This is a genomic window from Nocardioides sp. (assembly GCF_050699375.1).
Taxonomy (GTDB): Bacteria; Actinomycetota; Actinomycetes; order Propionibacteriales; family Nocardioidaceae; genus Nocardioides.
The window spans coordinates 1-51,144 of the sequence record NZ_JBOHDN010000060.1 but is presented as its reverse complement, the minus strand read 5'-3'; the positions used below and the strand labels follow the sequence as shown (position 1 = coordinate 51,144).

The following is a 51,144-nucleotide window of genomic DNA, read 5'->3' as shown; positions in this document are numbered from 1 at the left end:
GCGGCGGCAACAAAACGGGTGTGGCGCGGGTTGAGCGATCCGGCAGAGTAGTTCGTAGCACTCGGCGTTCGCGCCGTGCTGCTGGCTTTGGCACTCCCCGCACAGCGCGACCGACGCACCCGAGCTCGACCTGGGTGACCTCGGCTGACCCGACAGGAGACGTCAGATGGACACGACCACCGCGATCGCCCGCTTCGACGAAGTCCGTGCCGACACCGAACGCCTCGCAGAACCCCTCTCGCCCGAGGACCAGACGGTCCAGTCGATGCCAGATGTCTCCCCCACCAAATGGCATCGCGCCCACGTGACCTGGTTCTTCGAGACGTTCGTGCTGGCGGAGAACGAGCCCGGGTTCACACCGTTCCAGGACAAGTACTGGTTCCTCTTCAACAGCTACTACGAGCAGGTCGGGCCGAGGTACGCGCGACCGATGCGTGGGGTGATCAGCCGCCCCGGTGCGTACGAGGTCGGCGACTATCGGCGCAACGTGGACGACCGGATCAGGGACCTGCTCGACCGCGTGGACGGGGGCACCTTCGCCAAGCTCGCCCCGACCATCGAGCTCGGCTTCCACCACGAGCAGCAGCACCAGGAGCTGCTGCTGATGGACATCAAGCACGTGCTGTCGCTCAACCCGCTGCAGCCGATCTACGCCGGACTTCCGGTCGCGGGTGACGGGACCGACCGGCTGGGGTGGGTCGATCTCGAGGGCGGCCTGGTCGAGATCGGTTCTGCTGACGGCGGGGAGGGCGGTGGGTTCTGCTTCGACAACGAGCTGCCCCGGCATCAGCAGTGGCTGCAGCCATACCGGCTCGCCGACCGATTGGTGACCAACGGCGAGTGGCTGGAGTTCATCGCCGACGGTGGCTACCGACGCCCCGAGCTGTGGCTCTCGGACGGGTGGGCGCGGATCAACGCCGAGGGCTGGGACGCGCCGTTCTACTGGCGCGAGGCCGACGGGGAGTGGTTCGAGCACACCCTGCACGGGACCGCCCCGCTCGACCCCGGGCTTCCGGTCTGCCACCTGAGCCACTACGAGGCCGACGCGTACGCCACCTGGGCCGGCAAACGCCTCCCGACCGAGGCCGAGTGGGAGCACGCCGCCCGGACCTACGAGGTCACGGGCAACCTCGCCGACCGGGACAGCTTCCACCCACGCGCGGCAGGCCCCACGACCGGCGGCCTGCGACAGCTCTTCGGGGACTGCTGGGAGTGGACCTCCTCGGCCTACCTGCCCTATCCGGGGTTCCACCCCGCCGCCGGCGCGATCGGTGAGTACAACGGGAAGTTCATGTCGGGCCAGATGGTGCTCCGCGGAGGCTGCGCGCTCACCCCGCCGGGACACACGCGAGCCTCGTACCGCAACTTCTTCCCACCCGGCGCACGTTGGCCGGTCACCGGGCTCCGGCTCGCCGACGACGGGCGCCGTGCGTGACGTGGTCGGCTGCCGTCATGTGTGCCCATCGCGGCATCCTCGGACCGCCGCAGACGCACGTCGAGTGGGCTTGTCATCACAGCGGCTGCCCCGATCCGCTGAGGTTCGGTTCCTGGACCGTCGCGGTCAGCGGCACGATCGACGCCTCGTGGACGCTCGTCCTCGACAGGGCGCAGCGGCAGGGCCTGCCGGTCGGCTCTGCCGTGGTCCAGCTCGCCAACGAGATAGAGGTCGGTGGCTTCTCGGTTCTCCTCACTGACGGGGAGGACCTCGCCCTGCTGACCGGCGACCAGAGCGGCGACCACGGCGGTGCCCACGGCAGCCACCTGGTCGAGCCGGCGGCCTGGGAGTACGTCGTCAGCGACCGTCCGCTCTCCGGCGCGCCATCCACCTCGATCCCGCCGCGCACCATCGGGGTCCTCAGCCCTTGCGGGCCCACCTGGTGGCGGCTCGACACCCCTCATCACAACCCGAAGGAGAACCCCGCGTGACCCTCGACACCAACGGCCAGACCAGCACTTTCGGTCCAGACCGGCTCACACTCACCAGCCTGTTGACTGCCGAGGACCTACGTCGGAGCCTGACGGAGGACGCACGAGCCGGCTTGAGCGCATCACCGAAGTGGCTTCCACCCAAATACTTCTATGACGAGCGCGGCTCGGAGCTGTTCGAGGAGATCACCCGGCTGCCCGAGTACTACCCGACCCGCACCGAGCGGGCACTGCTGACCGAGCACGCCAGGGAGATCGCCGAGATCGCGGACGCCGAGGTGCTTCTCGAGCTCGGATCCGGTTCCTCCGAGAAGACCCGGCTCCTGCTGGACGCGCTGACGCAGGCCGGTCGGTTGACGACGTACGTCCCGGTCGATGTCAGTGCCAGCGCGCTCACCCAGGCGATGGACGCCCTCGCCGAGGAGAGGCCGGAGCTCGTGCTGAACGGTGTCGTCGCCGACTTCGACCAGCATCTCGGCCAGCTGCCGGCCCCGGGGCGCCGGCTGATCGCACTGCTCGGCAGCACGCTGGGCAACTACGACCGTCCGGGGCGCGAACGGTTCCTGCGGTCGGTGGCGGAGGCCATGCGGCCCGGGGAAGGTCTCCTGCTTGGCCTCGACCTGGTCAAGGACCCCGGGCAGCTGGTCGCCGCCTACGACGATGCCGCCGGCGTGACCGCCGAGTTCAACCTCAACGCACTCCACGTGCTCAACCGAAGCCTGCGCGCCGACTTCGATCCCGACGGGTTCCGGCATCTGGCGCGTTGGAACACCGACGAGGAACGGATCGAGATGCGACTCGTCGCACAGAGCCCCACTCGTGTGGAGCTGCGCGAGCTCGACGTCACCATCGACTTCGAGAAGGGCGAAGAGCTCCTCACCGAGCTGTCCTGCAAGTTCCGTCGAAGCAGCGCCGCTCGCGAGCTCGCTGCGGCCGGCTTCCGGGACGCGCGCTGGTGGACCGCTCCGGACGAGGCGTACGCGCTGGTCCTGGCCAAGCGCTGAGATCGATCACCCCGGTCGGATCCCGAGCCGGCCCGATGCTCCTGATGGTGGCGCGACCCCGCCCTCCGCTCGGGGCCGCGCCCATCAGGAGCATCGAGTCCGGTCAGCGCACGCGCATCTGGGACTGCTGTCGTGCCTTGCCGCGCCGTGGCGAGTCGACCAGGATCCGGCAGGTGATCGACTGGTCGGGGAACGCCGCGGCGACGTCCTGGGCGCAGATCTCGGCGGCGTCGGTGATCGACGCCGGCGAGGCGACAGGGTCGATCCGCCCATGCAGCACGATCACCGGCCGCGACCGGATGGTGGCGACCGTTCCCGTGACGCCGGTGAGGGCAGCCATGCTCTGGAGCTTGGCGGCGGCCGCATCGGCGATCGAGCGGAGGTCGGCCTGGACACGGCCGGTCTCGTCGCTCGCCCGGAGTCGTAGCGTCGACGGGCCGCGCCGCCGCAGGTGCGTCAGCAGCCACACCAGTCCGAGGAACCCCACGACGATGCCTGCCGCGGCGAACACCCAGGGGAACCAGCCCGCCGTCACGACATCCCGTGCGGGCCCGATGGAAAGCTCGGTCGGATAGGTGCGAGAGACCCACCGGTAGTGCCAGTCGACGATCAGCAGACCCAGGGCGATCAGAAGGATCGCCACGATCAGGGTCAGTGCCCGGTCGATCCTGATCATGCGGGGCGTCATCGGGGAACCTCCGTGGCTCGTACCTTGATCCTTGCTCCGGTCAGACGGCCGACCTCGTCGTCGAGCGCGGCGCTCACGTGCTCGGCCACCGCAACCGCGTCCTGCGCGACGATGTCGACGATGACGCGGCGCCGGGACCTGAGTGATGACTCGGCCGAGACCACCCCGGGGAGCCGGTCGGCGGTCTCCTGGGCGATCGCGGCGACAGCGCCGGGCGAGAGCCACAGGTCGGCATCGCCGGCAACACGCAGGTGCGTACGTCGCCCGGGTCTGAGCCCGAGCCAGGCCAGCACCAGCCCGACGAGCGCGACGACTCCGCCGCCGATCGCCAGGCCGACGGACGAACGTACGCCGTCGAGTCCCTCGACCAGGTCGGGGACGACCGGCGTGCCGGCCGCCCACTCCTGGCTGAGCGCGAGATCCCGGACCGCGACAACCGCGACCGCGACCAGCACGATGGCCAGCATGATGGCCGTCGGCACCGCTATGGGCGCGCGGCGTGGCTGCGTACGTGGTGCCGCGGAACGGGCGGCAGGTTCGACCTCTTCGACCTGGTCGACGGTGTGCGTGCTCATTCCACCCTCCTGCCGGTGTCGTCGGAGGCCGCCGGGTCGACCGCGTGCACGGTGACGTCGACGCTCCGGATCTGGATGCCCGAGAGGCGGAACGCCTCCTGACGTACGCGGTCCCGCACCGCCGTGGCGACCTGTGAGATGTTGCCGGGCCAGGCCATCGCGATGTCGACCTTCACGCGGACGGCGCGGCCCTCCGTGGTGATGTCGGCCTTCGGCAGCGCCGCACCGGTGATGCGGCCGAGCGAGCTGCGATGGGTCACCGTCCCCGGGACCTGCAGCACGATGTGCTCGACGATCCGCTGGATGGCCTTGTTGCGCACATCCAGGGTGCCCCGGTCCTCGACGAGGTCGGGGTCTTGCGTGCCGTCGTCACCGGTCGGCATCGGGCGCGTCGGGGACTCAATCACGGCGTCCTCGCAGCAGGCTGCCCAGGTCGAGCTCGCCGTCGACGTGGCCACCGATGAGGTAGCCGGCGCCGCCGAGAACGACGGCCAGCAGCAGGCCGAGGAGGCCCCCGGTGACGATCGCGATCGTGAGCAACAGTCCGGCGACCAGGCCTAGTGTCGAGTTGGTCATGACGTGTTCTCTCCTTCAGAGGTCAAAGCGGTCAGGCCGTAGCCGAGCCGGCGCTACCGGGCGGGAGGATGTCTTCAACCGTGATGTCCACCGGGCCCGAGACGTGCGGCCGGACCACGTCACGCACGGCGTCGGTGGTGCCGACGACCGGTGCTCCCCAGTGCAGGACCACGTGGACCGAGCAACCGGGCTCGCGCATCCTGATCCCGTTGACCCGGCGCCCGGGGAGGTAGGTGGCAACCTCCCCGGCGACGCCGGCATGCAGGTCATGGACGCCGGGCACCGCGAGAACGGCAGCCGCCACCACGTCCACCACCTCCGGCTCGGCGCCCTCGTGTGGATCGGGGTCGGCGTGCACCGTCACTCCACCCGCCGGGCGGCGTCCGGGTCCGAGTCGTGGGCCTCGTCCTCGAGAAAGACGTCGTGCACGGTGATGTTGACCTCGGTGACCTCGAGGCCGGTCATACGCTCCACAGCGGCCTTCACGTTGCGGCGGATCGCGGTCGCGAGGTCGGGGATCGAGGTCCCGTACTCAGCGACGATGTCGAGGTCGGCGGCCGCCTGCCGCTCCCCCACCTCCACTGCCACACCCTGGCTCATGTTCGTCCGCGAGCCCGGGATCCGCTCGCGGATCGCCCCCGCCGCGCGGGTCGCGCCGCCACCCAGGTCGTGCACGCCGCTGATCTCCCGAGCAGCGATCCCCGCGATCTTCGAGACCACCGTGTCGGCGATCGACGTACGCCCGTACTCGCTCGCCAGAGCACCCGAGTCTGCCCGGTCCAGCTGGCCCTCGGTCCCCGTGGTCGACAAGCTCGCTGACTTCGACTGCGCCATGAGATGAACCTTCCTGATCGTGTTCGGTTGTTCTAACGCTGGTTAGTCGCAGCCTCGGACCGATGTGTCACAGGAATCGGGGTGTGTTCTGGATCACATTCCTTTGCGCGGGGATGGTAGAACTCTCGTACCGGACACTGCCCTCGGGTGGCAGCAGACGAGGAACTCGGGGGCAATGTCGAAATCGCAGGCGTCATCTGAGCCATCGGCGACGGATGAGGCGCTGGTGCGCGCGGCCCGCCTGGGCGACCACGAGGCCTTCAGAGAGATCGTGGATCGTCATGGACCCGCCATGTATCGCTACGCCCTCCGCCTGGTCGGCGACTCCAGCGATGCCGCTGAGGCGACCCAGGAGGCGTTCGTCTCGGCGTGGCGAAGCCTGTCGGGCTTCGCGGGGCGCTCCTCGCTGCGTACCTGGCTGATCCGTCTCGTGCACCGTCGCGCGGCCGATCTGCAGCGCAACCGACGCGCGACACCCATCGACGACGCGCTGTTGTCCAGGCTCACTCCGGCCGCGCCGGACAACCCGCTGCAGTCTGTTCTGGACGCCGAGCTTCTGGAAGCGTTGCAGCTAGCATTGAATGAGCTGCCGTGGCACCAAAGGGCGACCTGGCTGTTGCGGGAGGTCGAAGAGATGAGTTACGAGGAGATCTCCATCGCCCTGGCCATGCCGATCGGCGCCGTCCGCGGACACCTCTACCGCGGACGACGCACACTCGCGGAGAGGATGGCCCGATGGCGCTAGATCCCAGCCCCCTCGGCCGCGCCGTCCGCGCCGCCCGTGCCGAAGAGCCCGCCGGGTGGGTCGACCTGGCCGGCTCGATCATGTCGCGCGTGCGCGCCATCGTCGTGCCTTCCGAGCCGATCCTCACCTTCACCGAACAGGGCACGCCGGCGCGCGATGAGCAGGGCTCCGCGACCTACGTCTCCGCACGCGTCGTCATCGCGGCGCTGCGTCGACTGCTCCAGGAGCACCCCACCCACGCGCCGGAGACCATCGACCTGCACGTCGACGACAGCCGCCTGACCGGCGTCGACATCCGGCTCGTCGCCAGGTACGGCATCGAGCTCCATCCCCTCGCCGACACCCTGCGCCCGCAGATCCTCGACATCGTCCGGGGCCTCCTCGGCCCGGACCCCGATGTCGACCTCTCGACGATCGAGATCGAGTACGTCGACGTCACCCGAGGCGACCCGAACCGGAGCTGACGCGCGCTGCTTGGCTCTCGGCGTCGATCCAGGCGACGACGTACGGCCAGTGCTCGGCGGCGGGGTCGATCACCTCGAAATGGTCGACGGCCGGGAGCACACGGAGCTCGACGGGGTCGCCCGCGGCGACGGCCTCGGCGGCGTAGCGCTCGGTGTGGGCGAGCGGCACCCGCTGGTCGGCGTCGCCGTGAACCAAGAGCTGCGGCCGGCCCAGCGGCACCTGGCGTAGCGGCGACCCGGCGGCGTACGCATCGGGGCGGTCGTGCGGCAGGGCACCCAGGAAGTTGCGAGCGGCGCCCCCGCCGAGGCCTTCGACCGCGGTGGCCACCAGGTCGGTGACCGGCGCGAGAGCGACGACTCCAGCCATCCCGAGTGAGCCACAGGCGAGCAGCGCGAGCTGGCCGCCGACCGAATGGCCGACCACGACCACCTCCTCCAGACCGACGCCGCGCACACGGGCGAGGTGGCCCAGCGCCGCCAGCACATCGTCGTACGTCTGCGGCCAGCCACCACCAGCAGCGTCCGGGCGTGGGTCGGCGGGGTCATCGACCCGGCGGTATTCGACGTTCCAGACCTCGTGGCCACGCTCCTCGAGGTCCTCGGCGAGCGGATCCATCAGGTCGAGGCCATGTCCGGCTCGCCAGTATCCTCCGTGGATCAAGGCAACCACGCAGCGCGAACCGGGTCGCACCTCCACGCGCTGCGCCGGGTGCTGGCCGTAGCCGAGCGTGATCACCCGAGGATCATCCCACCCCGAGCAGCGCTCGCGCCCGCTCGGCGTCGGCGCGGAAGTCGGCGGTGGGCACGTCGAGGACGATCCTTCCCTTCTCCATGACGGCCACCCGGTCGGCCACGGAGAAGGCCAGCCGGAGGTCCTGCTCGACGAGGAGCACCGTGATGCCCAGCTCGCAGACCTCGCGGATGACCTCGCCGACCTGGCTCACCACTTCCGGAGCGAGGCCGTCGCTGGGTTCGTCGAGGAGCAGCAGCTGAGGGCGGAGCAGGAGTGCTCGGGCGATCACCAGCATCTGGGCCTCACCGCCGGAGAGCTGGTCGGCACGGTGGCCGAGGCGCTCGCCGAGGCGCGGCAGCAGGTCGAGGATCCGGGCACGGCCCCATCCGTCACCGGGCCGGCGGCGGCCGAGCCGCTCGGCGACGGCGAGATGCTCGGTGACGGTGAGAGCGGCGAACGCCCGGCGGCCCTGCGGGACGATCGCGACCCCGGCCCGGGCGATCGCATCGGTGCGGCGGCCGGTGAGGTCGGTGCCGCGGATCTCGATGCTGCCGGAGCTGATCGGGACCAGGCCCATCACGGTGTTGACGAAGGTGGACTTGCCGACACCGTTGCGCCCGAGGAGAGCGACGGTCTCACCGCTGCCGATGGTCAGATCGACGCCGTTGAGGACGGTGGAGCCGGCATAGCCAGAGGTCAACCCGGTGACCTTCAGCGCGTGCGGCACCGGCGCGGAGGTCGTGCTCATTGCGACCCTCCCGTTGTGTCGGTGAACAGGTCACTGGTGTCGGCGGCGCCGAGATAGGCGCTCTGCACCTGCTCGGAGCTACGCACTTCCTCCGGCGTACCGGTGATCAGGTGCCGCCCGAGATGGAGCACTGTGACGGTCTCGGCGAGGTCGAAGACCAGGTCGAGATCGTGCTCGATCAGCATCACCGTCGTCTCCTTCGGAAGCGCGTCGATCAGAGCCTTGAACCGAGCGGTCTCCGCTGCCGACATGCCCGCGACAGGCTCGTCGAGGAGCAACAGCCTGGGCCTGCAGGCCAGTGCGACCGCCACCTCCAGCTGGCGCCGCTCGCCGTGGGAGAGCGAGCCGGCCAGAACCTCTTCACGGCCGTTCAGATGCACCTCGGCGAGCAGCTCCTCGGCACGATCGCGCAGCGCGTACCGGCTACGCAGCGGACGCAGCATCGACCAGGAGACGCCCGCCTCCCGCTGCACGGCGAAGAGGACGTTCTCACGCGTGGTGTGGGTGAGGAAGAGCGCCGAGTGCTGAAACGTACGCACCACTCCCCTGGCCACTCGGCGGTGCTCCGGCAGAGCGGTGACGTCCTCGCCGAAGGCGACGACCCGGCCACCGCTGGCCCGGCGGAGGCCGGCGATCAGGGCGAAGAGGGTCGACTTGCCGGCGCCGTTGGGGCCGATCACCGCGTGGCGAGCACCGGGAACGACCGAGAAGCTGACCTGGTCGACGGCTTTGAGCGCGCCGAACTGCTGCGAGACGTCGTCGAGACGCAGGGCGGGCGTCGTGTTCATCCGGTGACCTCCTCGGGGGTGGGCTTGACGGCGCGGCGCCGGCGGATGCCGGCCAGGCCGCGGGGCAACAGGTAGACCGCCACGACGAAGAGCAGACCGAGAAGCAGCGGTGAGTGTCCGCCCAGGTCCGGGCCGATGTAGTCGCGGGCGATGACGACCAGTGCCATCCCGAGCACGCTGCCCCACAGCGACCGGACCCCGCCGAGAACGACGGCGAGAAGGGCGAGCGCGGAGATCTCGAACCCGAGGTCCCCGGGAGCCACGAACCGCTGGGTGGTGGTCCACAGCGAACCGGCAGCCCCGGCGACCGCCCCGGCGAAGGTGTAGCCGGCCAGCACGTACCAGTCGGTCGGGTAGCCGATCGCACGCATCCGGGCCTCGTTGTCACGGATCCCACCAAGCGTGTGCCCGAACGGTGAGCGCATCACCACCGCGACCAGGCCGAGCACGATCAGGAACATCGCGAGCACGTAGTAGAAGACGAGCCCGTCGAGCTTCAGCTCGGCCATGCCGGGCAACGGCACCACCCGTGGGATGCCGCGCAGCCCGTCGGTGCCATGGGTGATCGAGTCGAGCGCCTGTGCCGCGTGGTGGGCGATCTCGCCGATGGCGAGGGTGATCATCAGGAACGGCACTCCGCGAGCGCGCACCGCAAGGCTGCCGGTCGCCACGGCGGTGACCGCGCCGGCCAGCGCAGCGGCAACCAGCTGCACCGGCCCCGTCGCTGTCACCTGGATCGCGACGATCGCACCGGTGTAGGCGCCGACTCCGAAGTAGGCGGCCATGCCCAGGTGCGGCAGCCCGGTGAATCCGGTCAGAACGTTGACCGCGACCGCGACCAGGCCGAAGGTGAGGATCTTCGATGCCGTCGAGATCGTGTACGCGTCCACGACCCAGGGCAGTGCCAACAGCATCACCAGGATCAGCGCCTGGGCGAGGTTCCTCCGCCAAGCCGCGGACATCAACGGGTCCTCAGACCGGCCAGGCCCTGCGGACGCCACACCAGGATGACGAGCATCGCGCCGAAGAGCAGGAACGGGGCGTACGTCGGGGTGAGCTGGACCCCGAGACCCTGCACCTGCCCGATGATCAGGGCACCGAGGAGCGCGCCCCGGATCGAGCCGAGCCCGCCGATGACGACAACGACCAGGGAGAGCACCAGCACCCGCTCGTCCACACCCGGTCCGGGCGCCATGATCGGAGCGCCGAGCACACCGCCGAGCGCAGCCAGTCCGGCGCCGAAGGCGAAGACACCGAAGAGCACCCACCGGGTATCGACGCCCATGGCCTGCACCATCTCCCGGTCCACGACCGTGGCCCGCACCAGCGCTCCGAACGAGGAGCGCTCGAAGAGCAGCCACACGCCGAGCGCCAGGAAGCCGGCGATCGCGATGAAGAGGATCCGGTACGTCGGGTAGGGGTGTCCCAGGAGGCTGAAGCTGCCGTCCAGGCCGGCGGGCACGTCGATCGGCACCTGCTCGCCGCCGTAGCGGGTGATCAGCAGGTCGACGACGATGAAGCCCACCCCGAGGGTGAGCATCGCCTGGTCCAGGTGTCCCCTGTCGGCCAGCGGCGCCGAGAGCGCGGCCAGCACCACACCGCCGAGTGCGCCGACCGCGAGGCCGGCGACGATGGCGAGCAAGAGACCGGTCCAGGAGCCGTCGGAGAACTGATAGGCCGCATATGCCCCCAGCAGATAGAGCGTGCCGTGAGCCAGGTTCAGCACATCCATCATGCCGAAGACCAGGGACAACCCTGCGGCGAGCGTGAACAGCAGCAGCCCGTACGCCACGCCGTCCACCACGCTCACCAGGTTGGCGTCCAGCCATCCCACGGTGGCCTCCTCGATCCGGCCGAACCCTCCGCGGGCCTCAGCCGAGCTCGGGCAGGTCGCCGATGACGACGTTGGCGAGCTTGCCGTCGACCTTCTTCACCTCTCGCAGGTACCACTTCTGCTTCGGGGTCCCGCCCTCGTTGAACTCCCACTCGCCACGCGGGCTGTCCACGGCGCCGACCTCGCCGATCGCGGTGTTGAGCGTCTCTCGGGTGAGGTCGTCGCCGGCCTCCTCGATCGCCTTGTCGAGGATCGCTGCCGCGTCGTAGGAGTAGACCGCGTAGGCCGTCGGGGTGCGTTCGAACTCCTTCTCGTACGCCGCGACGAACTCCTTGTTGGTCGCGTTGTCGAGGTCGGGGCTGTAGTTCATCGACGTGCGGATGCCGAGGGCGGCGTCCCCCTGGGCCGCGAGGACGCCGCCCTCGGTGCGAAAGCCCGGGGCGTACAGCGGAATGTTGTCGCTCAGACCGAACTGCGAGTACTGCTTGGCGTAGTCGATCGCGGCGCCGCCGGCGTAGAAGCTGAAGACCGCTCCCGGCTTCGCCTTCTGCGCGTTGGCGAGGTAGGGCTGGAAGTTGGTCGTGGCCGGGAAGGGCGAGTAGACCTCGTCGGCGAGCTCGCCACCCGCCGGGGCGAAGGTCTCCTTGAACCCCTCGACCTCGTCATAGCCGGCCTGGTAGTCGGCGGCGAGGGCGTAGACCGGGCCCTTGACGTTCTCGGCCATATAGGACCCGAGGGCCTTGCCGGGCTCGTCGTTGACATAGGAGGTGCGGCGGATGTACTTCGCATCGGTCAGCGTCGTTGGCGAGGCGTTGGAGCCGAGCAGCGGCACCTCCTCGCCCTCGACGAGATCGACGATGCCGTTGAGCACTGCGGAGCTGACCACCCCCGAGAGGGCCAGGACCTGGTCCTGCTTGATCAGCTTCTCGGCAGATGCGCGTCCGGTCTCAGCGGTCTCGCCCTCGTCGGCCTTGATCAGCTCGACCTCGCGGCCGCCGAGCTTGTTGCCGTGCTCCTTCAGGTAGAGCGTGAAGCCGGCGTCGAGGTCATCACCGAGGGACTTGTAGACGCCGGACTGTGGGATCAACAGGCCGATCTTGACGGGGCCGTCCGCCGCGGACTCTTCACCTCCCAGGCTCGCGCCGCCGCACGCGGACAGGGTCAGAGCGGTGGCGACCGTGGTAGCAGTCAGGACAGCGAGACGGTTGAGCTTCACAGTGATCCGACCTCCAGGTGGGTTGCCCCAACCTATGACCGCGATTTTCTGACCGTCAACAGCAATTAGCGCCTGGTCAGTGCACGCCCGCCATCAGCTTGCGGATGGGCCGGTTGCCGATGAGCAGCAGGACGCCGACCAAGACGGAGGCGAGCCCGACCCACCAGAAGAACCCGCTGTCGTCGGTGACGTCGTAGAACTCGGCCAGGCGGCCGGACATCGCCGTCCCCAGCGCGACGGAGAGGAAGAAGAGCGCCATCATCTGGGTCTGGAAACGCTCAGGAGCGAGCTTGGTGGCGACCGAGAGACCCACCGGCGAGATCAGCAGCTCGGCGAGGGTGAACAGCAGAAGGATGAACGCCAGCCCGATCAGCGGCACCGAGTGCGCACCGCTCGGCATCGCCAGGAACGCCCAGAACGCGGAGCCCATCACGATGGTGCCGATGCCGAACTTCACCGGCGTCGACGGCTGACGGGAGCCGAGCTTGGTCCACAGTGCGGCGAAGACGCCGGCGAGCAGGATGATGAAGACCGGGTTGATGGAGTTGACCCACGAGACCGGCATCTCCCAGCCGAACAGGTCGCGGTCCAGGCGCTGGTCGGAGTAGACCACCATGACGGTGAACTGCTGCTGGTAGAGCGACCAGAAGACCGCGGAGGCGATGAAGAGCGGGACCATCGCCCACACCCGGCTCCGCTCGACGGTGGAGATCAGACGGCTGGACAGGATGACGGCGAAGAGCCCGATCGCCGCGACCGCGCTGATGCCGATCACGATGTTGGCCAGCCGCGGCGCGGTGATGACCCCGGTCAGGCAGAGCACCACGATCGCCACCACGGCGGCGACGGCGATACCGATCCAGCGGCCACGCTCGGAGGCGGGGAGCGGGTTGGGTACGACACGGCTCGCGGCGGGCAGCGCGCTGCGGCCCAGGGCGTACTGCACCAGACCGAGGATCATGCCGACGGCGGCCAGCCCGAAGCCGAAGTGGAAGCCCCACTGCTTCTGCAGCAGCCCGGTCAGCAGCGGGCCGACCAGGGCGCCCAGGTTGATGCCCAGGTAGAAGAGGGAGAAGCCGGCGTCGCGGCGCTCGTCATCGGCTGCGTACAACGTGCCGACGAGGGAGGAGGCGTTCGCCTTCACCCCGCCCGATCCGATCGCAACCAGGACCAGCCCCACACCGACACCGACGATGCCTGGGATCAGCGCGAGCCCGATGTGGCCGAGGACGACCAGGCAGGCCGAGGCGAAGAGCGTACGCTCCGAGCCGAGCAGGCGGTCCGCGACCCAGGCCGCGATGATCGTCGACAGGTAGACCGCACCGCCGTACGCCCCGACGATCCCGAGCGCGACCGTCTCGCTGATCCCGAGACCGCCCTGGGCCGCGGAGTAGTAGAGGTAGATCGCCAGGATGCCTTGCATGCCGTAGAAGCTGAACCGCTCCCACAGCTCTACGCCGAACAGGTTGGCCAGTACGCGTGGCTGGCCCAGGAAAGACCGCTCGCCGGGATCGCCCGCGGTGGTCTCACTTTTCACTTTACTCATTGCCTCAGGCTCACAAGTCCACGCTGCCACGCACAAATCGTGAGCACTGGATAGTTGCCCTATGCGACTTTATTCACCCCGGACTCGAGTTCGGGCAGCTCTACGACGCCATGGTCCACCTCAACACGACGGACTAGATGTACGTCGACGAGGTGGCAGGATCCAATCAGTTTCAGTCATTCCTGCCACTCCCCTAACGCGGCGACTCGAGCCAGGCTTGAGCCATGTACTTCGACGACTTCATCGCCCAACAGACCCTGAAGACCAACGACCCGTGGTCCTGGCATCCCACCAACGCCCCGCGGCCCACCGGACACCCGTTCCACACGCTGTCGAGCGGCTTCCGCCGGATCGCCCGGGGGTGTCGACGCATCTCCCAGCTTGCGGAACGAGTTCGACGTACGGCCCGTAGACCGCGATCGGTTCATCGCAGATCGTGACGACGACGAACCCGGGCAGTCAGCGAGTACTCCATCCGCGGCCACACCCCGGCCACCTGAGCACCGTCACGATGATGGGGCCCTCACGACAGTTAGGAATGAGCCGTGAGCCAGTCGATCACGTCGGCGATGATCGCATCGCGGCTGGTCTCGTTGAAGATCTCGTGACGCGCCCCGGGGTAGAGCGTCACTGTCACATCCTTCGATCCGGCCTCGCGATAACGCTCCCCCAGCAGCTCGACCAGGGCGCCACCTCCGGCAAGCGGGTCGGCGTCGCCGGAGACGACGAGAATGGGCAGATCGGAGCGGATCCCGCCGATGCGATGTATCGAGCTTGTCGAGATGACTGCCGGGTCGGCCAGACGCTCGGCGCCGGCGAACAGCTGAGGCACGGCGGTGTCAGGCAGATCGAACCCGGACAGCGGGTCTGCGACGTACGCATCGACCTCGGCCTCATCGCGCGAGAGCCACTCATACCCGGCGGGTGATCGGACTCCTGGCGGTTGACAGGAACGGGGGAGATTCTCGGGTGCCCTGTCCCGGCACCCATGTCTGGCCAGGGGGCCGCCCACTTTGCCGTTCAGCCGACCGCGGCGCGCAATCCGTCGAACGCGTCGGCCATACGGTTCATCTCACGTTCGGCGATGCCGTTGCCGGCTGCAACCTGACGCCAGTTCGCGGTCGCAGCGAACACTTCGTCCAACACTTCGGTTGCGCGTTCGTCCTTGAGACCGAACGTCGCAGCGGACGCCTTCAGTCCTTCGAGCTCTTCGTCTCTGGCGTGTGCGGACCCGATGCCTATTTCCCGTTCCTTGGCGATGTCGGGATTGGGGTTGACGTCGAAGACCGGAGACAACGTCCAACCCGCCTGCCCGCGCAGGAACCCGTGATTACGGAGGTGGTCGTCGGTGTTGTGGATCGCGACCGAGAACGCGACCCGACGCCAGAGCTCGCGTAGGTCTTCGGTGATGGTGACGTCGCCGTGCTCGGCCAGGGTCTCTGCGATGTCGACGTAGTCGTACTCGCTGCTCTCACCATCTCGTGCCTCGAGCAGGCTCATGGCCGACATGTACGGGATGCGACTGCCGTCATCTGCCCGGTCGAACCGGTCCAACAGCAAGACAGCCTTCCCGTTGACGCGCTGCAGACGACGCCGTGGCACCCGAAGCCCTGCGTTCTCGGCGAGGTCGAGGGCTGTCTTCTCCCAGGCGATGACGTCCCAGTCGTCTTTGGGGCTTGCGAACTTCGCAATCAGGATCCGGTCGCCGTGACGCACCGACGCCTTCGGTCGTGCGCCACCGAGCGACCCTGTACCGGCGTCCAAGAGCTCCTTGACTGCTGACAGGTCGTCATCATCGAGCTCGACCTGCTCTGCGGCGTGCAAGAGCCGCGGTAGCTCCAACAGCTTTGGCACGTCAGAGTCATCGGCGAGGAACGGACCTTCTGTGCCGCTGTCGATGTCGGTGAACCGAAGTGCCCCCTGTCTGGTGAGGTCGGTGACACCTAGCAGGTAGTCGATCTCAGTGACGTCCCGACGGGTTCGCCCAGCGTCGGCATCAGCGGCCTGCAGCCGTTTACGAATCAGGTTCCTGCCCCAGCGGTCAGGGGCGCAGTCGGTGAAGCAGTACGGGAGCCCATCCGCGATCGCGTGCGTTCCTTCGAACAGCGGCAACGCTGGGTCCAGCGGAAACGCCCGCTTGTGCGCCAGGTACGCAGACTCGTACCGGAACGTTGTGGCCACACCTCGCCGGCTGACTGCGAAGAACGCTCGTCCGACTCGGACCTCTTCGCACGCAACCTGCCCTGCCTCGATTGGCAGGGCTGCGTACACGTCGACGCTCCGACTCATCGGCGCACCCGCTTGGGCAGGGCAAGGTTCTGTTCGGCCAGCGACTGTCCCAGTGCCGTCTCGTAGGGGTTCATTCCGTCAGTGACAAAGTCGAGCACCCCAAGGACACGGCAGACTTCCAGGAACACATCGAGGCCGACGCTGGCGTCTCCCTGCTCGAGCTTTCGGAGCGTGTTTCGGGTGATGCCGGCACGGTCGGCTACCTGTTCTGCCGTCAGGCCTTGAAGACGGCGGAACGTAGAGACGTAGTCTCCTAGAGTGCGGGCTGTACGCCGCGACTTCGCAGACAATGGGCGCTTCGGCATGGACAGTCACCTTGACCTCGTAATGGTCACTACATTGACCATCGTACAGCGCTTCGTGGTCAGCGCAATGAGCATTGAGCACGCCGTAACGATCTGCAGACTCCATGTACCAGGACCGTTGGTCCTCCGGGCGGGTTGTCATCCCCAAGACAAGGCACATGCAGCACCTGGACGGCACAAGGGTGCAGTCCGCGGATGTCCTGGGAGTGTGACCTTCTTGGAAGAGCCTGCGCCGAGCGCCGGGCAGGAGAGGCTGTACGCGGCGGACGTCGCTGACCACGGCAACGTCTGGGACCTGACCCGGGTGTGGGCACATCGGCCGGAAGCGAAGGAACAGCTCATGGGGCTGTTTGCATCCACGGCCGAGGCGGCAGGGCTGACACCACGCGAAAGGGCTGTGGTCGTGATTGCGCAAGCAGCGACCATCGGCGACTCCTACTGCGCCGTCGCGTGGGGAAAGCGCCTGACCGACTGGGCCGCCCCGGAGACCGCGATCGCCGCGCTCACCGGCGACGACCAACCACTCAGCGAACGGGAACTGGCACTTGCCGCATAGGCACGTACCGTCGCCCGCTCCCCTGGCCACAGCACCTCGCAAGACATCCAGCGGCTTCGCGACGCGGGGTTCAAGGAGCCACAGATCTTTGCTCTGACCGTCTTCGCCCGGCTACGCACGGCCTTCTCCAGCATCAACAGTGCACTCGGTGCTCGCCCCGACATCGCTCTGGCCGAAACCCTTGACACCGCCGTGCGGGCTGCCATCACCTGGGGACGTACGCCCAGCTGATGCTGATGCTCTGGCCGTGCCACGGAATCGGCGCGCGTCACTCCGGCTCCCACTAAGACACAACAGCACCGCCACTGAAGGGCTAATCGCCGCTTCGGCGCCCATGTGGTGCAGTCACGCTCTGAGCCCGATGAGCAGCCCAACGACCAGCAACCCGCCATAGAACGGGGCGATGGACCACGAGAGCCACACGTTCGCGGCGGGTATCCAGCGGCCACCCCACTCTCGGACCTTCTTCGGCGGCATCGCAGGCGGATCAAATGCCTCCGAAGGATCAAGGCTGAAAGCTGGCACCGGCCGCGCCTTGCGGGCGACCGTGTCGTAGAGCCGCCTGTAGGCCTGCTCTTGGCGGAGATAGTTGGCGTCTAACATCGCGAACAACGCGACCCCAACGACACCAAGCAGCGCTATCGAGCCATTGTGCTTTGTGAGGGCATATCCGTAGGTGGCAGTCACGACTGGCAGCAGCCAGCCCTTAGCCGTGGAGGACGCGGCCGACATCCTTGTGATCACTGCCTGGATGAATCCCAGGTGTTGGCGCCTGTCCTCGTCATTGGGCTCAGGAAGCGCGGGATGCTGGCTCATCACGGCTTGGCTGCCCCGCACGCGATGCGGAGCCGTTCCCACGCCTCGTCCTTTTGATCCTCGGAGTAGTGCGTGTCCGCAGGCCAGATTCTCCCGATCGCGTCGCCCTCAAATCGGGGCACGAGGTGCACGTGCAGATGGAAGACGGTCTGGGTCGCGACCTCTCCGTTCGACTGGATGATGCTCAGCCCTTGGGGGTCAATTGCGCGCTTCATTGCCGCAGAGAGTCGGACCACGACGCGCCCCAGTGCGGCCGCGAGTTCCTCGCTCAGTTCCCAGACATCACGTACGTGCGCTCTCGGGACGACGAGGGTATGTCCGAGGGTCGCTGGCTCGGATGGGAAGAACCCCACGACGTACTCGTCGCGATAGACCTCGCGTACGTCGGGGTCCTCACGCTGGACGATCTCGCAGAAGGGGCAGTCAGGGTCACTTGCAGGCATTGTCCACTCAATGGGAGAGGTTGGTTTCAGACTCGCGTGTGCTTGCACACGCCCGGATCGCAGAGTTCGGCTACCGCGGCAAGGCGCAGATGCACTCAGCAGTAGGTTCGGCAAATCTGCAGCGCTTGGATGAGGTCATCGGCTGCCACCACGCGCGCTATTGAGCCTAGACCGTCGACCAGCGCCTCAGCCTACGAGCAACTAGAGCTTCGCTCCCGAAGAACTCGGCTGTTGTCGACCAGGTGGCCCTTTGAAGTCCTATCAGAGAAGGCGCTCTCGATGTTGGAGCGGATCGCCGGCGCGGAGGCCGGGTAAGTGCGGTATCGCGCATAACTGGCAGCCTGGTCACCCTCCGTCCAGTTGTCCCCAATTCGACCCGGCAACGTTGCAGAGTTGTTCATCGATGGCAACGGATATACGAGCAGCCCGTTCCGTCTGTTGTTGGTATCGTTGCGCAGCGATGAGGAGATCTCCCAGTCGACGAACTTCCGCGACCATGTGCACTTCCCGAGGAGAACAATCGTCACCGTCGAGTCTGTGAGGTACTCCTCCCGAATGCGCCGCTTGATGTACTCCGGATCATCGCTATCGATGAAGTCGTCTTCCACAGTGACGCCCACCGAACGAGCGATAAACTCTGAGCCGAAGTCATCGATGAAGGTCTCGACCTCCAGCATGTCGTCGGCGTGGTAGGACACGAAGCACTTGTGCCTCGTCCTGTCGATCTTGCGAGCGGCCGCCGCATCCGCGACTCGCTGCAGTCGGAACATCGCTTGCTTGTTCGTCACCGGGCCCCGCCGTTCTCGCGTGCGCTGACGGCACCGTTGCCGCCAACGTTCTACGCGCAACCTAGCGCCGCAAAGCCTCGAAGTTGGGTGATTCCGCCAAGTTTCTTCTCGCTCTCGGCTCTGTATGGATCGAATCGGTCGACGAAGGCCCGGAAGTCCTTCGTCTCGAGCCGGAAAGCGACCTTAGAGATCTCTCCGTCCGCGCAGCCGGGGCTGCGTCACATCGCCGCCTATGACACAGATGGTGTGGAAGGATCCCGACCCATGATTCGGGCGGTGGTGTTCGACGTCGGCGAGTGCCTGGTTGACGAGACCCGCGAGTACGGGACTTGGGCGGACTGGTTGGGGGTGCCGCGGCATACGTTCTCGGCGGTGTTCGGGGCGGTGATCGCTCGCGGGATGGACTATCGCGAGGCGTTTCAGGTGTTCCAGCCGGGGTTCGATCTGGCTCTGGAGCGGAGAAAGCGGGAAGTCGCCGGTCAGGCGGAGCGGTTCGGGGAGGATGACGTCTATCCCGACGTACGTCCTGCTTTGAAAGCGCTGCGCGAGGACGGGTTGTGGCTGGGGTTGGCCGGGAACCAGACCGTCGGAGCGGGGCGGACCCTGCGGGAGCTGGACTTTCCGGTGGACATGGTCGCAACCTCCGACGACTGGGGTGTGAGCAAGCCGGATCCGGCGTTCTTCGAGCATGTCATCGAGGCCGTGCCCTACGCAGCGGAGGAGATCCTCTACGTCGGTGACCGGCTCGACAACGACATCCGGCCAGCTGCTGAGTCTGGGTTAGCGACGGCGCTGATCCGACGAGGGCCGTGGGGCGTGATCCAGGAACACGATCCGGCGGCAGACGAGATCGCGACGCTTCGAATCTCCTCACTCGCCGAGCTTCCCGAGTGGATCGTGGCCCTCAACGAGAGTGGACCGGACGGCCGCTAAGTTGATCACCATGGCCGAGCGCAGCGCGACCCAGTGGATCATCCATGGCGAGGAGATTGTCGACGACAAGCTCAAGATGGTGCTCAGTCGGGCGAGCGTGGAGCTTCCGGATGGGACGCTGTTCGATCAGTGGGTGATGCGAATTCCCGCGGCGGTGCTGGTGCTCATGGTCGACGACTCGGAGCGGGTGTTGATGATGTGGCGGCATCGGTTCATCCAGGACCGCTGGGTGTGGGAGCTGCCGGGTGGCTACCTCGATGATGGCGAGGAGCTGCAGGTCGCTGCTCTGCGTGAGGCCGAGGAGGAGACCGGTTGGAGGCCACGCACCATCGAGAAGTTCCTCGAGGTCCAGCCGTTGGTTGGAACCGTGGACCAGCCGAACATCATCTACCTCGCGCGAGGAGCCACAGACACCGGCGCGGCTCCCGACGTCAATGAGACCGACACGGTCCGCTGGATCCCGCTGGACGAGATCGAGGGTCTGATCGCCGAGGGCAAGATCATCGGAGCCGGCTCGGTCGCGCCGTTGTACAAACTGTTGCTTGCTCGCGCCGAGAGCAGGCTTCGGACTCAGGAGGCCTGAGCAGCCGACAGGAGAGACTTGAACTCCTGTACTGCGGACAGCCCGGCGTGGGGTGCGAGCCTGCTCGCTAGGTCGCGCAGGTAGTCGCACGCCCGCTCCGACTTCAGTTCCACCGCTGCCTTTGCGGCGTTAACGGCGACCTCGGCGGCTTGCTCGACTTCTCCCGCCTGGTGATGGGCGCGGGACAAGAGCGCCAGGTTGAACTGGCGGCCCCTGGCGTATGAGTGGTCCATGTCCAACCTGAGTTGGGTCAAGCGCGTTAGTGCCTTGCGGCCTGGTCCTGGAGCGCGTTGAGGAGTGCTTGTTCGTCGGGGCTGAGGCCGGGCGGGATCGTGGTCGTGATGCCGTTGATCTCGACGGTTGCTGACCTGATCGGTTTCAGGGTCCGCAGGACCCGGCGCAGCGATAGCCCGGTGCGGTCTTGGGCGGTGCGGCTGATGGCGAGTGCGGTGAACACGATGGTCAGGTGGGCCTCGATCGCGTCGCGGGTGCGGGCGAACATCGGCCGGGCGCGTAGGTCGGTCTTCGACATCCGGAAGGACTGCTCGACGTGCCACAGGTCGTGATAGCTGCCGATGACCTCGGCTGCGGGCATCACGGTGGCGTCGATGTTGGTGACGTAGCCCTTGAGTCCGGCCAACCGTCGGGCCCTGGCGAGGGAGGCTTCGTCCAGGGTGCGGGAGCCGTTGCTGGTCTTGACGAACCGCGGCGTACGCGCGGCTTTCTCGCCGGCCACGACCTCCCGGGCGCGGTTCTCCTGCAGTGTCAGGGTCTTGTTGTCCCGCACCCAGCGTTTGGTCGAGTAGGCCCACACAGCCCGCCACGAGGACGGATGCTTCGTCGCGTCCCAGGTCGGTTCGGCACGGACCTTCGGGTTGCTCGCGGCGCTCGCGCCTGCGCGTTGGGTCTTCGGGGTGATCGTGTCGATGACCTGCCCGTTGGTGAACGCGTCACCGTGCCAACGGAAGTGGGATTCCAGATCGACTGGTGCCTTGGTGGTCCTGGAGCCGACGATGAACCGGAACCCGGCCTCGTCCAGATCGGCCAGGTTGCTGGCTGAGAGCATCCCGGCATCGGCGACCACGACGAAGTCACTCAGCTCGTGCCGGGCCGCGAACTGCTTGATGATCGGGAGGATGGTCAGCTTCTCGGCCTTGTTCCCTTCCCAGCAGCCGATCTCGAGTGGGAACCCCTCACGGTCGACCAGCAGACCCACCACGATCTGCGGATCGACGCGGCGTTCCTTGGAGTAGCCGACCTTGCGCAGGTCGTCCTCTTTCTCTGCCTCGAAGTAGAGCGTGGTGACGTCGTAGAGACACAACGACACATCGCCGCTGGTCAGGGCATGGTTGAAACACGCGGTCGCGATCTGATCGCGGTAGGTGCCCGCTTGTGCGCGGCGCAGCGTGCGTTTGCGGGTCGACAAGCTCGCCGATACCCGGCCCATCTCAGCCAGGACCCGGTCGACATCAAGCAGGCTGGTCGGCTCGACCACGCGCGCGATGACTAGGTCGCGGAAGACCTCGTCGTCGACCACGTCGAACCCGAGGCTGTCATAGACGCCGGCCAACGCGTCGTAGAGCAGTCCCGAAGAGGTCTTCAGCACCCGCGGCCGTGAGACCATCTGCCGTGATGACGCTCCCGCCGGCTTGTCGGCGAACAACCCCGGCTGGCTTGGTGGCGGTGATGGCTGAACCATCGTGACCTTCGCGGCGGCCGGGGTGATCCCCAAATCGAGGATCCCTTGCTGGTCATCGGCCAACAGCCGGTTGGCCTCCTCGATCAGCAGACCGAGCTCGACCTCGTCACGGGCCGAGCCGACATGACGAACGATCCGACGCCGCCCCGCGACCGACTCAGCAATCTGCACCGCGGTGGCCCCCGAGGCAGTACGAACTCTGCGGATCCAGACCACCCAGCCGATCCTACCGACCCGAATTAGTGCCTTGACGACGCACTAAGCACCAGCATCACTGCAGGTCACAGCGATCTAACTCGCGAGAATCTGTTCAAGTGACCCAACTCAGGGCGTATGAGTGGTCCATGTCCAAGGAGCGTTGGGCGAACGGTAGCGCGAGGTCTCCGCGGCCGAGGGCGGTGAAACATTGGCCGAACTTCGCTGCCAGGTACGACTGGTCGAAATAGCCCAGCCACTGTGGTGTGGCGGTGTTCTCGGCTTTGTCGAACGCGCGCTCGGCACGGTCGAGAGCGACGGCGCTCGCCGCCTGATCACCTAGAACGGCATGTCCCTGCGCCTCCAAGACCGCCGCCTCCGCAGCGAGGGCCCCGATACCCGAGTCGGTGGCAGCACGTTCGGCAGCACGGGCAAGGTCGACCGCTTCCATCCCGTCGTGGAGGTAGGCGGCCTGATGGCTCATGGCGGCGAGGATCTCCGCGCCGAGCGCACGGTCGTCTGCAGCGGCCGCCATCCGAAGCGCCTGGGTGAGGTAGCGCTGTGCCGTCGCGTGCCGGCCGACGTCGTAGGAGGTCCACGCCGCCAACTGGGTCACTTGGGCTGCGACCGAGAGGAGGCGACTGCCCACCGCGCGGTCGTAGCGTCCTTGGAGCAAGGCAGCGACGTCGGTGCTGAGGAAACGTACGACGGCGTTACGGACCTGGCCGCCACCGAACCTGTTGTCCACCTCGCGGAAGGCTCGCAGCATCTGGTGCACAAGCTCGACATCCGGTGTGCCGACGACTCGGGTGCCTGTGCCGACGGGATCTGCGGCCGGCGGGGCGGTGAGCCATCTGAACGCCGGGATCGTGTACGCCGAGGCGCTGAAGCCTGCTCCCAGGAGGAAGTCACGGCGGTTCACGTCTTGCTGCCACATCGTCATCGCCTCTCCCAAGCTCAAGGACCAGTCGGGGTGGAAGTCGAGACCGTTCGTGGCCTGTCCGACCAAGGCGGGCGACGTAGCCGAAGCCGCGGGTCGAGTGAAGAGAGCCTGCTCGGCCCGGGACAGGTGGGTGAGGTCCAGGTCGTCGACCAAGTCGGCAGGAGCACAGCCGTGACCGAAGGCGACCGCGAGACCGGCAAGCGCCTCGGGTGTGGGTTTGGTGCCGCCGTAGGGCCAGTTCTCCCATTCGGAGATTCGGCTCTCGGTGACCGCGAGGCCAGGGTTGGCGACGCGGAACTCCTGGGCCAGACGCCATTGCGGCCAGTCCAGCGCGTAGCGCCACGCGAGGCGCGGCCGCAACCCAAACCGGTCCGCCATCCCAGCAGCCACAGCAGGTACCGACAGTCCGGCGGCGAGCAACTCATCACGCACCTGCTCCCGTGATGCCTTCGCGCTTCGCGCAGCCATGTCCACCTCCCGAGCGCTGGCCATCGCCGCTTCGTTCCGCGCTTCTGACTGGAGGCTACCCGGGATCAGCTCCATAGGGCGGCCTCTGAAGTCGCGGTGGGTGGATCTTCCACCGCTTGGAAGTTTTCTGCCGAAGGTTCCGGATAGAGCAGGGTCTTTGGGCCCGGTCCGCGTCAAGACTCTACTCATCCGGACGGATGGACGGACCTCGAAGCCACTGTCCGTCCGGATTCCAGCCACATGGGGAAGCGACAGAGAGACTCGGATGTCATCGCTCAGCAGGGTCCGACCAGGCCGACCACGACTTACTCCGGACAACGGCGTAGGCACACCACGCGAACAGGTCCTGGAGGCCGCCGCACGCTTGTTCACGAGCAAGGGTTTCGCCGCGACCTCGACCCGTGAGATCGCCGAGACCGTCGGCATCCGGCAGGCATCGCTCTACTACCACTTCGCAGGCAAGGACGAGATCCTCGCAGCGCTGCTCGCCACGACGGTGAGGCCGACCCAGATGGTGGTCGAGGAGATCGTGGGCCTGGTCCCACCTGAACGCGTCGAGACCGCACTGTGCCTGCTCGCACTGATCGACATCGACACCCTCGCGCAGGTGCCCCACAACGTGGGCGTTCTGTACCAGCTGCCCGACGTCGCTTCCGCGACCAACCTCGACTACACCAGCTTCCGCCAGGCCCATGGCGAGCTCGCCGAGGCGTACGCCGATCTGGGGTCGCGGGTTGCTGCCCGACACGGAGTGACCACCTCTCCCCCGGCGCTTGGCTCGATGTTGATCCAGCAGGTGGAGGGCGTGATCACGCTGCGCACTGACGGCGGCGTCGTCGACGGCCACCGCGCCATCGAGATCGCCGCGGGCTGCCTCCGCCTGTGCGGCTGCGATCCGGCCGAGGTCAGCGACGCCGTACGTCGAACAGCAGGCATCCGGTCCTGCAACACGCTGCATGCTCGACGATCAGGCACATGGCCGGGATCGGCGTAACTCATTCCTTCTGACGGGCAGGCTCTGTCGGATCTTCTGGACCGCCCGGCTCTCGGACGACCGCGGCAACCGCGTCGATCTCGATCCTCTTCTCGCCGCGGAACCGCGCGACCTGCACGGTGGTTCGGGGTGGAAGCGGGTTGCCGTCCAGGCGGGCGCGGTAGGCCGCGTCGTATGAGTCGAACTCGTCGAGATCGGCGAGGAACACGGTCATCTTGAGGACCGTTGCCAGCGAGGCTCCAGCGTCTCGGAGGACGGCCTCGAGGTTGTCGATCGTGACGCCGACCTGCTCCTCGATGGAACCCGGGACGGATCCGTCCGCACGTCGTGGCACCTGGCCGCACGCCCAGACGACACCGCCGTGGGTCGCCGAGGCCAGGTACGAACGCGGGACGCCGTCTGCGTGGTCACGATGCACGACGGCCGGATCGGTGCTCATGCGTCCTCCTCAGGGACCAGGAAGCGTTGTGCGTGCTCGGCGACGGTCCGCCATGTCATCTCGTCGACCCGGACGCCGTGGAGGGCTGCCTCCCGGCGGCGCTCGGCCCGCGAGTCGCCCGTGCACCAGGTCAGTCGGGAACCCACCGCTTCCACATCGGCCCCGGTGGTGACGACCAGATCGTGCGGGTCGTCCGTGCATTCGACGTCGCTGAGGACCCTGCGGTCGGCAGCGGGCAGAGCACCGTGCGCCAGATCGCCGGCCGGCGTCGCGAGGCGCACGACGTACGCTCCGTCCGAGCCTGCGCGCATTGCGACGATGCTGGTGCCTGCGGTGACCACGGCGGTGAGCAGCAACCTGTCGAGCAGGGAGCTGACCGGGACGTCGCCCGCGGTGACGGCCACCGCCGCGGGGCCCTCCTCGCCGCAGACCAGGTCGACGATCGGCGCGCCGGCGCGCAGCTCGCCCGAACGGCCACCACAGTCCACCTCGAGGACCGTTGGTTCGACTGGTCGTCGAGTGCAGGTGAGGCCACTGCCGGACCACGGGCCGCGGGCCAGGTCGGAGACCAGGCCGGCAAGACCGTCTCCCGCGTGCAGCTCGGCGTGGAGAACCTGGTCGGCAGCAGTCGCAGCCTCGCCCGCGCTCGCCCCCGCCGCGATCAGCGAGCGGTAGGCGTACTCGCGAATCTCGCGGATGGTGACTCGGACGGTCGGTCCGTCGTGCTTCGGCACCGCGTCCCCCTCTGCGCCGATCGTTGTCGGCTCGATCATCGTCATCGCGTTCATGCTGCCCTCCCGCCGAGGAATACGTCGTCGAAGAGACGCAGCCAGTTCTCGCCCAGCACTCCGCGTACGGTGCGCTCGTCCAGACCAGCGGCGACCAGTCCATCAGTCACTCGCGGGAAGTCCTCCGGCCCTCGAAACCAGTGTGGCCACTCGGGCCAGCTCGCGGGCACCTCACCGCGCGGGCGCCAGTGACCGCTGCGCAACCACTCGACGTAGCCGTCGTCCCAGTTGCGCGTGCAGTCGCTGCCGAGCGCAACGTGCTCGGGGCCGATCTCGTCGACCAGCCGGCGCACCATCGCGCAGAACTCGTCGAGCCCCGTGCCTGCGCCGCCCAGGACGAGCGGATACAGGCAGCACCCGACGACGCCACCGCCCTCGGCGACCGCGCGCAACACCTCGGCCGGCTTGTTACGCGGGTTGTCGACGAACCAGGTCGGGTTGGAGTGTGTGATCGCGACCGGCGCGACCGACGCTTCGACAGCATCGCGGGAGGTGCGGTTGCCGACGTGCGAGAGGTCGATCAGCATCCCGACCCGGTTCATCTCTGCGACGATGTTGCGTCCGAAGCGGGTGAGCCCACTGTCCTCCGGTTCGTAGCAGGAGCCGCCCACGGCGTTCTGGATGTTGTAGGTCAGCTGCGCGATCCGCACGCCCAAGCGGGAGAACACCTCCACGAGACGGTAGTCGTCGCCGAACGGGCTGGTGTTCTGGAACCCGAGCACGACGGCGACGCGTCCTTCCTCCTTCGCCTTTCGGATGTCGTCGGCGGTCTCCGCGAGGAGCATCAGGTCGTTGTGGCGCTGAGCCATCTGATACCACTCCGCGACGGCGCGCAGGGTCTGGTCAGTGCCCTCCCACACGGCCGCGGTCGCGTTGACGCCGCTCACGCCGCCGGTACGGAGCTCCTCGAAGACCTCGCGGCTCCAGTTGTTGATCTGCAGGCCGTCGACGACCACCGCGTCGGTGTGCAGACGGGCCGGTTCGGGGATGTCGTGGGCGGTCATGCGTGGGTCCTCTCGTCGACGGCTGCCGGCCGCGGGACGAAGCACCAGTCGTCGTCGGCCGTTCCGTGGTCAAGGTCAGCGATCCGCGGCGCGCCGGAGAAGAGCGTGACGCGGAGCCAGTCGGTTGACTGTGGGTTGAAGTTGTCCATGCCGTAGACGGCGAGCTGGAACCGCTGAACATGCAGCGGCAGAAAGTCGCCGGCAAGAAGATTCATGTGTAGCTCGGCGTAATCGAGCTCGTTGATCGACTGCACCCGGGCAACCGCCGCGCGATGGCGGGGATGACCGAGGAGGAACTCGCCGACGCTCGTCTGGGCGTCGACTCGTTCCAGATCCTCCCGCAGCGAGTGCACGGCCCGGGCCACATCGACGGCGTGCTGCACCGTCTCCCCCGGGTCCACGCCAGCGACGGCCCGGCGCGGTTCCTCGTTGTTCGCCGAGGAGTACCAGAAACGCTCGGTCTGCCCGGGATCCGCGAAGTCGATTCCGGCCAACCAGTCGTAGGCGGTGTCGATGACCTGCCGGAGCTGACCGGAGGACATCCTGGGCCTGACGACGCGCACCTCACGGCATCGGAGGCCGGCTTCGACCAGATCGTCGAGGTCGCCGGTCAGCTCGGTCAGCACGGAGGCGACCAGCCCGCGAACCTCCGAGCCGGAGGCGGCTGCCCGGTCGTGGAGGTGTCGCCAAGGCTGCGCCTCGGGAGCACCGCTCATCGTCCCGCGCTCGGCGAACTCGTCGAGCAGGTCGGTGAGCGGCAGGAGCCGCGCGGCCAGCTCAGTCCCCGAGGCGTACGGCGTTGGCTCGGTGTCGCGCTGCTCCCCCAGGAAGCGAATGGCGCGCCGGAGCAGCTCACGCAGGTGGGCGACGTCCGGGTCGGAGGGGTCGACCACGCGAGAGATGGCCGCGGCCAGCGGAAGCTCCCGCAGACGCACCCAGGCGTCGAGAACCTCGGGGTGGTTGACCACGTAGGGCACCATGCCCAGGCCGGTGGCGTTGCCCAGACCGAGGTAGCGGCGCCAGTCCCCGTCGAGCCGGACGGCTTTCTTGCTCCGGGCCGCCGCGCAGCTCTCGGCCAGCACGTAGCCGAGCTCGCGCAACAGCCAGGCAGCCAGCATGTGGGCCCGATAGGGCGTGGCGAAGGGGTGACCTTCATCGAAGCGCTCGAAGTCGGCGATGCCGAACTTGCCGTTGCTGTAGAACGCGGTGCTCCTCAGCAGATACGGCGAGAGCCCGAAGGCATCCGGCTCCGGCTGCCGCCCATCAGCCAGCCGGTCCACGACGTAGTCGAAGAACCGCCCGCTGCGGTTGGCACGGGTCCAGATCAGCGTCCGCTCGTCGGCACGGCCCTCCTCCTGCCGGGTGACCTCCGGCCGCAGCGAGGCGACGTACGCGTCGTCGACCTCGCCCTCGACCAGCGCCGCGGTGACGTCCCATGACGCGGCGACGACCCGGTCCTCACGCGCCGAATCGTCGATGGTCTTGGAGAACGCGACGAAGCTCCACCGGTGCTCACCGGCGAGTACGTCGAAGACCACCACCCCTCGGCCGTCCTCGTCCAGGTCTGCGCGACCCAGCGACACGCTCCAGCCCTCGGCGGCCGCGTGACGCACGAGCGCCCGCGCGAAGCTGTGCCGCGTCGACCGGGCCCCGCCGAGGTCCGCAGGTGTCAGGACCTCGTGGGGCGGTCGCAGCCCGGTGGTCGCGGTTCCGACGCCCGCGGTCATGAGTTGTCCTCCGGAGCCAACCGCAGGTAGGCGGTCTTGCTCACCGTGAAGAACTCCGCGGCCGAGTCACTCGCCTGCTCCCGAGGTGCTGGGAAGGAGGAGTCGCGCAGGCCCCCGAACGGCGCGTGCAGCTCCGAGCCGGTGGACGGGGCGTTGACCTTCACCAGGCCCGCGACCAGCTCGTCCACGCAGCGCCGGGCGACCCGCTCATCGCGGGTGAACACCGAGGCCGTGAGGCCGAAGTCGGTCCCGTTGGCAAGCTCGATCGCCGCGTCGAGGTCGGCGGCACGCAACAGCGTGGTGACCGGCCCGAAGACCTCCTCGCGGCAGATCGTCAGCTCGGGCGTACCTGCCAGCAGCGTGGGCGAGACCCAGTGGCCGGGCGTGTCGGGCACGGGCGCGGTGGCGAGCACCTCGGCCCCCTCGTCGGTCGCCTGTTGCACCGCAGCTGTGATCTGGTCGCGGGCCTTCGCCGAGACGACCGGCCCCAGTGCGGTGCCCGCGTCGGCACCACGTCCGACCACGAGCGCCTCGACCCGTCCGACCAGCTCGCCGACCAGCTCGTCATAGCAGTCACCGACCGCGATGATGCGGCGGGTTGCCGTGCACTTCTGGCCCGTGCTCCCCATCGCGGCAGCCACGATCGCGTCGGCTGCCGACGGCAGGTGGGCGTCCGGGAGGACGACGGCGGCGTTGTGGCCGCCCAGCTCCATCTGGAGCTTCGCGCCGCGCGGGATCACCGCATCACGGATTGAGTGGCCCACCGGGACGGAGCCGGTGAACGTGACGGCGGCGGTGCCGGGGTGCCCGACCAGGGCGGCGCCGAGGTGGCCGGGTCCGAGAAGCAGGTTGAGCACGCCGTCGGGCACCCCGGCCTCGACCAGGATCTCGGCCAGCGCGACCGCCATCGCCGGGGTGTCGCTCGCGGGCTTCCAGACGACCGGGTTGCCCCACAGCAGCGCGGGCGCGATCTTCCACACCGGGATCTGCAGCGGAAAGTTCCACGGCGTGACGACGGCGACCGTGCCGACGGGGCGACGCACGGTCCGCACGACCTCGTCGGGGTGTCCGGACGGGTACGTCGCGCCGTCCGGCCGCCGTGCGGCAGCAGCGTGGTAGTGCAGCGTCTCGATCGAGGCACCGACCTCGCCGCGCGAGTCCGCCAAGGACTTGCCCTGCTCACGAGTCATCAGCACCGCAAGGTCCTCCGCGCGGTCCTCCATGAGCTGCGCGGCCCGTCGAAGAACCTGGCCGCGGCCCAGAAGCCCGCGCCGGTCCCAGTCCTGGGCCGCGGCACCAGCGGCGGCCATGGCCTGCTCGAGCTGCTCCTCGGTGGCGGTGCTGTACTCCGCCACCGAGACGCCGGCCGGGTCGGCGGGATCCTCGCTGCGCTGGGGTACCCCGGCGCCGTCCGCCCAGGTGCCGCCGATCAGCTGGCGGAGATGGATGGTCGTGGTGTTCATGCGTTGGCTCCTTCGTCGGCCTCGTGCGAGGCGGAGGTCGAGGTCGTTGGGTTGGTGGTCGAGGAGTGCGGCGTACGCCACCCGGTGAGGCCTTGCTCCACCGCCAGGCGGCGCACCATCACGGGCGCGGCGACCAGGGACGGCAACAGGATGAACCCGACGGGGACGGCGGTGACGACGATGAATGACTGCAGGGCGGTGATCCCGCCGTCGCCGATGCTGATCAGGACCGCGGCGGCGGCACCCATCAGCACCGCCCAGACGGCACGCAGGCGTGGGTCCGCGTGGTCCCTGGTGGTGCAGGACTGCGCGACGGCGTACGACATGGAGTCCGCGGTGGTCGCGACGAACATGATGGTGAGGAGCAGGAATCCGACGCCGACCAGAAGGGACAGTGGGAGGCCTTCGGTGATGGCCATCACCGCGGCGGGCAGCCCGGCGTCACCCAGTGGGCCGGAGATCTCGCCGGGATCCCGCTGCTCGAGCATGATGCCGGTCCCGCCGAGGACCGAGAACCACAGGCAGGTGGCGACCGGCGGCAGCACCGAGGTGCTGATGATCAGGTCCCGGACTGTGCGACCGCGGGAGATGCGAGCGATGAAGATCGCCATCAACGGCGCGTAGCCCAGGAACCAGCCGAAGAAGAAGACTGTCCATCCCGACCTCCAGGCCGAGTCACCCGAATAGAGGCTCATGTCCACGAAGTCGGTGATGTAGACGCCGAAGCCGCCAACGAACGCCTTGACGACGTACCAAGCCGAACCGAGAACGAGCACCGCGACCATAAGTGCCAGTGCCAACCACACGTTCACCCGGCTGAGGAGCTGGATGCCGCGGTTGACGCCCGAGACGACGGAGACGGCGGCAACTGCGGTTAGCACCGCGATGACGGCGAGCTGGACACCGTACACATCGGGGATGCCGAACAGGGAGGAGAGCCCGTAGGAGACCTGGAGACCCAAGAAGCCGATCGGCCCGACCGTCCCCGCGACCACTGCGACGATGCAGACCACGTCGGCGACGGTGCCGATCGGGCTGGTCGCCACACGGCTCCCGAGGAGCGGGTACAGCAGGGTCCTCGGACGCAGGGGCATTCCCCGCTCGGCGGCGTACATCATCACGATCGCGGCGAGGGAGCCGAGGATCGCCCAGGCCAGGAAGCCCCAGTGGACAAAGCTCTGCGCAAGCGCGACGTCGACGGCTCGAGCGCTCCCCGGCTCCACGCCCTCGAAGTGCGGCGGCGCGTTGAGGAAGTGATACATCGGCTCGGCGGCAGCCCAGAAGACGCCACCGCCGGCGAGCAGGGTGCACATGATCATGGCCACCCACTTGAAGCGGCTGAATTCCGGCTTCACGTCGCCGAGCCGGGCGCGCGCCCACGGCGTTGCCGCAAGCAGCAGCGCCACCGCGAAGGTGGCGACCATCAGCACCTGCCAGTAGAAGCCGAACCACTCCGCGCTCTTGGTGAAGCCCGTGGTCACCCAGGACCCGACGGTGTCGGGGGCGGCGATCGCAGCGGCGACGAAGACCAGGAGCGAACCGGCGCTGGTCGCCGTGACGACACGGTCCACGCCTCCGCCCCGGACTGTTGGGGCAGCAGCCCCACGACTATCTGTACTCATGTCTTCCTCTCCTGGAAAGTGTCGCCCCCGGATCGGCTGGAACCGTGACGCCCTTCACACCAGGACCGTAGACAGCGGAGACCTAGTCAGTCCAAGACTTGATTCGCAACGATTGATTCAGATCTGTCATCGGTGCTATACCTCGGTCATGGAGCTTCGACAGATGCAGTACGCCGTCGCCGTGGCTGAGGAGCTGCACTTCGGCCGGGCGGCCGAGAGGCTCCTGGTGGCACAGCCATCCCTGTCGCGCCAGATCCGGGATCTCGAGCGAGATCTCGGCGTCGAACTCTTCGAACGCACGAGCCGCCAGGTCCGGCTCACCGCCGCGGGCTCGGCGTTTCTCGTCGCCGCACGGCGCGCCCTCGCCGCGGTCGACTCCAGCCGTGAGGCGGCCCTCGACGCCGCCTCCGGCGTACGGGGCACCGTGACGCTGGGCTTCGTCGCCTCGGCCGCGATCCAGATCCTTCCGGAGCTCGTCCGCTGGCACAGCAGAGCCCGGCCCGGTGTTCGACTCACGCTCAGGGAGATGACCACCGAGGAACAGGTCAGCGCCATCCAGGAGGGATCCATCGACGTCGGCCTGAGCCGAGACCTGGAGGAACGAGAGGGCATCACGGTCAGCGCTGTGCTGCGCGAGCCTCTCCTGGCCGTCGTGCCGAGCGCGCACCCGCTTCACAGCCGGCGCACGATCGGCATCCGCGACCTCGCAGACTCCCAGGTCGTGACCCTGCCTCGCGAGCGGGTCCCGCGGGCATGGGACCGACTCGTGGTGCTGGCCCACGAGAGCGGGACGCGCCTCCATTTCGCCCAGGAGGCGAACCAGTTCGCGACCCTCCTGGCGTTGGTCGCGGCCGAGGTCGGCGTCGCCGTCGTGCCTGCCTCCGTTCGCGCCCTGCGCCAGGACGGCGTCCACTACCTCCGCCTGCGCGACGACGGGGCCTGGACCGACGTCTGCGCCGTCGCGAGGGACGACAACGTCAACCCGACCGCGCGAGATCTCCAAGCGCTGTTGCAGAAGCGATCCCACTCCAAGTCGTAGCCCGCACCACTGCGCGCCGCGGCGCTCGACCGCCGCGGTCAGTGACGGTGGGTGGTCGCGATTCGCCTGGTGGCGTCGGCGTACGTTCAGTGGCAAGATTCTAGCAATCTATGTCAATTCTGCCACTCCCCGAGAGCGGTGGCTCTTGCGACTCTTGAGCCATGCACTACGACGACTTCATCGCACAACAGGTCATGAAGACCAAGGATCCGTGGTCCTCGCCCGCCCCTGACGCCCGGCCGCCCACCCGACACCTGCTCCGCACCCTGTGGAGCGGCGTCCGCCAACTCGCCCTGGAGCATCGACACATCCTCCAGCGCGCGGGACGGGATCGACGCACTCCCCAACCACGGCGTCCGCAGCCAACCCCGACGCGCGGGTCTGGACATCGTCATGACGCCTTCTGGTGAGCTGCGGCCGAAGACTCTAGGCACCGAGGTCGACCGGACAGTCAGGCAGAAGTGTGCGTCTGGCCACCCACGATGCGAATCACCGTTCCGGGGTGGGTTCGCCTGTGCGGAGACTCGCGACGATGGTCGGGAGCCGGGTGCCGAACATCTCGACCCGGTCGACGGATCGGATCGGCAGCTCGACGGACGTACCCCAGGAACCCGTGCCGTCTCGGACGGTGCACGTCCCGAGCCACTGGACTCGCCCGTCGGTGTCGACCAGGCGTACGTGGTAGGTGCCGTTCGGGGCGTCTTCAACGGACATGAACAGCCACGATGGCCGGCCTTGGTAGGCGAAGACGCTTCCGACACTGCCATCGTCGATCTGAAGGTCCGCGGCCCGAAGGTAGCTCCCGTCGGCGGTGGAGAGCACACCGCGGTACTGGTCGGCGACGTCGCGGTCGTCCGCGCCACCCCACCAGGTGAGCCCGGCGGCGAGGGTCGCGACCAGCACCATCGCAGCCGCGACGAGCAGGCCGGTGCGGATCCTGTGCCGGGGGGCGCGCTGATCCAGCGCCGCCAGCACTCTGACGTCGAAACCGGTTGGCGGTTCGCGCTCCGGCACGAGCAGCAGCAGGGCATCGACGGTGGCTGAGACTTCCTCGAGCTCGCGTCGACAGCTCGCGCAGTCGGCAAGGTGTGCCAACCCACGAGCCCGCGACTCGCCGGAGGCCACCCCCATCGCCAGCTCCGGGATCAGCTCTCGCACCTCCCGGCAGCGTTCGGACTCAGGCATCGCGAACCCCCATTCGTTGCCGTAGCTTCTGAAGGCCTCGGCGGACCCTGGTCTTCACCGTGCCGGCCGGTACGTCGTCGCGCGTGGCGATCTCCCGTGCGGTCAGCCCGAAGTAGGTCATCAACACGATCGGAGCGGCCATCTCGGACGGGAGCTCCGCCAGCGCATGCCGCAGCGCGAGGTTGGTGTCCAGGTCATCGCTCGCGTCACCCTCGTCTCGTACCGTCAGAAGAGCAACCAGCAGATCCGGGTCCATCGGATCGTCGTGGCGGTAGCGGATGGCATCGATCGCTGCGTTCCGGGTGATGGCGAGCAGCCAGGTGGAGGCACCCCCGCGTCGCGGGTCGTACGTAGCGGCGTGTCGCCACGCCTTGACGAAGGTGTCCTGGGCGACGTCTTCGGCGAGGGCGGGCTGTTGGACGATGGTGAGGGCAAGGCCGTAGACGCGAGCCTGATGGCGGCGGACGAAGGCCGCCGCCGCGTCCTGGTCGCCACTGGCCATCGCAGCCAGCAGCGACTCGTCCGACACGGCCACCGCGCGGTCCTAGGATCCGGTCGGGCGACGGGGAGTCATACGAAAAGACCGTACCCCGCCGGCCGGGAGCGAGACTGCGCCGTCAGTAGCCATAGCCACCTCCGGTGTCGTCCGGCGTGGACGATTCCGAGGGGGTCGAGGACCCGTCGGTCCGCGCTGCCGCCCACACGAACTGGGTGCCCTGGAAGTCATCCGTGAAGCCGTCACCCTGGAGCTCCCCGGCGCCCTCCTCGGCGAAGGTGTACAGCGGCAGGCCGCCGTACGTCAGCTGGGACTCTCCGTCGGGACGGTCCACCATCCCGAACTCGTCACCCAGTGAGGAGTTCGCCGCGTCGACGTCGTCGTCGGACGCGACGATCGGCTTCCAGAAGTCCGCGCAGGCGTCGACGCAGCGGATCTTCCCGTCCTTCTCGACCTCGGCGGTGTAGAGCGTGTGTCCCTCGGCATCGGTGAGCACGCCGGTTCCGTCGACGTCGGCCGACGAGACGAGCGCCGATCCGCCCCCGCCTGCGTCCGATCCATCCGCGCCATCGTCACTGCCGCAACCCGCGGCGACGAGTGCTGTGGCAGCAGCCGCGATCACGACCCTTGCCAGGTACGAAGTCGAAGGTCTCATACCAGGTATACGTGCCGACCTGCCCCACGGGATTCATCGAACCTGAGTGGATCGTGGCCCTCGGTCATCACGAGCAGCGGCGCCGGCCTGTCGCCATCTGCGTCAGACTGCGGTCCAGGTCCTCGAGGACTTCGGGCCAGGTGGTCTCGCTCGGTGGGTCGCTGTGGGCGAAGGTGCCGGCGATCTCGGTTGGTGCTCGATCGTCGGTCGCGTAGGTTCACTCCTCGATCAGGGCGTCGTAGGCGGCGTCGAGCAGGTCGGGGGCGTTCGAGATGCGCATCTCGAAGAGCCAGCCGGCGCCGAAGGGGTCGCTGTTGATCAGCGCGGGATCCTCGACGACAGCCGAGTTGATCTCGAGGATCTCGCCGTCGGCGGGCGCGAAGAGATCGCTGACGGACTTCGTCGACTCCAGCTCGCCGCAGCTCTCGCCGCCGGTGATCTTGCTGCCGACCTCGGGCAGCTCGACGAAGACGATGTCGCCCAGCGCCTCGGTCGCGAAAGCGGTGACGCCGATGCGGGCGACGTCGTCGCGGGTCTCGATCCACTCGTGCTCGGCGGTGTACGACAGGTTGGTCGGGTTGCTCATGGCTGTGCTCATTTCTTGGAGTAGAAAGGAAGGGCGACGATCTCGGCGTCCTCGCGGCTGCCGCGTACGTCGACGTGGACCTTGGTGCCGGCGGCGGCGAGGTCAGGCCTGACGTACGCCATCGCGATGGGACGACCCAGGGTCGGCGACGGGGAGCCGCTGGTCACGACGCCGATCTCGTCGCCGGTGGCCGGATCCACGACGGCGTAGCCGGCGCGCGGGGAGCGGCGCCCGGTGGCCATCAGGCCGACGAGCGTGCTGCGCGGGCCCTCCTCGCGGCGTACGGCCAGGGCGGCGTCTCCGACGAAGCCGTCGGGCTTGTCGAAGGAGACCACTCGACCGAGGCCGGCCTCGAAGGGTGTCGTCTCGCGGTTCAGCTCGTGGCCGTAGAGCGGCATCCCCGCTTCGAGCCGGAGGGTGTCACGGCAGGCGAGCCCGGCGGGCGACAGCCCGTGTGGCGTACCGGCATCGGTGATGGCCTCCCAGACCGCGACGGCCGACGAGGGTGCGCAGTAGACCTCGAAGCCGTCCTCGCCGGTGTAGCCGGTGCGCGCGACCAAGGCCTCGACGCCGGCCACCGTGCCGGCATCGATCGCGTAGTAGCGAAGGGTGGAGACGTCCAGGTCGGTGACGGCCGCGAGGATCGCTGCCGAAGCAGGGCCCTGGACCGCGATCAGCGCCCACTCCGCGGAGGCGTCGCGGACCACGGCGTCGTAACCGTCGGCCCGCTCGACCAGAGCCGGCGCGACCACGTGGACGTTGCTCGCGTTGGCGACGACCAGGTAGCGCTCCTGCTCGAGCCGGTAGACGACCAGGTCGTCGATGATGCCGCCGTCCTCGGCGCAGACCATCGAATAGCGGGCGCGGCCGATGCCGATCTTCGACGGCCGACCGACCAGGGCATGATCGAGGGCGCGTCCCGCCTCGGGGCCGGTCACCTCGATCTCGCCCATGTGGGACAGGTCGAAGAGGCCCGCGGTGGTGCGTACGGCATTGTGCTCGGCGGTCTCCGAGCCATAACGGACCGGCATGCTCCAGCCGGCGAAGTCGGTGAGCGAGGCGCCGAGCGCCTGGTGGATCTCGTGCAGAGGGGTAGGGACAGGTGAGGTCATGTGCGGGAGGCTCCCTGCTGATGGATGCCGCAGCCGCGGCACCCGTGGACGGGTGACCTCCCCGCTCTGTCATCGCTACCTGAGAGCTTCACCGCCCCGTTGGGGCGGTTTGCACCGTGGGTGCAGGATCCATCGGACCCTGTCTTTCCAGAGTTCGCCTCACCACAGCGGTCATTGGGCCTGAGAGATTCTGGGGAGGTTTGCTCCTTCGGCGCCTCACCCCGGATGGGTGAGGACTCTCCCGCTGTAGTTCAACTGGCGGATGTGAAGTTGTGCGGCAAACCTAGGTCTGGCCTCCTCGGCCGTCAAGACCTGACAAGACCTGACAAGACCACCTTGCTCAACCATCTGCTGGGCTCAGCCGGCCCGGCGCACGATCCGTTCCATGTCGGTGATGATCACCGCGCGCGACTCCAGCTTGACCCAGCCCTTGGCCACGAAGTCCGCGAGCGCCTTGTTGACCGTCTCGCGGGCCGCGCCGACGAGCTGGGCGAGCTCCTCCTGAGTGAGGTCGTGGCGGACGTACATGCCCTCGTCGGTGGACTCGCCGAACCGGTCGGCGAGGTTGAGCAGGGCCTTCGCGACCCGACGGGGTACGTCGGCGAAGACCAGGTCACCGATCACGTCGTTGGCCCGGCGCAAGCGGCCGGACAGCAGGGCGAGCAGTCCTCGGGTGACGCTCGGCCGCCCGTCGAGCAGCGCCAGCAGGTCATCGTGCGAGAGGGAGGCAAGCTGCACCTCGTCGGCGACAGCAGTGACCGTGGACGAGCGCTGACCCGGGTCGAAGAGCGAGAGCTCGCCGAACACCTGGCCCGATCCCAAGATCGCCAGAACGCTGTCCTGCCCGTCGGCCGAGGCGCGGCTCAGCTTCACCTTGCCGTCGACAACGGCGTAGAGCCGATCGGCGGCGTCGCCCTCGCGGAACAACACCTCGCCGCGCTTGAGGCGAGTCCGTCCCATCATCGCGAACAACGCAGTCATCGACTCGTCGTCCAGCTCACTGAACAACGGCGCGTGCCGAAGCACGTCTTGATTCATTCCCAGCCACTCCTGTCCTCGTTTGGCTGAAGCCGCCAGCGTATCGATATCCAGGGCTCCCAGGTCGGATGTGTGGCCCGCATCGCAGTCGCTTCGAGTGCGTTCTTCGCCACAAGTTAGGCTAACCTAAATCGACCGGTTCGGCTTTCTGGAGGTTCCCCGGTGTCCATACCGCGTACGCCGGGAGCGCTGATGCGCCGGTCGCTGCGGCGGCAGCGTCGGTCCGTGCTCGCCTCGTCCGCCCTGATCACGCTGTGGCAGGTGTGCGAGGCGATGGTCACGGTCCTGATCGGCTTGATGATCGACCGTGCGGTGACCACCGGCGACCTGGGCCAGCTGTTGCTGTGGGCCGGGGTCCTGTGCCTGCACTTCCTGGTGCTGAGCCTCTCCTACCGGTTCGGCGCCCGGATCGGGAACCGTGCCGTCCACGTCGAGAGCCACCGGCTGCGCACCGAGGTCTCGGCGCACGTGCTCGACCCACGCGGCGCCCGCACCGACCGCCTCTCCGGCGACCTGCTGGCGCTGGCCACCGGCGACGCGGACCTGGTCGGTGAGGTCATCCGACAGGTGGCCCTCTCCGTCGCCGGCGCGATCGGCCTGGTTGTGAGCGGCGTCGTCCTCGCCGTCATCGACCCGTGGCTCGCGCTGATCGTCCTGGTCGGCGTCCCGCTGGTCCTCGGCGCCACCCATCTGGTCGCGCCGGGTCTCGCCCAGCGCAGTGCGCGACGGCAGGAGGCCCTGGGACGTACGACGGGGGTGGCGACCGATCTGATCCGCGGGATCCGGCCGCTCAAGGGCATCGGCGGCGTGGAGGTCGCGCTCGAGCGCTACCGCCGCGAGAGTCGCACCGCCGCGCACACCAGCGTCGCCGCCGCCGGCTGGGCCGGCCTCCTGACCGGCATCACCTCGCTCGGCAGCGGCGTCTTCCTCGCGGTGATCGCGGTCGTCGCCGGGCTGCGGACCCTCTCCGGCGACCTGAGCGTCGGCGAGCTGGTGGCGGTCGTCGGGCTGGCGCAGTTCGTGGCCGAGCCGATGCGGATGCTCAGCGCCCTGGTGGCCCGGGTCGCTCAGTCCAGGGCCTCGGCGGCCCGGATCGTGGCGTTCCTCTCGACGCCAGCGCTGGTCACGGAGGGCGAGCGGCCAGCCGACGGCCACCACCTGGAGCTCGACCACGTCTCCGCAGGACCTGTCACCGACCTGTCGCTCGCGGTCCCGCCCGGCCGGCTGGTCGCGGTCGTCGCCAACGACCCCGCGGTGCCGGCCACGCTCCTATCCCTGCTCCACGGAGAGTCGTCGCCCGAGCGCGGGAAGGTCCTGCTCGGGGACGAGCCCATCACCGAGCTCGCGCTCTCCGACGTACGCCGCCGGCTGCTCGTCACCGACCACCAGGTCGACCTCTTCGAGGGCACCCTGCGAAGCAACGTCGACCCGCTCGAACGCCACGAAGACGTCCGGGTCGAGGCCGTCCTGGCGGCCGCGTCGGCCACCGAGCTGGTCGCAGTCGCGACCGAGGGCCTGGCCACGCACGTCGCCGTCGACGGGCAGAGTCTCTCCGGCGGTCAACGCCAGCGCCTGGGTCTCGCCCGGGCCCTCGCCGCGGACGCACCGGTGCTGGTGCTGCACGACCCCACCACGGCGGTCGACGCCGTCACCGAGCAGCACATCGCCGGGGAGCTGCGCCGCCTCCGGCACGGCTCCGGTTCCGACCGCGCCACCCTGCTCTTCACCAGCAGCCCGCTGCTCCTGGCCGAAGCCGACGAGGTGGTCTGGGTCGGAGGCGACCAGACGGTCGTCCGGGGCACCCACGACCAGCTGGCCGACGACGCCGCCTACTGCTCGGCGGTGCTGCGATGACGGCCCCGACGCTGACCCGGCTCCCCGTCTCCACGGCCCGGGAGGCGGCAGGTCTCGCCCGGCGACTGCTCACCCGCCGCCCGCTCCTGCTGGCGGCCTGCCTCGCCGTCTTCGTGATCGAGGGGCTCGCCGGCCTGGTGGCGCCCTGGATGCTCGGCCGGATGGTCGACCTGGTCCGTGCCGACGCCCCTGGATCCGGCATCATCAGCGCCGGCATCTGGATCCTCGGAGCCGCGCTCGTCGTCGGCGCCGCCGGAGCGGTCTCGATCCACCTGCTCGCCAGGGTTGCCGAGCCGGCGCTGGCGGAGCTCCGCGAGGAGGTCCTCGACCAGGCTCTGCACCTCGACACCCAGCGGCTCGAGGAGAGCGGCAGCGGCGACCTGGTGTCCCGGGTCGGCGACGACGTACGTCTCATCGGCAGCTCCATGGCCGACGTGGTCCCGCTCATGCTCAACTCGGTGATCGCGATCGTCTTCACGACCGCCGGCCTGATGGCGCTCGACTGGCGGCTCGGGCTCGCCGGGCTGTTCGCCGCGCCGTTCTACGTGATGGCGCTGCGCTGGTACCTCCCCCGCTCGGGTCCCTACTACCGCCGCGAGCGCGAGGCCAACGGCGTCCGCGCCGAGGCGTTCCTGACCGGCGTCCACGGCAACCGGACCCTGCGGGCGTACGGCATCGCCGAGCAGCACCAGGAGAAGGTCAGCGCCGCCTCGTGGACCTCCGCGTCGATCTCGGTCGAGGTCTTCGCGATGCTGATGCGCTTCCTGGGCCGCAACAACCGGGCCGAGCTGATGGGGCTGCTGGCCATCCTCGGCACCGGCTTCTTCCTGGTCCGCTCCGATGCCGCCACCGTCGGGGCAGTGACCGCCGCCGCTCTCTACTTCCACCGGCTCTTCAACCCGATCGGCGCGGTCATCGCGCTCTTCGACGACGTGCAGTCGGTCGGCGCCTCGCTCGTACGTCTCGCCGGGCTCGCCCTGCTGGAGCGCCCGGCCCCCGTCCCCGCGGGCGAGCCGGACGGGTCCGGGATCGTCATCACCGGGCTCCACCACGAGTACGTCCCCGGTCGGCCGGCCCTCGACCGCGTCGACCTCAGCTTGGCCGACGGCGAGCTCGTCGCGGTGGTCGGGGCCTCGGGGGCGGGCAAGTCGACGCTCGGCGCGGCCGTGGCCGGCCAGCTGAGCCCGAGCGAGGGCGAGATCCTGGTGGGCGGGCTCCCGGTCCGCGGCGGGCAGAGCCGGGCCGCCCTGGTCACCCAGGAGGTGCACACCTTCACCGGCACCGTCCGCGACAACCTCACCCTGGCCGCGCCCGAGGCGAACGAGGCCGCCGTGGAGAAGGCGCTGCGTGAGGTCGAGGCCTGGGCCGAGGTGGCCGCACTCCCGGACGGGCTGGAGACCCGCGTCGGCGACGGCGCCCACATGCTCACGCCCGCGCTAGCCCAGAAGCTTGCCCTGGCGCGGGTGCTCCTCGACGATCCGGTCGCCGTCGTCCTCGACGAGGCGACCGCCGAGGCCGGCTCGAGCGGCGCGCGCGACCTCGAGCGGGCCGCGCTCGCGGTCACCTCCGGACGTACGTCCCTGGTCATCGCCCACCGGCTCACCCAGGCCGAGTCGGCCGACCGGATCGTCGTGATGGAGCAGGGGCGGATCGTCGAGACCGGCACCCACACCGAGCTCGTCGCGGCCGAGGGCCGCTACGCCCGGCTGTGGTCGGCCTGGCGCGGTCTCTGAGAGACCCGTCTCGGCCTGCTGTCGGCCGGAGCGCCTCTCAGCCTGTCGGCCAGCCCGTGTAGGCCTCGGCGAGATAGGTGGACCCGGCGGCGGAGTCGATGACCGAGCGCAGCTCGCCGACCTGGCGGCGTAGGTCGAACTCGTCGCCGCCCGGGGGCAGGTGGAGCATCGAGGTCATCCAGTAGGAGAAGTGCTGTGCCTTCCAGACCCGGGCGAGCGCTCGCTCCGTGTAGGTGTCGAGGACCGAGTCGTCGGAGCCGGCCAACGCCCGCTCCAGCACCTCCGCGAGCACCTTGACGTCCTGGAGAGCGAGGTTGAGGCCCTTCGCGCCGGTGGGCGGGACGGTGTGGGCGGCGTCGCCGGCGAGAAGGAGGCTGCCGTACCTCATCGGCTCGAGCACGAAGCTGCGGAACCGGAGCACGGCCTTGTCCGTGATCGGCCCCTCCCGCAGCTCATGGCCGTTGGCGCCGACCCGCGCCTGCAGCTCGCTCCAGATCCGGTCCTGCGACCACGCGTCGACGTCCTCGTCGGGGTCGCACTGGAAGTACATCCGCTGCATGGTCTCGGTGCGCTGGCTGATCAGCGCGAAGCCGCGCTCGGAGTGGTTGTAGATCAGCTCCGGAGCGCTCTTCGGCGCCTCGCACAGGATCCCGAACCACGCGAAGGGATACTCCTTGAAGAACTGCCCGCGCCGGCCCTCCGGGATCGAGCGGCGACACATGCTGTGCGAGCCGTCGGCACCGACCACGTACCGGCACCGGAGCTCCTGGGCGCGACCTTCCGCGTCGCGGAACCGGATCCTCGGCTGGTCGCCGGTCAGGTCGTGCACCGAGGTGTCGGTGACCCCGAACCGGATGTCGCTCCCGGCCGAGCTGTGCGCGTTGGCCAGGTCGATGAAGACGTCGGTCTGCGGGTAGAGCCAGACCGAGGCACCGGCGAGCTCCTCGAAGCTGATGTGGTGGAGGTCGCCGCCGAAGCCGAAGAAGGTGCCCTCGTGCTGGTCGCCCTCGGTCAGGACACGGTCGGAGACGCCGGTCTCGGTGAGCAGCCGTACGCTGTCGCGCTCGAGGATGCCGGCGCGTACGGTCTGCTCGATCTCTAGGCGACTGCGGTTGTCGATCACCACCGAGTCGATGCCGGCGCGCGCCAGCAGGTGGGCGAGCATCAGCCCGGCCGGGCCGCCACCGACGATGCCGACCTGGGTGGTGGTGACCTGAGGCGTGTTCGTCATGCGGCTGATCCTTTCGCCGGTGGTGCCCCGCCACAATGGATGGATTCCGCTGAATGAAAGTGAACCCCAGGTCGGTCAGCGCCGTCCGAAGGCTCCGGACTCGCCGAACGCCAGCCGAGCGAAACGGGTGGCCATCAGCTCGTGGGTCGCGGCGTCGGGGTGCAGGTTGTCCGGCAGCGGATGGGCGGCGGCGTCGGCGGGACCGTAGAGCTCGAGTCCGTCGAGGTAGTACAGATTCGGGTCGTCGGCCATCCGTCCGGTCACGAGCTCGGCGAGCTGCTCGCGGATCACCGTCAGGCTGAGCCTGCCGCCCGCCACGTCTGCCGGGTTGCCGGTCGCGATGAACCGCACCTCCCCCGCCCGCAGCGCCTCCGGGTCGAACGCTCCCGGACCTGGAGTGTGCTCGTGGATCGGGCAGTGCACCGGGCCGAGCACGAGCAGCGGCTTGTCGGGGTGCCCGTCACGGATGGTGTCGAGGAACCCGTGGACCGCGGGACCGAAGGCTCGCTGCCGCATGAGGTCGGCGTTGACGAGGTTGATGCCGATCTTGACACTGAGGAGATCGGCGTCGGTGTTGCGCATCGCGCGGGCGGTGAAGGGGTCGAGCAGGGCGCTGCCCGAGAAGCCGAGGTTGATCAGCTCGACGTCGCCGCTCGCCGCGGCCCGCGCGGTCCAGGTGGTGCTGGGGCTGGCGGCGTTCGAGCCCTGGCTGATCGAGCTGCCGTGATGCAGCCATACGCGGCGGTCCACCGGCGCCGGACGGATCGGTCCGTCGGCGCGCAACGCGACGAGCTCGACCCGCTCGTGGTGCGGCAGCCAGATCTCGACGTCCTTCTCGTGTGCGGGCAGCTCCGGGAAACGTACGGTGCCGACCGGGCCACGCTCGATCTCGGACCTCCCGGTCGCGAGGTCCACGCGCAGCACGTCGCCACCGGTGGTGGGCACCTGCTCCGCGAGCTTCCCGTCGACGCGCAGATCCACCATCCCGTCAGGGCGGTCGGGCACCCCGACGATCACGCTGCGCGTGCGCAGCAGGTCGAGCTCGATCACCGTCGCACTCGTACGGAAGACCAGTCGCACCCCTGAGGGCTGCACCTCGACCGAGAGCAGCTGCGGATCGGTGCACTGCGCCCGGGCGGCCGCCGGCAACCGGTGCGGAAGCCACCCCCGCTCGGTCGCCGTCAGCTCGGCGGCGCCACGGAGGATCTCGGGATCGATGGGGTGCTCTCGCAGCACACTGCCTGCGTCGGTCATCGTCGTCGGCTCGCCTCCCTGTGTGGGATCCCATGCAATCAGGCCGCGGCCGAGGGCGGGCCATCGGGTGCGACCGGTCATGGACACGTACGGCAAGTGGCGGGAAGGCTCGGCGTCCCGGATTGGTTGAGGGTGTTGTGAGGCTTTCGATGCTCGACCGTTCGCGCACTCGGGTGAACCACCCCGAGAGTGCCGCGCTGACCCACACGATCCAGAGGGCGGTGACGGCCGAGCGGCTCGACTACCACCGCTTCTGGGTCGCCGAGCACCACGCGGTGCCCGGGATCGCGTCGGGGTCACCGCCGGTGCTGCTCGGCGCGCTCGGTGCGCACACGTCCACGATCAGGCTCGGGTCGGGCGGGGTGATGCTGCCGCACCATCAGCCGCTGGTCGTCGCCGAGCAGTTCCTGATGCTGGAGGCGCTCTATCCGGGCCGGATCGACCTGGGCCTGGGACGTACGTTGGGCTTCACCGCTCCCGTACGCCGCGCCCTGCGGCACGGCCTCGACGACCCGGACACGTTCGCCGACGACATCGACGAGCTCCGCGGCTATCTCGACGGCACCGCGGCGGTCACCGCCCGGCCGGTCACGGCCGGGCGGGTCCCGATCTTCGTGCTCGCCACCGGTCGGGGCGTGGCGCTGGCAGCGCGGCTCGGCCTCCCGGTCGTCGTGGGCGGTCCGGTGCTCGACAGCCCTTCACTGCCCGGGCTGCTGGGGGCGTACCGGAAAGACTTCCGGCCCTCCTCCCGCGCGCCGGAGCCGTCGGTGACCGTCTCCGTCGACGTGCTGGTCGCGGACACCGATGAGGAGGCCGGCGAGCTCGCCCTGCCGGAAGCGTGGGCGATGGCGAGGTCGCGGCAGACCGGCGAGTTCGGGCCGCTCGAGCCGGTCGGCTCGATCCGGTCACAGACCTGGACGAACCAGCTCCGCGACCGCGTCGACGCCCATCTGGCGCGTACGACCGCGGGATCGCCCGACACGGTCCGTCGCCGCCTCGACCGGCTCACCGAGACGACCGGCGCCGACGAGCTGCTCGCCTTCACCTCCACCTACGACCGCGACGCCCAGCTCGCCTCCGACGCGGCGCTCGCCGAGATCATGGCCGGGCGGGCTCAGGTGCGGACTTAGCTCGGGGTCTCGACAAGCTCGACCACCGGGCCCGCTCAGTCCAGCGTGTCGAGCACCCGAACCGCGGTGTCCTCGTCCGTGATCAGGGTGTCGAACCAGCCGGCCCGCGCACCCGCGACGATGCTGGGGACCTTCGTCGGCCCGACCGCCATCGCGATGGTGTGCGGGATCGCCTTGAGCACCTCGTACGTCGTCGCGATCAGTGACTCGACCTCGGGATAGGGCAACGGCCGCCCGTCCTCGTCGAAGAACCTGGTGCAGATGTCACCCGCGGCCTCACGGAGCCAGGGCGCGTCGCGTGGCACGTAACCAGGCAGCGAGTCACGGGTCAACGGGGGCGCGCCGATGCCGAGCACGGCCACCCTGGCCTGGCCCCAGAGGTCGAGGACGCGGCGCGTGCTCGGATCCTGGAGCAGCAGCCCGCGCAGCTCCGCCCCCGGCTGCGCGGGGGCGTAGAGGAAGACCGGCCGACCGTCGAGCTGCTCGGCGAACATCCTGGTGATCTCGTTGGTCTGATACCAGGCCTCGGGCTCGTCCTGGCCACCGACGGTCGGGGTGACCACCACGCCCGGAAAGGACGGCAGAGACTCCTGGCTCACCTCCCACACGGTGCGCCCGGAGGAGACCAGGAGCACGTCCCCGGCCTTCAGCCCGATCTCGGTCAAGGCCTCGCCGAGCCGGGCGGCGAGAGCCGCTCCGAGGAGCGAGGGGTGGAACCCTCGGGCGACCGACACCCTGGCGAGCCCGAGCGCATCGCGCAGCCGCTCCTCCACCTCGGAGGCGCGTCGGGTCGCCGGGTCGATCACCTCGATGCGGACGATGCCCGTACGCCGCGCCTCGGAGAGCACCCTGCTGACCGTCGCGCGGCTGATGCCGAGCTGTTGCGCGACCTGAGCCTGGGTCGCGTCCTTGAGGTAGTACAGCGTCGCCGCCGCGTGCATGACCTCGGGGGTAAAGCGTGTGCTGGCCGTCTCCGCGACCTCCAGGATCGGCCGTTGGCCGTGCGCTCCGGCTGAGTACTCCACGGAACCACTCTTCCACAGCCGCGCCCGTCGATCCGTACTTCCCTGAAACTTTGTTCTGGACATTTGTTCTGGACCGTGGGACCGTGGATGAGTTCGAGTGATCAAGGTCACTAAGCAGGATCACTAGCAGGAGGTCCCCATGACGCAGGCACCTACAGAGCCCGGCCGCACGATGCAGGCGGTCGTCTGCCACGGGCCTGAGGACTACCGCTTCGAGGAGGTCCCGGTGCCGGTGCCGGGACGGGGCGAGGCGCTCGTCCGGGTCGAGGCTGTCGGGATATGCGCCAGCGACCTGAAGTGCTACCACGGCGCCGCGAAGTTCTGGGGTGACGAGAACCGGCCGGCCTGGGCCGAGACCGACGTCATCCCGGGTCACGAGTTCACCGGCGAGGTCGTCGCCCTCGACGAGGAGGCGCGTACGCGGTGGGGCGTCGAGGTGGGCGACCGGGTCGTCGCCGAGCAGATCGTGCCCTGCGGCGAGTGCCGCTACTGCCGACGCGGGGAGTACTGGATGTGCGGACCCCACGACATGTTCGGGTTCAAGCGCCGCACCCCCGGGGCGATGGCCGAGTACATGGTCTTCTCCCCCGCCTCCTTGGTCCACCCGATCAGCAAAGACCTCCCGCCCGCGCACGCCGCCTTCGCCGAGCCGCTGTCCTGCTCCCTGCACGCCGTCGAGCGTGCCCGGATCACCTTCGACGACGTGGTGGTCGTCGCCGGCTGCGGGCCGATCGGGCTCGGCATGATCGCCGGCGCCGCCGCCAAGTCGCCCGCCCGTGTGGTCGCCCTCGACCTGGCGCCGGAGAAGCTGGACCTGGCGCTCAAGTGCGGCGCCACCGACGTGGTCAACATCGGCGAGCAGGACCCGGTCGAGTTCGTCCGCTCGATCACCGACGGCTACGGCGCCGACGTCTACCTCGAGGGCACCGGTCACCCCTCCGCGGTCCTCCAGGGGCTCAACGTGCTGCGCAAGCTCGGCACCTTCGTGGAGTACGGCGTCTTCGGCTCCGACGTGACCGTCGACTGGAGCATCATCAGCGACGACAAGGAGCTCGACGTACGCGGCGCCCACCTGGGGCCGCACTGCTGGCCGGCGGCGATCCGGATGCTCGAGTCCGGCGTGCTCCCCCTCGACGAGATCTGCACCCACCAGCTGCCCTTGACCCAGTTCCAGGACGGTCTCGACCTGGTCGCCCGCGGCACCGAGTCGATCAAGGTCTCGCTGATCCCGTGACCACCACGGCCCCCTTCTGGCTCGGCACGAGCTGGAAGATGACGAAGACCCTGGGCGAGGCCGGGGCGTACGCGGATGCCCTGCGCTCGGCGGTCGAGGCGGAAGACGTGCCGCCCGACCTGCGGCTCTTCGTCCTGCCTGCCGCCACCTCGCTGGCCGTGGTCCACGACCGGCTGGCCGGCAGCGGCGTGACCATCGGCTCGCAGAACGCCCATCCGGGTCCGGACCTCGCCGTCACCGGCGAGGTGTCGATGGACATGGTGCGCGACGCCGGCGCGAGCCTCGTCGAGATCGGGCACGCCGAGCGCCGCACCCTGCTCGGCGAGACCGACGACATGGTGGCCGACAAGGTCGCGGCCGCCGTCTCCGCCGGGCTGACACCCCTCCTCTGCGTCGGTGAGACCGCCGCCGAGCGGGCGCACGGCGAGACCGCCGATGTGCTCACCCGCCAGGTGCGCACCGCGCTCGGCCGCCTCGAGGCCGCCGTCCCGGACGAGCTGCTGGTGGCGTACGAGCCCCACTGGGCCATCGGGTCGAACGGCCGTGCCGCTGTGCCGGAGGAGGTGGCCGAAGGGATCGCCGTCGTACGCGATGAGCTCGACCGGCATCTGCCTGGGGCCCGCACCGCCGTCCTCTACGGAGGCAGCGTCAACGCGGGCAACGCCGCCGACCTGGTGACGGGCCTCGATGTGGACGGCCTCTTCGTCGGGCGTGCCGCCTGGACGGTGGCCGGCCTCCTCGACCTGGCTCACCGTTGCGCCGACGCGCTTCGCAACCGCGGGCTCCGCCAACCAAACCCCGATCTGGTGTCCGCGATCGTTCGAAAGGACCAAAGATGACACGACCCCGCCGCCTCACCCCCTTCCGCATCGGCGGAGCGGTGGCCGTCGCCGCGCTCCTCGTCGCGATGGCGCTCAGCACCCGCTTCGTCACGCCCGACGAGCTCGCCTCGATCGGCCCGGAGACCTTCGACCCGGCCCAGGCAGCCGAGGATCTCTTCGCCGAGGCGAACGAGACCATCCCCGCCTCGGCGACGCCGCTCCCCGAGCTCCTCACCGGGCTCCAGGACGACATCCCCCGGACCGCCGACGACCTCGGGGCGTCCAAGCCGAACGACACCACCTATCTGTTCCCCGTACGCGGCACCGCGACCGTCGTCGCGACACAGCAGCAGGCCGTCGAGATCACCGTCGAGGGTGTTCCGGGGACGACCCCGCTCAGCATCGCCTCGGGTCCGGCGACCAACGGCGCGGTCCTGCGCGACGCGCTGGGTTTCAAGTTCGGAGACGCCTCCAACCAGACCACCTACCAGCAGGTGGGCGACGAGCTGAAGGCTCTCGTCCGCGAGCAGATCGACCAGGGCACGGGCGCGAAGCTCGCCCCGGGTTCGAAGCTCGAGTTCACCGGGATCGTGAGCGTCACCGACACCGGCATGCCACAGCCGCCGGCCAAGCCCGTGCAGGTCCAGCCGTTGACCTTGGAGGGCGCATCATGAGCGCCCCCGCCACGGCTGCTGCCCCCGCCGACGCCGACGAGATCGGTCAGGTGGTGCTCCGCGCAGTCGGGATCTCCAAGACGTACGGCGTCACCAAGGCACTCAAGGGCGTCGACTTCGACGTACGCGCAGGCCAGGTCACCGTGCTCTTCGGGGAGAACGGCGCCGGGAAGTCGACGCTGATGAAGATCATGTCCGGCGTCGAGCAGCCCACCGGCGGACAGCTGGTCCTGCACGAGGAGCCCGTCACCCTGGAGAACACCGTCGACGCGGTGGAGCGAGGGATCTCGATCATCCACCAGGAGACGAGCCTCTGCCCGAACCTCAACGTACGGGACAACATCTTCCTCGGTCGCGAGCTGCACACCCGGATGGGTGGGATCGACTACGCCCGCGAGGCCGACATCACCGCAGGCCTGATGCGACAGCTCGAGGAGGAGATCGCGCCCGGGACCCCGGTCGCCGACCTCCGGATGGGCCAGCAGCAGATCGTCGAGATCGCCCGGGCCCTGGCGGCGGAGACCCGGATCCTGATCATGGACGAGCCCACCTCGGCCCTCAGCGCCAGCGAGGTCGAGGTGCTCTTCAGGGTCATCCGGGAGCTCACCGCCAACGGCGTCGCGATCGTCTACATCTCCCACCATCTCGAGGAGGCGATCAGCATCGCCGACCACGCGGTGGTGCTCCGCGACGGCGACCTGGTGGCGCACGAGCCGGCGAGCGAGATCGACCTTCCCTGGGTCGTGCACCAGATGACCGGGAAACAGGCGGAGTACGACTTCCGTGAGGAGCCTCGCGACTTCGGCGAGGCGGCGCTCTCGGTCCAGAACCTCACCGTCGCGGACCTCGGCACCGGACGCGTCGTGGTCGACGACGTCTCCATCGACGTACGCGCCGGTGAGATCGTGTGCCTCTACGGCCTGATGGGCGCCGGGCGAACCGAGCTGATGGAGGCTCTCGCCGGGCGCGACCCGGTGACCGCCGGCCGAGTGCTCCTGAACGGCGACGACATCGCCGATCTCGACGTCAGCGGGCGCATCTCCCGTGGTCTCGGGCTCGTTCCCGAGGACCGGCAGCGCGACGGCGTCGTCCAGCTCCTCAGCGTCGGGAGCAACCTCTCGCTCGCCGGACTCCGCACGGTGGTCCGCCGGGGCCTGATCGCCCGGGGCTCGGAGTCCAAGCGGATCAGGCGAGGCATGGACGAGGTCACCGTCAAGGCCGCCGGCCCGGGCACCCCGATCACCTCCCTGTCCGGAGGCAACCAGCAGAAGGTCGTGATCGGGAAGCTGTTGATGACCGATCCGTCCGTGCTGCTCCTCGACGAGCCCACCCGTGGCATCGACGTCGGCGCCAAGGGCGAGATCTTCGCCCTGCTCTTCAAGGAGGCTCAGCAGGGTCTCGGCGTCCTCTACGTGACATCGGAGATCGGTGAGGCGATGACCGCCTCCCACCGGATCGTCGTGATGAGCAAGGGCCGCATCGTCCGTGAGTTCGACCCGCGCACCAGCACCCGCGCCGAGGTCATGGCCGCGTCCGGTGAGTCGGCGAGCGCGGAGCCCTCGGACCCCGACCCCGTCGTCGACGCACCAGCACCCGACATTCCGAAGACCAACAGCCCGAAGACCAGCCCCTCGACTACCGACGGAGCCACTGGAGGCCCGCAATGACCACGACCAACGCACCGGCTGAGGCGACACCGCGTGAGCAGAGCACGATCGGAGGGCTCACCTCCCGGCTCCGTTCGATCACTCTCGGCAACGCACTGGTGGAAGGCCGGGCCCTGCTCGCCCTGGTCCTCATCATCGCGGTCTTCGCACTGCTCAGCGACAACTATCTCGACCCCGGAAACCTGGTGACCATCACCAAGCAGGTCGCCTTCAACGCGATCTTGGCCCTCGGCATGCTGATGGTCATCCTCAACGGCGGGATCGACCTATCGGTCGGCTCCACCGTGGGCCTGACCGGTGCCGTGGCCGGCAACCTCTTCCGTGGCCTCGACCTCCCGCTGACCCAGGCGATCATGTTCCCGCAGGTCTGGGTGATCGTGGTCATCTCGGTCGGGATCGGAGCCCTCGTCGGCTATGCCAACGGGCTGCTGATCTCGCGGCTGCACCTGGCCCCGTTCATCGTCACCCTGGGCATGCTCTACGTGGGTCGCGGCCTGACCGAGGTGCTGCTCAACGGGCAGAACATCACCAACGAGCTCCGCGGTCAGCAAGGGCTGGGCAACACCGGCTTCTTCGAGGTCTTCGCCAGCCGCCCGCTCGGGCTCCCCATCTCGGCATGGGTGATGATCGCGCTCGCCATCTTGGCCTCGATCCTGCTGGTCCGCTCGCCGTTCGGCC

General features: G+C 68.8%; 54 protein-coding genes and 2 riboswitches. Of the genes, 18 read left to right on the top strand and 36 right to left on the bottom strand.

Features of this window, described 5'->3' with window-relative positions; all coding sequences use genetic code 11:
- Nucleotides 1-166 precede the first annotated feature (166 nt).
- Genes egtB through egtD form a run of 3 tightly spaced genes read left to right on the top strand, consistent with a single transcriptional unit; the run spans nt 167 to nt 2,930 of the window.
- Nucleotides 167-1,435 carry an ergothioneine biosynthesis protein EgtB gene (egtB, locus tag ACRDPS_RS03615; protein WP_431500255.1) on the top strand — a complete coding sequence of 423 codons (1,269 nt, stop codon included), beginning with the start codon at nt 167-169 and terminating at the stop codon, nt 1,433-1,435.
- Nucleotides 1,436-1,452: 17 nt separating this feature from the next.
- A complete protein-coding gene (locus tag ACRDPS_RS03610) occupies nt 1,453-1,926 on the top strand; it encodes a hypothetical protein (RefSeq protein ID WP_431500254.1) in 474 nt (157 codons plus the stop codon).
- Nucleotides 1,923-2,930 carry an L-histidine N(alpha)-methyltransferase gene (gene egtD / locus ACRDPS_RS03605; RefSeq protein WP_431500253.1) on the top strand — a complete coding sequence of 336 codons (1,008 nt, stop codon included), beginning with the start codon at nt 1,923-1,925 and terminating at the stop codon, nt 2,928-2,930. Before ACRDPS_RS03610 ends, egtD begins: the two co-directional genes overlap by 4 nt.
- Before the next feature lie 103 nt (nt 2,931-3,033).
- Here egtD and ACRDPS_RS03600 read toward each other — a convergent pair whose 3' ends face one another.
- The 6 genes from ACRDPS_RS03600 to ACRDPS_RS03575 are packed head-to-tail and all read right to left on the bottom strand — an operon-like array spanning nt 3,034 to nt 5,603.
- Complete coding sequence (locus ACRDPS_RS03600) at nt 3,034-3,618, bottom strand: hypothetical protein (RefSeq protein WP_431500252.1); 585 nt, start codon at nt 3,616-3,618, stop codon at nt 3,034-3,036.
- On the bottom strand, nt 3,615-4,193 hold the full coding sequence (locus ACRDPS_RS03595) for a DUF6286 domain-containing protein (RefSeq protein WP_431500251.1): 579 nt from the start codon (nt 4,191-4,193) through the stop codon (nt 3,615-3,617). The genes ACRDPS_RS03600 and ACRDPS_RS03595 overlap by 4 nt, the downstream gene beginning before the upstream one ends.
- A complete protein-coding gene (locus ACRDPS_RS03590; RefSeq protein WP_431500250.1) occupies nt 4,190-4,600 on the bottom strand; it encodes an Asp23/Gls24 family envelope stress response protein in 411 nt (136 codons plus the stop codon). Before ACRDPS_RS03590 ends, ACRDPS_RS03595 begins: the two co-directional genes overlap by 4 nt.
- Nucleotides 4,593-4,769, bottom strand: coding sequence for a DUF2273 domain-containing protein (locus tag ACRDPS_RS03585; protein ID WP_431500249.1), 177 nt, complete (start codon nt 4,767-4,769; stop codon nt 4,593-4,595). Before ACRDPS_RS03585 ends, ACRDPS_RS03590 begins: the two co-directional genes overlap by 8 nt.
- Nucleotides 4,770-4,800: 31 nt before the next feature.
- Entirely contained in the window at nt 4,801-5,127 is a 327-nt protein-coding gene (locus tag ACRDPS_RS03580; RefSeq protein ID WP_431500248.1) for a hypothetical protein, read from the bottom strand.
- A gap of 2 nt (nt 5,128-5,129) precedes the next feature.
- Nucleotides 5,130-5,603 (bottom strand): Asp23/Gls24 family envelope stress response protein, encoded by a 474-nt coding sequence (locus tag ACRDPS_RS03575; RefSeq protein WP_431500247.1) that lies wholly within the window; start codon nt 5,601-5,603, stop codon nt 5,130-5,132.
- A gap of 175 nt (nt 5,604-5,778) precedes the next feature.
- Here ACRDPS_RS03575 and ACRDPS_RS03570 point away from each other — a divergent pair, with 175 nt between their 5' ends.
- Nucleotides 5,779-6,348 carry an RNA polymerase sigma factor gene (locus ACRDPS_RS03570; protein ID WP_431500246.1) on the top strand — a complete coding sequence of 190 codons (570 nt, stop codon included), beginning with the start codon at nt 5,779-5,781 and terminating at the stop codon, nt 6,346-6,348.
- Complete coding sequence (locus ACRDPS_RS03565; protein ID WP_431500245.1) at nt 6,339-6,812, top strand: hypothetical protein; 474 nt, start codon at nt 6,339-6,341, stop codon at nt 6,810-6,812. Before ACRDPS_RS03570 ends, ACRDPS_RS03565 begins: the two co-directional genes overlap by 10 nt.
- Here the strand turns inward: ACRDPS_RS03565 and ACRDPS_RS03560 are convergent.
- From ACRDPS_RS03560 to ACRDPS_RS03515, 10 genes are all read right to left on the bottom strand, one after another.
- On the bottom strand, nt 6,784-7,548 hold the full coding sequence (locus tag ACRDPS_RS03560) for an alpha/beta hydrolase family protein (protein ID WP_431500244.1): 765 nt from the start codon (nt 7,546-7,548) through the stop codon (nt 6,784-6,786). The genes ACRDPS_RS03565 and ACRDPS_RS03560 overlap by 29 nt on opposite strands.
- Nucleotides 7,549-7,555: 7 nt before the next feature.
- The gene (locus ACRDPS_RS03555; protein ID WP_431500243.1) at nt 7,556-8,293 is read right to left on the bottom strand and encodes an ABC transporter ATP-binding protein; all 738 of its coding nucleotides are present in this window, start codon (nt 8,291-8,293) and stop codon (nt 7,556-7,558) included.
- Nucleotides 8,290-9,081, bottom strand: a complete 792-nt coding sequence (locus tag ACRDPS_RS03550) for an ABC transporter ATP-binding protein (RefSeq protein WP_431500242.1) — start codon at nt 9,079-9,081, stop codon at nt 8,290-8,292. The genes ACRDPS_RS03555 and ACRDPS_RS03550 overlap by 4 nt, the downstream gene beginning before the upstream one ends.
- Nucleotides 9,078-10,043 carry a branched-chain amino acid ABC transporter permease gene (locus ACRDPS_RS03545; RefSeq protein ID WP_431500241.1) on the bottom strand — a complete coding sequence of 322 codons (966 nt, stop codon included), beginning with the start codon at nt 10,041-10,043 and terminating at the stop codon, nt 9,078-9,080. The genes ACRDPS_RS03550 and ACRDPS_RS03545 overlap by 4 nt, the downstream gene beginning before the upstream one ends.
- Complete coding sequence (locus ACRDPS_RS03540; RefSeq protein ID WP_431500240.1) at nt 10,043-10,915, bottom strand: branched-chain amino acid ABC transporter permease; 873 nt, start codon at nt 10,913-10,915, stop codon at nt 10,043-10,045. The genes ACRDPS_RS03545 and ACRDPS_RS03540 overlap by 1 nt, the downstream gene beginning before the upstream one ends.
- A gap of 37 nt (nt 10,916-10,952) precedes the next feature.
- A complete protein-coding gene (locus ACRDPS_RS03535) occupies nt 10,953-12,131 on the bottom strand; it encodes an ABC transporter substrate-binding protein (RefSeq protein WP_431500239.1) in 1,179 nt (392 codons plus the stop codon).
- 76 nt (nt 12,132-12,207) lie between these two features.
- Nucleotides 12,208-13,677: a peptide MFS transporter gene (locus ACRDPS_RS03530; RefSeq protein ID WP_431500238.1), complete on the bottom strand. Its 1,470-nt coding sequence runs from the start codon at nt 13,675-13,677 to the stop codon at nt 12,208-12,210.
- Between the two features lie 532 nt (nt 13,678-14,209).
- Nucleotides 14,210-14,689 carry a serine aminopeptidase domain-containing protein gene (locus tag ACRDPS_RS03525; protein ID WP_431500237.1) on the bottom strand — a complete coding sequence of 160 codons (480 nt, stop codon included), beginning with the start codon at nt 14,687-14,689 and terminating at the stop codon, nt 14,210-14,212.
- 8 nt (nt 14,690-14,697) lie between these two features.
- The gene (locus ACRDPS_RS03520) at nt 14,698-15,966 is read right to left on the bottom strand and encodes a type II toxin-antitoxin system HipA family toxin (protein ID WP_431500236.1); all 1,269 of its coding nucleotides are present in this window, start codon (nt 15,964-15,966) and stop codon (nt 14,698-14,700) included.
- A complete protein-coding gene (locus tag ACRDPS_RS03515; protein ID WP_431500235.1) occupies nt 15,963-16,271 on the bottom strand; it encodes a helix-turn-helix domain-containing protein in 309 nt (102 codons plus the stop codon). The genes ACRDPS_RS03520 and ACRDPS_RS03515 overlap by 4 nt, the downstream gene beginning before the upstream one ends.
- Nucleotides 16,272-16,479: 208 nt before the next feature.
- Here ACRDPS_RS03515 and ACRDPS_RS03510 point away from each other — a divergent pair, with 208 nt between their 5' ends.
- Nucleotides 16,480-16,827: a hypothetical protein gene (locus tag ACRDPS_RS03510; RefSeq protein WP_431500234.1), complete on the top strand. Its 348-nt coding sequence runs from the start codon at nt 16,480-16,482 to the stop codon at nt 16,825-16,827.
- A gap of 345 nt (nt 16,828-17,172) precedes the next feature.
- Here the strand turns inward: ACRDPS_RS03510 and ACRDPS_RS03505 are convergent, their stop codons facing one another.
- The 3 genes from ACRDPS_RS03505 to ACRDPS_RS03495 all read right to left on the bottom strand — a co-directional run bounded on the left by ACRDPS_RS03505 (nt 17,173) and on the right by ACRDPS_RS03495 (nt 18,874).
- On the bottom strand, nt 17,173-17,643 hold the full coding sequence (locus tag ACRDPS_RS03505; RefSeq protein ID WP_431500233.1) for a hypothetical protein: 471 nt from the start codon (nt 17,641-17,643) through the stop codon (nt 17,173-17,175).
- The gene (locus ACRDPS_RS03500; RefSeq protein ID WP_431500232.1) at nt 17,643-18,086 is read right to left on the bottom strand and encodes an HIT family protein; all 444 of its coding nucleotides are present in this window, start codon (nt 18,084-18,086) and stop codon (nt 17,643-17,645) included. Before ACRDPS_RS03500 ends, ACRDPS_RS03505 begins: the two co-directional genes overlap by 1 nt.
- Before the next feature lie 191 nt (nt 18,087-18,277).
- A complete protein-coding gene (locus ACRDPS_RS03495) occupies nt 18,278-18,874 on the bottom strand; it encodes a TIR domain-containing protein (protein ID WP_431500231.1) in 597 nt (198 codons plus the stop codon).
- A gap of 276 nt (nt 18,875-19,150) precedes the next feature.
- Between ACRDPS_RS03495 and ACRDPS_RS03490 the strand changes: the two genes are divergently transcribed.
- Together ACRDPS_RS03490 and ACRDPS_RS03485 are read left to right on the top strand one after the other, a co-directional pair.
- Nucleotides 19,151-19,807 (top strand): HAD family hydrolase, encoded by a 657-nt coding sequence (locus tag ACRDPS_RS03490; protein ID WP_431500230.1) that lies wholly within the window; start codon nt 19,151-19,153, stop codon nt 19,805-19,807.
- 10 nt (nt 19,808-19,817) lie between these two features.
- On the top strand, nt 19,818-20,390 hold the full coding sequence (locus tag ACRDPS_RS03485) for an NUDIX hydrolase (RefSeq protein ID WP_431500229.1): 573 nt from the start codon (nt 19,818-19,820) through the stop codon (nt 20,388-20,390).
- A 259-nt stretch (nt 20,391-20,649) separates the two neighbouring features.
- Here ACRDPS_RS03485 and ACRDPS_RS03480 read toward each other — a convergent pair whose 3' ends face one another.
- A complete protein-coding gene (locus ACRDPS_RS03480) occupies nt 20,650-22,305 on the bottom strand; it encodes an IS1634 family transposase (protein ID WP_431500228.1) in 1,656 nt (551 codons plus the stop codon).
- 94 nt (nt 22,306-22,399) lie between these two features.
- Nucleotides 22,400-23,695 carry a hypothetical protein gene (locus ACRDPS_RS03475; RefSeq protein ID WP_431500227.1) on the bottom strand — a complete coding sequence of 432 codons (1,296 nt, stop codon included), beginning with the start codon at nt 23,693-23,695 and terminating at the stop codon, nt 22,400-22,402.
- A gap of 265 nt (nt 23,696-23,960) precedes the next feature.
- Here ACRDPS_RS03475 and ACRDPS_RS03470 point away from each other — a divergent pair, with 265 nt between their 5' ends.
- Nucleotides 23,961-24,689: a TetR/AcrR family transcriptional regulator gene (locus ACRDPS_RS03470; protein ID WP_431500226.1), complete on the top strand. Its 729-nt coding sequence runs from the start codon at nt 23,961-23,963 to the stop codon at nt 24,687-24,689.
- Between the two features lies 1 nt (nt 24,690).
- On the opposite strand, the gene ACRDPS_RS03465 is transcribed toward ACRDPS_RS03470, so the two are convergent.
- The 6 genes from ACRDPS_RS03465 to ACRDPS_RS03440 are packed head-to-tail and all read right to left on the bottom strand — an operon-like array spanning nt 24,691 to nt 31,732.
- A complete protein-coding gene (locus tag ACRDPS_RS03465; RefSeq protein WP_431500225.1) occupies nt 24,691-25,128 on the bottom strand; it encodes a RidA family protein in 438 nt (145 codons plus the stop codon).
- Entirely contained in the window at nt 25,125-25,916 is a 792-nt protein-coding gene (locus ACRDPS_RS03460) for a hypothetical protein (protein WP_431500224.1), read from the bottom strand. The genes ACRDPS_RS03465 and ACRDPS_RS03460 overlap by 4 nt, the downstream gene beginning before the upstream one ends.
- Nucleotides 25,913-26,920, bottom strand: a complete 1,008-nt coding sequence (locus ACRDPS_RS03455; protein ID WP_431500223.1) for a membrane dipeptidase — start codon at nt 26,918-26,920, stop codon at nt 25,913-25,915. Before ACRDPS_RS03455 ends, ACRDPS_RS03460 begins: the two co-directional genes overlap by 4 nt.
- Nucleotides 26,917-28,647: a hypothetical protein gene (locus tag ACRDPS_RS03450; RefSeq protein ID WP_431500222.1), complete on the bottom strand. Its 1,731-nt coding sequence runs from the start codon at nt 28,645-28,647 to the stop codon at nt 26,917-26,919. Before ACRDPS_RS03450 ends, ACRDPS_RS03455 begins: the two co-directional genes overlap by 4 nt.
- The gene (locus ACRDPS_RS03445; RefSeq protein ID WP_431500221.1) at nt 28,644-30,110 is read right to left on the bottom strand and encodes an aldehyde dehydrogenase family protein; all 1,467 of its coding nucleotides are present in this window, start codon (nt 30,108-30,110) and stop codon (nt 28,644-28,646) included. The genes ACRDPS_RS03450 and ACRDPS_RS03445 overlap by 4 nt, the downstream gene beginning before the upstream one ends.
- Nucleotides 30,107-31,732: a BCCT family transporter gene (locus ACRDPS_RS03440; protein WP_431500220.1), complete on the bottom strand. Its 1,626-nt coding sequence runs from the start codon at nt 31,730-31,732 to the stop codon at nt 30,107-30,109. The genes ACRDPS_RS03445 and ACRDPS_RS03440 overlap by 4 nt, the downstream gene beginning before the upstream one ends.
- Nucleotides 31,733-31,880: 148 nt before the next feature.
- Here ACRDPS_RS03440 and ACRDPS_RS03435 point away from each other — a divergent pair, with 148 nt between their 5' ends.
- Entirely contained in the window at nt 31,881-32,771 is an 891-nt protein-coding gene (locus ACRDPS_RS03435) for a LysR substrate-binding domain-containing protein (protein WP_431500219.1), read from the top strand.
- A gap of 489 nt (nt 32,772-33,260) precedes the next feature.
- Here the strand turns inward: ACRDPS_RS03435 and ACRDPS_RS03430 are convergent, their stop codons facing one another.
- The 6 genes from ACRDPS_RS03430 to ACRDPS_RS03405 all read right to left on the bottom strand — a co-directional run bounded on the left by ACRDPS_RS03430 (nt 33,261) and on the right by ACRDPS_RS03405 (nt 37,843).
- Nucleotides 33,261-33,956 (bottom strand): zf-HC2 domain-containing protein, encoded by a 696-nt coding sequence (locus tag ACRDPS_RS03430; RefSeq protein ID WP_431500218.1) that lies wholly within the window; start codon nt 33,954-33,956, stop codon nt 33,261-33,263.
- Complete coding sequence (locus tag ACRDPS_RS03425; RefSeq protein WP_431500217.1) at nt 33,949-34,491, bottom strand: RNA polymerase sigma factor; 543 nt, start codon at nt 34,489-34,491, stop codon at nt 33,949-33,951. The genes ACRDPS_RS03430 and ACRDPS_RS03425 overlap by 8 nt, the downstream gene beginning before the upstream one ends.
- Before the next feature lie 82 nt (nt 34,492-34,573).
- Nucleotides 34,574-35,074: a COG4315 family predicted lipoprotein gene (locus ACRDPS_RS03420; protein ID WP_431500216.1), complete on the bottom strand. Its 501-nt coding sequence runs from the start codon at nt 35,072-35,074 to the stop codon at nt 34,574-34,576.
- Nucleotides 35,075-35,324: 250 nt separating this feature from the next.
- Nucleotides 35,325-35,693: a glycine cleavage system protein GcvH gene (gene gcvH, locus ACRDPS_RS03415; RefSeq protein ID WP_431500215.1), complete on the bottom strand. Its 369-nt coding sequence runs from the start codon at nt 35,691-35,693 to the stop codon at nt 35,325-35,327.
- Nucleotides 35,694-35,701: 8 nt separating this feature from the next.
- On the bottom strand, nt 35,702-36,805 hold the full coding sequence (gene gcvT, locus ACRDPS_RS03410) for a glycine cleavage system aminomethyltransferase GcvT (protein ID WP_431500214.1): 1,104 nt from the start codon (nt 36,803-36,805) through the stop codon (nt 35,702-35,704).
- Nucleotides 36,806-36,861: 56 nt separating this feature from the next.
- Nucleotides 36,862-36,962: riboswitch (glycine riboswitch) on the bottom strand.
- A gap of 1 nt (nt 36,963) precedes the next feature.
- Nucleotides 36,964-37,059: riboswitch (glycine riboswitch) on the bottom strand.
- Nucleotides 37,060-37,162: 103 nt separating this feature from the next.
- A complete protein-coding gene (locus ACRDPS_RS03405; protein ID WP_431500213.1) occupies nt 37,163-37,843 on the bottom strand; it encodes a Crp/Fnr family transcriptional regulator in 681 nt (226 codons plus the stop codon).
- Between the two features lie 162 nt (nt 37,844-38,005).
- Here ACRDPS_RS03405 and ACRDPS_RS03400 point away from each other — a divergent pair, with 162 nt between their 5' ends.
- Both ACRDPS_RS03400 and ACRDPS_RS03395 read left to right on the top strand, forming a co-directional pair.
- On the top strand, nt 38,006-39,697 hold the full coding sequence (locus tag ACRDPS_RS03400) for an ABC transporter ATP-binding protein (RefSeq protein ID WP_431500212.1): 1,692 nt from the start codon (nt 38,006-38,008) through the stop codon (nt 39,695-39,697).
- Nucleotides 39,694-41,430 carry an ABC transporter ATP-binding protein gene (locus tag ACRDPS_RS03395; protein ID WP_431500211.1) on the top strand — a complete coding sequence of 579 codons (1,737 nt, stop codon included), beginning with the start codon at nt 39,694-39,696 and terminating at the stop codon, nt 41,428-41,430. The genes ACRDPS_RS03400 and ACRDPS_RS03395 overlap by 4 nt, the downstream gene beginning before the upstream one ends.
- 37 nt (nt 41,431-41,467) lie before the next feature.
- Here the strand turns inward: ACRDPS_RS03395 and ACRDPS_RS03390 are convergent, their stop codons facing one another.
- Together ACRDPS_RS03390 and ACRDPS_RS03385 are read right to left on the bottom strand one after the other, a co-directional pair.
- Nucleotides 41,468-42,661: a 4-hydroxybenzoate 3-monooxygenase gene (locus tag ACRDPS_RS03390; protein WP_431500210.1), complete on the bottom strand. Its 1,194-nt coding sequence runs from the start codon at nt 42,659-42,661 to the stop codon at nt 41,468-41,470.
- A 75-nt stretch (nt 42,662-42,736) separates the two neighbouring features.
- Nucleotides 42,737-43,915: an SGNH/GDSL hydrolase family protein gene (locus tag ACRDPS_RS03385; protein WP_431500209.1), complete on the bottom strand. Its 1,179-nt coding sequence runs from the start codon at nt 43,913-43,915 to the stop codon at nt 42,737-42,739.
- Nucleotides 43,916-44,064: 149 nt separating this feature from the next.
- Between ACRDPS_RS03385 and ACRDPS_RS03380 the strand changes: the two genes are divergently transcribed.
- A complete protein-coding gene (locus ACRDPS_RS03380; protein ID WP_431500208.1) occupies nt 44,065-45,045 on the top strand; it encodes an LLM class flavin-dependent oxidoreductase in 981 nt (326 codons plus the stop codon).
- 35 nt (nt 45,046-45,080) lie between these two features.
- Here the strand turns inward: ACRDPS_RS03380 and ACRDPS_RS03375 are convergent, their stop codons facing one another.
- Nucleotides 45,081-46,070, bottom strand: coding sequence for a sugar-binding transcriptional regulator (locus ACRDPS_RS03375; protein ID WP_431500207.1), 990 nt, complete (start codon nt 46,068-46,070; stop codon nt 45,081-45,083).
- A 139-nt stretch (nt 46,071-46,209) separates the two neighbouring features.
- Here ACRDPS_RS03375 and ACRDPS_RS03370 point away from each other — a divergent pair, with 139 nt between their 5' ends.
- The 5 genes from ACRDPS_RS03370 to ACRDPS_RS03350 all read left to right on the top strand — a co-directional run.
- Nucleotides 46,210-47,304, top strand: a complete 1,095-nt coding sequence (locus ACRDPS_RS03370) for an alcohol dehydrogenase catalytic domain-containing protein (RefSeq protein ID WP_431500206.1) — start codon at nt 46,210-46,212, stop codon at nt 47,302-47,304.
- Nucleotides 47,301-48,143: a triose-phosphate isomerase family protein gene (locus ACRDPS_RS03365; RefSeq protein ID WP_431500205.1), complete on the top strand. Its 843-nt coding sequence runs from the start codon at nt 47,301-47,303 to the stop codon at nt 48,141-48,143. The genes ACRDPS_RS03370 and ACRDPS_RS03365 overlap by 4 nt, the downstream gene beginning before the upstream one ends.
- Nucleotides 48,140-48,799 (top strand): DUF2291 family protein, encoded by a 660-nt coding sequence (locus tag ACRDPS_RS03360; RefSeq protein WP_431500204.1) that lies wholly within the window; start codon nt 48,140-48,142, stop codon nt 48,797-48,799. The genes ACRDPS_RS03365 and ACRDPS_RS03360 overlap by 4 nt, the downstream gene beginning before the upstream one ends.
- Entirely contained in the window at nt 48,796-50,466 is a 1,671-nt protein-coding gene (locus tag ACRDPS_RS03355) for a sugar ABC transporter ATP-binding protein (protein ID WP_431500203.1), read from the top strand. Before ACRDPS_RS03360 ends, ACRDPS_RS03355 begins: the two co-directional genes overlap by 4 nt.
- Nucleotides 50,463-51,144 (top strand): ABC transporter permease (locus ACRDPS_RS03350; protein WP_431500202.1); only part of this gene is annotated, 682 nt, incomplete at its 3' end. The genes ACRDPS_RS03355 and ACRDPS_RS03350, both read left to right, overlap by 4 nt.

Excerpts from the sequence above, each read along its gene's own strand:
- egtB (WP_431500255.1), top strand. The coding sequence starts at position 167 with ATGGACACGACCACCGCGATCGCCCGCTTCGACGAAGTCCGTGCCGAC.
- ACRDPS_RS03610 (WP_431500254.1), top strand. The coding sequence starts at position 1,453 with ATGTGTGCCCATCGCGGCATCCTCGGACCGCCGCAGACGCACGTCGAG.
- ACRDPS_RS03600 (WP_431500252.1), bottom strand. The coding sequence starts at position 3,618 with ATGACGCCCCGCATGATCAGGATCGACCGGGCACTGACCCTGATCGTG.
- ACRDPS_RS03595 (WP_431500251.1), bottom strand. The coding sequence starts at position 4,193 with ATGAGCACGCACACCGTCGACCAGGTCGAAGAGGTCGAACCTGCCGCC.
- ACRDPS_RS03585 (WP_431500249.1), bottom strand. The coding sequence starts at position 4,769 with ATGACCAACTCGACACTAGGCCTGGTCGCCGGACTGTTGCTCACGATC.
- ACRDPS_RS03575 (WP_431500247.1), bottom strand. The coding sequence starts at position 5,603 with ATGGCGCAGTCGAAGTCAGCGAGCTTGTCGACCACGGGGACCGAGGGC.
- ACRDPS_RS03570 (WP_431500246.1), top strand. The coding sequence starts at position 5,779 with ATGTCGAAATCGCAGGCGTCATCTGAGCCATCGGCGACGGATGAGGCG.
- ACRDPS_RS03565 (WP_431500245.1), top strand. The coding sequence starts at position 6,339 with ATGGCGCTAGATCCCAGCCCCCTCGGCCGCGCCGTCCGCGCCGCCCGT.
- ACRDPS_RS03555 (WP_431500243.1), bottom strand. The coding sequence starts at position 8,293 with ATGAGCACGACCTCCGCGCCGGTGCCGCACGCGCTGAAGGTCACCGGG.
- ACRDPS_RS03550 (WP_431500242.1), bottom strand. The coding sequence starts at position 9,081 with ATGAACACGACGCCCGCCCTGCGTCTCGACGACGTCTCGCAGCAGTTC.
- ACRDPS_RS03545 (WP_431500241.1), bottom strand. The coding sequence starts at position 10,043 with ATGTCCGCGGCTTGGCGGAGGAACCTCGCCCAGGCGCTGATCCTGGTG.
- ACRDPS_RS03530 (WP_431500238.1), bottom strand. The coding sequence starts at position 13,677 with ATGAGTAAAGTGAAAAGTGAGACCACCGCGGGCGATCCCGGCGAGCGG.
- ACRDPS_RS03520 (WP_431500236.1), bottom strand. The coding sequence starts at position 15,966 with ATGAGTCGGAGCGTCGACGTGTACGCAGCCCTGCCAATCGAGGCAGGG.
- ACRDPS_RS03515 (WP_431500235.1), bottom strand. The coding sequence starts at position 16,271 with ATGCCGAAGCGCCCATTGTCTGCGAAGTCGCGGCGTACAGCCCGCACT.
- ACRDPS_RS03505 (WP_431500233.1), bottom strand. The coding sequence starts at position 17,643 with ATGAGCCAGCATCCCGCGCTTCCTGAGCCCAATGACGAGGACAGGCGC.
- ACRDPS_RS03500 (WP_431500232.1), bottom strand. The coding sequence starts at position 18,086 with ATGCCTGCAAGTGACCCTGACTGCCCCTTCTGCGAGATCGTCCAGCGT.
- ACRDPS_RS03485 (WP_431500229.1), top strand. The coding sequence starts at position 19,818 with ATGGCCGAGCGCAGCGCGACCCAGTGGATCATCCATGGCGAGGAGATT.
- ACRDPS_RS03475 (WP_431500227.1), bottom strand. The coding sequence starts at position 23,695 with ATGGCTGCGCGAAGCGCGAAGGCATCACGGGAGCAGGTGCGTGATGAG.
- ACRDPS_RS03470 (WP_431500226.1), top strand. The coding sequence starts at position 23,961 with ATGTCATCGCTCAGCAGGGTCCGACCAGGCCGACCACGACTTACTCCG.
- ACRDPS_RS03465 (WP_431500225.1), bottom strand. The coding sequence starts at position 25,128 with ATGAGCACCGATCCGGCCGTCGTGCATCGTGACCACGCAGACGGCGTC.
- ACRDPS_RS03460 (WP_431500224.1), bottom strand. The coding sequence starts at position 25,916 with ATGAACGCGATGACGATGATCGAGCCGACAACGATCGGCGCAGAGGGG.
- ACRDPS_RS03455 (WP_431500223.1), bottom strand. The coding sequence starts at position 26,920 with ATGACCGCCCACGACATCCCCGAACCGGCCCGTCTGCACACCGACGCG.
- ACRDPS_RS03450 (WP_431500222.1), bottom strand. The coding sequence starts at position 28,647 with ATGACCGCGGGCGTCGGAACCGCGACCACCGGGCTGCGACCGCCCCAC.
- ACRDPS_RS03445 (WP_431500221.1), bottom strand. The coding sequence starts at position 30,110 with ATGAACACCACGACCATCCATCTCCGCCAGCTGATCGGCGGCACCTGG.
- ACRDPS_RS03440 (WP_431500220.1), bottom strand. The coding sequence starts at position 31,732 with ATGAGTACAGATAGTCGTGGGGCTGCTGCCCCAACAGTCCGGGGCGGA.
- ACRDPS_RS03435 (WP_431500219.1), top strand. The coding sequence starts at position 31,881 with ATGGAGCTTCGACAGATGCAGTACGCCGTCGCCGTGGCTGAGGAGCTG.
- ACRDPS_RS03430 (WP_431500218.1), bottom strand. The coding sequence starts at position 33,956 with ATGCCTGAGTCCGAACGCTGCCGGGAGGTGCGAGAGCTGATCCCGGAG.
- gcvH (WP_431500215.1), bottom strand. The coding sequence starts at position 35,693 with ATGAGCAACCCGACCAACCTGTCGTACACCGCCGAGCACGAGTGGATC.
- gcvT (WP_431500214.1), bottom strand. The coding sequence starts at position 36,805 with ATGACCTCACCTGTCCCTACCCCTCTGCACGAGATCCACCAGGCGCTC.
- ACRDPS_RS03405 (WP_431500213.1), bottom strand. The coding sequence starts at position 37,843 with ATGAATCAAGACGTGCTTCGGCACGCGCCGTTGTTCAGTGAGCTGGAC.
- ACRDPS_RS03395 (WP_431500211.1), top strand. The coding sequence starts at position 39,694 with ATGACGGCCCCGACGCTGACCCGGCTCCCCGTCTCCACGGCCCGGGAG.
- ACRDPS_RS03390 (WP_431500210.1), bottom strand. The coding sequence starts at position 42,661 with ATGACGAACACGCCTCAGGTCACCACCACCCAGGTCGGCATCGTCGGT.
- ACRDPS_RS03385 (WP_431500209.1), bottom strand. The coding sequence starts at position 43,915 with ATGACCGACGCAGGCAGTGTGCTGCGAGAGCACCCCATCGATCCCGAG.
- ACRDPS_RS03380 (WP_431500208.1), top strand. The coding sequence starts at position 44,065 with ATGCTCGACCGTTCGCGCACTCGGGTGAACCACCCCGAGAGTGCCGCG.
- ACRDPS_RS03370 (WP_431500206.1), top strand. The coding sequence starts at position 46,210 with ATGACGCAGGCACCTACAGAGCCCGGCCGCACGATGCAGGCGGTCGTC.
- ACRDPS_RS03360 (WP_431500204.1), top strand. The coding sequence starts at position 48,140 with ATGACACGACCCCGCCGCCTCACCCCCTTCCGCATCGGCGGAGCGGTG.
- ACRDPS_RS03355 (WP_431500203.1), top strand. The coding sequence starts at position 48,796 with ATGAGCGCCCCCGCCACGGCTGCTGCCCCCGCCGACGCCGACGAGATC.